General features: G+C 72.6%; 50 protein-coding genes, 1 tRNA gene, 1 pseudogene and 1 riboswitch (1 of these 53 running past the window's edge). Of the genes and pseudogenes, 12 read left to right on the forward strand and 40 right to left on the reverse strand.

Annotated elements, in window-relative coordinates; genetic code table 11:
• Both AB0B97_RS04365 and AB0B97_RS04370 read right to left on the reverse strand, forming a co-directional pair.
• Positions 1 to 232 carry the 5' portion of a peroxiredoxin gene (locus tag AB0B97_RS04365; protein ID WP_357490514.1) on the reverse strand. 230 nt of this gene lie to the left of the window's left edge, so only the first 232 of its 462 coding nucleotides appear in the window; the start codon lies at positions 230 to 232; its stop codon lies off the left edge, out of view.
• Between the two features lie 45 nt (positions 233 to 277).
• Positions 278 to 1111: a patatin-like phospholipase family protein gene (locus AB0B97_RS04370; RefSeq protein ID WP_357490515.1), complete on the reverse strand. Its 834-nt coding sequence runs from the start codon at positions 1109 to 1111 to the stop codon at positions 278 to 280.
• A 78-nt stretch (positions 1112 to 1189) separates the two neighbouring features.
• On the opposite strand from AB0B97_RS04370, the gene AB0B97_RS04375 reads away from it, so the two are divergent.
• Complete coding sequence (locus AB0B97_RS04375) at positions 1190 to 1918, forward strand: SDR family oxidoreductase (RefSeq protein ID WP_357490517.1); 729 nt, start codon at positions 1190 to 1192, stop codon at positions 1916 to 1918.
• Between the two features lie 34 nt (positions 1919 to 1952).
• Here the strand turns inward: AB0B97_RS04375 and AB0B97_RS04380 are convergent, their stop codons facing one another.
• The 3 genes from AB0B97_RS04380 to zwf all read right to left on the reverse strand — a co-directional run bounded on the left by AB0B97_RS04380 (position 1953) and on the right by zwf (position 4995).
• On the reverse strand, positions 1953 to 2078 hold the full coding sequence (locus tag AB0B97_RS04380) for a hypothetical protein (RefSeq protein ID WP_255473694.1): 126 nt from the start codon (positions 2076 to 2078) through the stop codon (positions 1953 to 1955).
• Positions 2075 to 3487 (reverse strand): OFA family MFS transporter, encoded by a 1413-nt coding sequence (locus tag AB0B97_RS04385; protein WP_357490519.1) that lies wholly within the window; start codon positions 3485 to 3487, stop codon positions 2075 to 2077. The genes AB0B97_RS04380 and AB0B97_RS04385 overlap by 4 nt, the downstream gene beginning before the upstream one ends.
• A gap of 128 nt (positions 3488 to 3615) precedes the next feature.
• Entirely contained in the window at positions 3616 to 4995 is a 1380-nt protein-coding gene (zwf, locus tag AB0B97_RS04390) for a glucose-6-phosphate dehydrogenase (RefSeq protein ID WP_357490520.1), read from the reverse strand.
• Between the two features lie 237 nt (positions 4996 to 5232).
• Here zwf and AB0B97_RS04395 point away from each other — a divergent pair, with 237 nt between their 5' ends.
• From AB0B97_RS04395 to AB0B97_RS04405, 3 genes are all read left to right on the forward strand, one after another.
• The gene (locus AB0B97_RS04395) at positions 5233 to 6042 is read left to right on the forward strand and encodes an alpha/beta hydrolase (protein WP_357490522.1); all 810 of its coding nucleotides are present in this window, start codon (positions 5233 to 5235) and stop codon (positions 6040 to 6042) included.
• A 22-nt stretch (positions 6043 to 6064) separates the two neighbouring features.
• Complete coding sequence (locus AB0B97_RS04400; protein ID WP_357490523.1) at positions 6065 to 6655, forward strand: DinB family protein; 591 nt, start codon at positions 6065 to 6067, stop codon at positions 6653 to 6655.
• A gap of 88 nt (positions 6656 to 6743) precedes the next feature.
• Positions 6744 to 7592: a carbon-nitrogen hydrolase family protein gene (locus tag AB0B97_RS04405; protein WP_357490524.1), complete on the forward strand. Its 849-nt coding sequence runs from the start codon at positions 6744 to 6746 to the stop codon at positions 7590 to 7592.
• Between the two features lie 132 nt (positions 7593 to 7724).
• Here the strand turns inward: AB0B97_RS04405 and AB0B97_RS04410 are convergent, their stop codons facing one another.
• Positions 7725 to 8039 carry an AAA family ATPase gene (locus AB0B97_RS04410; protein ID WP_357490526.1) on the reverse strand — a complete coding sequence of 105 codons (315 nt, stop codon included), beginning with the start codon at positions 8037 to 8039 and terminating at the stop codon, positions 7725 to 7727.
• A 59-nt stretch (positions 8040 to 8098) separates the two neighbouring features.
• Here AB0B97_RS04410 and AB0B97_RS04415 point away from each other — a divergent pair, with 59 nt between their 5' ends.
• Positions 8099 to 9100: a tyrosine-type recombinase/integrase gene (locus AB0B97_RS04415; protein ID WP_357490527.1), complete on the forward strand. Its 1002-nt coding sequence runs from the start codon at positions 8099 to 8101 to the stop codon at positions 9098 to 9100.
• A 6-nt stretch (positions 9101 to 9106) separates the two neighbouring features.
• On the opposite strand, the gene AB0B97_RS04420 is transcribed toward AB0B97_RS04415, so the two are convergent.
• The 3 genes from AB0B97_RS04420 to AB0B97_RS04430 form a co-directional block, all read right to left on the reverse strand.
• Positions 9107 to 9739 (reverse strand): fasciclin domain-containing protein, encoded by a 633-nt coding sequence (locus tag AB0B97_RS04420; RefSeq protein ID WP_357490529.1) that lies wholly within the window; start codon positions 9737 to 9739, stop codon positions 9107 to 9109.
• A gap of 76 nt (positions 9740 to 9815) precedes the next feature.
• A complete protein-coding gene (locus AB0B97_RS04425) occupies positions 9816 to 11924 on the reverse strand; it encodes a M14 family zinc carboxypeptidase (protein ID WP_357490530.1) in 2109 nt (702 codons plus the stop codon).
• A 119-nt stretch (positions 11925 to 12043) separates the two neighbouring features.
• Positions 12044 to 12823: an endonuclease/exonuclease/phosphatase family protein gene (locus tag AB0B97_RS04430; protein ID WP_357490531.1), complete on the reverse strand. Its 780-nt coding sequence runs from the start codon at positions 12821 to 12823 to the stop codon at positions 12044 to 12046.
• A 183-nt stretch (positions 12824 to 13006) separates the two neighbouring features.
• On the opposite strand from AB0B97_RS04430, the gene AB0B97_RS04435 reads away from it, so the two are divergent.
• A complete protein-coding gene (locus AB0B97_RS04435) occupies positions 13007 to 13780 on the forward strand; it encodes a TSUP family transporter (protein ID WP_308195379.1) in 774 nt (257 codons plus the stop codon).
• A 31-nt stretch (positions 13781 to 13811) separates the two neighbouring features.
• On the opposite strand, the gene def is transcribed toward AB0B97_RS04435, so the two are convergent.
• Positions 13812 to 14321, reverse strand: a complete 510-nt coding sequence (def, locus tag AB0B97_RS04440) for a peptide deformylase (RefSeq protein WP_357490533.1) — start codon at positions 14319 to 14321, stop codon at positions 13812 to 13814.
• A 31-nt stretch (positions 14322 to 14352) separates the two neighbouring features.
• On the reverse strand, positions 14353 to 15573 hold the full coding sequence (locus tag AB0B97_RS04445; protein WP_357490630.1) for a chorismate-binding protein: 1221 nt from the start codon (positions 15571 to 15573) through the stop codon (positions 14353 to 14355).
• Between the two features lie 96 nt (positions 15574 to 15669).
• Between AB0B97_RS04445 and AB0B97_RS04450 the strand changes: the two genes are divergently transcribed.
• Positions 15670 to 15870, forward strand: coding sequence for a DUF5999 family protein (locus AB0B97_RS04450; RefSeq protein WP_234586185.1), 201 nt, complete (start codon positions 15670 to 15672; stop codon positions 15868 to 15870).
• Positions 15871 to 15995: 125 nt separating this feature from the next.
• On the opposite strand, the gene gcvP is transcribed toward AB0B97_RS04450, so the two are convergent.
• From gcvP to AB0B97_RS04465, 3 genes are all read right to left on the reverse strand, one after another.
• The gene (gene gcvP / locus AB0B97_RS04455) at positions 15996 to 18818 is read right to left on the reverse strand and encodes an aminomethyl-transferring glycine dehydrogenase (protein ID WP_357490534.1); all 2823 of its coding nucleotides are present in this window, start codon (positions 18816 to 18818) and stop codon (positions 15996 to 15998) included.
• A gap of 71 nt (positions 18819 to 18889) precedes the next feature.
• Positions 18890 to 18988: riboswitch (glycine riboswitch) on the reverse strand.
• A 60-nt stretch (positions 18989 to 19048) separates the two neighbouring features.
• On the reverse strand, positions 19049 to 19909 hold the full coding sequence (locus tag AB0B97_RS04460) for an NAD-dependent protein deacetylase (RefSeq protein ID WP_357490536.1): 861 nt from the start codon (positions 19907 to 19909) through the stop codon (positions 19049 to 19051).
• 144 nt (positions 19910 to 20053) lie between these two features.
• Positions 20054 to 21121, reverse strand: a complete 1068-nt coding sequence (locus tag AB0B97_RS04465; protein WP_357490538.1) for a MerR family transcriptional regulator — start codon at positions 21119 to 21121, stop codon at positions 20054 to 20056.
• 101 nt (positions 21122 to 21222) lie between these two features.
• Here AB0B97_RS04465 and AB0B97_RS04470 point away from each other — a divergent pair, with 101 nt between their 5' ends.
• On the forward strand, positions 21223 to 21879 hold the full coding sequence (locus AB0B97_RS04470) for an SDR family oxidoreductase (protein WP_234586175.1): 657 nt from the start codon (positions 21223 to 21225) through the stop codon (positions 21877 to 21879).
• A gap of 38 nt (positions 21880 to 21917) precedes the next feature.
• On the opposite strand, the gene AB0B97_RS04475 is transcribed toward AB0B97_RS04470, so the two are convergent.
• From AB0B97_RS04475 to AB0B97_RS04550, 16 genes are all read right to left on the reverse strand, one after another.
• Positions 21918 to 22862, reverse strand: coding sequence for a class I SAM-dependent methyltransferase (locus tag AB0B97_RS04475; RefSeq protein WP_357490540.1), 945 nt, complete (start codon positions 22860 to 22862; stop codon positions 21918 to 21920).
• Between the two features lie 118 nt (positions 22863 to 22980).
• Entirely contained in the window at positions 22981 to 23676 is a 696-nt protein-coding gene (locus AB0B97_RS04480) for a DivIVA domain-containing protein (protein WP_234586171.1), read from the reverse strand.
• Positions 23677 to 23728: 52 nt separating this feature from the next.
• Entirely contained in the window at positions 23729 to 24895 is a 1167-nt protein-coding gene (locus AB0B97_RS04485; protein WP_357490542.1) for a globin domain-containing protein, read from the reverse strand.
• Positions 24896 to 24897: 2 nt separating this feature from the next.
• Positions 24898 to 25296 carry a group 1 truncated hemoglobin gene (locus AB0B97_RS04490; RefSeq protein ID WP_308195378.1) on the reverse strand — a complete coding sequence of 133 codons (399 nt, stop codon included), beginning with the start codon at positions 25294 to 25296 and terminating at the stop codon, positions 24898 to 24900.
• A 362-nt stretch (positions 25297 to 25658) separates the two neighbouring features.
• Positions 25659 to 26255, reverse strand: a complete 597-nt coding sequence (locus AB0B97_RS04495; protein ID WP_357490544.1) for a MerR family transcriptional regulator — start codon at positions 26253 to 26255, stop codon at positions 25659 to 25661.
• Positions 26256 to 26446: 191 nt separating this feature from the next.
• Positions 26447 to 26911 carry a bifunctional nuclease family protein gene (locus AB0B97_RS04500; RefSeq protein WP_007460347.1) on the reverse strand — a complete coding sequence of 155 codons (465 nt, stop codon included), beginning with the start codon at positions 26909 to 26911 and terminating at the stop codon, positions 26447 to 26449.
• Positions 26912 to 27096: 185 nt separating this feature from the next.
• A complete protein-coding gene (locus tag AB0B97_RS04505) occupies positions 27097 to 27798 on the reverse strand; it encodes a MerR family transcriptional regulator (RefSeq protein ID WP_234586290.1) in 702 nt (233 codons plus the stop codon).
• Positions 27799 to 27848: 50 nt separating this feature from the next.
• Positions 27849 to 28301, reverse strand: coding sequence for an FHA domain-containing protein (locus tag AB0B97_RS04510; RefSeq protein ID WP_007071101.1), 453 nt, complete (start codon positions 28299 to 28301; stop codon positions 27849 to 27851).
• A gap of 217 nt (positions 28302 to 28518) precedes the next feature.
• Entirely contained in the window at positions 28519 to 28899 is a 381-nt protein-coding gene (gene gcvH, locus AB0B97_RS04515) for a glycine cleavage system protein GcvH (protein ID WP_234586125.1), read from the reverse strand.
• 84 nt (positions 28900 to 28983) lie between these two features.
• The gene (locus AB0B97_RS04520; protein ID WP_357490546.1) at positions 28984 to 29946 is read right to left on the reverse strand and encodes a DUF881 domain-containing protein; all 963 of its coding nucleotides are present in this window, start codon (positions 29944 to 29946) and stop codon (positions 28984 to 28986) included.
• An 11-nt stretch (positions 29947 to 29957) separates the two neighbouring features.
• Positions 29958 to 30290 (reverse strand): small basic family protein, encoded by a 333-nt coding sequence (locus tag AB0B97_RS04525; RefSeq protein ID WP_007460356.1) that lies wholly within the window; start codon positions 30288 to 30290, stop codon positions 29958 to 29960.
• Positions 30287 to 31228 carry a DUF881 domain-containing protein gene (locus AB0B97_RS04530; protein WP_357490548.1) on the reverse strand — a complete coding sequence of 314 codons (942 nt, stop codon included), beginning with the start codon at positions 31226 to 31228 and terminating at the stop codon, positions 30287 to 30289. The genes AB0B97_RS04525 and AB0B97_RS04530 overlap by 4 nt, the downstream gene beginning before the upstream one ends.
• The gene (locus AB0B97_RS04535; protein ID WP_234586119.1) at positions 31225 to 31857 is read right to left on the reverse strand and encodes a CDP-alcohol phosphatidyltransferase family protein; all 633 of its coding nucleotides are present in this window, start codon (positions 31855 to 31857) and stop codon (positions 31225 to 31227) included. Before AB0B97_RS04535 ends, AB0B97_RS04530 begins: the two co-directional genes overlap by 4 nt.
• Positions 31858 to 32150: 293 nt before the next feature.
• Positions 32151 to 32615 (reverse strand): MarR family transcriptional regulator, encoded by a 465-nt coding sequence (locus tag AB0B97_RS04540; RefSeq protein ID WP_357490632.1) that lies wholly within the window; start codon positions 32613 to 32615, stop codon positions 32151 to 32153.
• 56 nt (positions 32616 to 32671) lie between these two features.
• Positions 32672 to 33850 (reverse strand): PP2C family protein-serine/threonine phosphatase, encoded by a 1179-nt coding sequence (locus AB0B97_RS04545; protein WP_357490550.1) that lies wholly within the window; start codon positions 33848 to 33850, stop codon positions 32672 to 32674.
• 75 nt (positions 33851 to 33925) lie between these two features.
• Positions 33926 to 34672, reverse strand: coding sequence for an SAM-dependent methyltransferase (locus AB0B97_RS04550; RefSeq protein WP_357490552.1), 747 nt, complete (start codon positions 34670 to 34672; stop codon positions 33926 to 33928).
• Positions 34673 to 34787: 115 nt separating this feature from the next.
• Here AB0B97_RS04550 and AB0B97_RS04555 point away from each other — a divergent pair, with 115 nt between their 5' ends.
• The 3 genes from AB0B97_RS04555 to AB0B97_RS04565 all read left to right on the forward strand — a co-directional run bounded on the left by AB0B97_RS04555 (position 34788) and on the right by AB0B97_RS04565 (position 36426).
• On the forward strand, positions 34788 to 35669 hold the full coding sequence (locus AB0B97_RS04555; RefSeq protein WP_357490554.1) for a universal stress protein: 882 nt from the start codon (positions 34788 to 34790) through the stop codon (positions 35667 to 35669).
• A 71-nt stretch (positions 35670 to 35740) separates the two neighbouring features.
• A complete protein-coding gene (locus AB0B97_RS04560) occupies positions 35741 to 35953 on the forward strand; it encodes a phosphatidylethanolamine-binding protein (protein WP_088948250.1) in 213 nt (70 codons plus the stop codon).
• Positions 35950 to 36426 (forward strand): hypothetical protein, encoded by a 477-nt coding sequence (locus tag AB0B97_RS04565; RefSeq protein ID WP_234586111.1) that lies wholly within the window; start codon positions 35950 to 35952, stop codon positions 36424 to 36426. Before AB0B97_RS04560 ends, AB0B97_RS04565 begins: the two co-directional genes overlap by 4 nt.
• Here the strand turns inward: AB0B97_RS04565 and AB0B97_RS04570 are convergent.
• Positions 36423 to 36629, reverse strand: a complete 207-nt coding sequence (locus tag AB0B97_RS04570; RefSeq protein WP_234586106.1) for a hypothetical protein — start codon at positions 36627 to 36629, stop codon at positions 36423 to 36425. The genes AB0B97_RS04565 and AB0B97_RS04570 overlap by 4 nt on opposite strands.
• Positions 36630 to 36764: 135 nt before the next feature.
• Here AB0B97_RS04570 and AB0B97_RS04575 point away from each other — a divergent pair, with 135 nt between their 5' ends.
• Complete coding sequence (locus AB0B97_RS04575; RefSeq protein WP_357490557.1) at positions 36765 to 37415, forward strand: hypothetical protein; 651 nt, start codon at positions 36765 to 36767, stop codon at positions 37413 to 37415.
• A gap of 5 nt (positions 37416 to 37420) precedes the next feature.
• Here the strand turns inward: AB0B97_RS04575 and AB0B97_RS04580 are convergent, their stop codons facing one another.
• The 9 genes and pseudogenes from AB0B97_RS04580 to AB0B97_RS04620 all read right to left on the reverse strand — a co-directional run.
• Complete coding sequence (locus AB0B97_RS04580) at positions 37421 to 37606, reverse strand: hypothetical protein (RefSeq protein WP_234586346.1); 186 nt, start codon at positions 37604 to 37606, stop codon at positions 37421 to 37423.
• 73 nt (positions 37607 to 37679) lie between these two features.
• A complete protein-coding gene (locus tag AB0B97_RS04585) occupies positions 37680 to 38957 on the reverse strand; it encodes a hemolysin family protein (protein WP_357490559.1) in 1278 nt (425 codons plus the stop codon).
• A gap of 78 nt (positions 38958 to 39035) precedes the next feature.
• On the reverse strand, positions 39036 to 39233 hold the full coding sequence (locus tag AB0B97_RS04590; protein WP_234586099.1) for a hypothetical protein: 198 nt from the start codon (positions 39231 to 39233) through the stop codon (positions 39036 to 39038).
• A gap of 40 nt (positions 39234 to 39273) precedes the next feature.
• Complete coding sequence (locus AB0B97_RS04595; protein ID WP_357490561.1) at positions 39274 to 40023, reverse strand: hypothetical protein; 750 nt, start codon at positions 40021 to 40023, stop codon at positions 39274 to 39276.
• A gap of 60 nt (positions 40024 to 40083) precedes the next feature.
• A complete protein-coding gene (gene selB, locus AB0B97_RS04600) occupies positions 40084 to 41838 on the reverse strand; it encodes a selenocysteine-specific translation elongation factor (protein ID WP_357490563.1) in 1755 nt (584 codons plus the stop codon).
• Positions 41839 to 41840: 2 nt separating this feature from the next.
• Entirely contained in the window at positions 41841 to 43145 is a 1305-nt protein-coding gene (gene selA, locus AB0B97_RS04605; RefSeq protein ID WP_357490565.1) for an L-seryl-tRNA(Sec) selenium transferase, read from the reverse strand.
• 19 nt (positions 43146 to 43164) lie between these two features.
• A tRNA-Sec gene (locus AB0B97_RS04610) sits at positions 43165 to 43260 on the reverse strand.
• A 34-nt stretch (positions 43261 to 43294) separates the two neighbouring features.
• Positions 43295 to 44416: an NrfD/PsrC family molybdoenzyme membrane anchor subunit gene (gene nrfD / locus AB0B97_RS04615; protein WP_357490567.1), complete on the reverse strand. Its 1122-nt coding sequence runs from the start codon at positions 44414 to 44416 to the stop codon at positions 43295 to 43297.
• Positions 44413 to 44559 (reverse strand): annotated as a pseudogene (locus AB0B97_RS04620) (4Fe-4S ferredoxin); the annotation flags it as partial. The gene nrfD and the pseudogene AB0B97_RS04620, both read right to left, overlap by 4 nt.

A 44559-nucleotide genomic window follows, 5' to 3' on the forward strand; every position in this document is an offset into this window, starting at 1 on the left:
TCGCCACCGGATCCCGACTGATGCCCACCCGCGACGCGCCCAACGCCGTGAACTCCGCGCCCAGGTCCCGGAAGTGACAGCTCTCCGCCGTGCACCCCCGGGTCATCGCCGCCGGATAGAAGAACAGCACCACCGGCCCGGTCGCCAGGAACTCCGACAGCCGCCGCGGCGTGCCCGTCTCATCCGGTAGCTCGAAATCCTGCACCACATCGCCGACACCCACACCCGCCACCGCGCACCTCCGTTGTCCGATCGAACGCGCGGTGAGCGTAAGCGATCAGACCCAGAGCGCCAGCACCTCGTCGGCCACCGTCGCGGCCTGCGCCCACCCCGCCCGCGCCGCGCCGGCCCGCCGCGCCGGATCCAGCACGTTGCGCCCGATCGCCGCGCGCGCCGCCGCGTCCGGCGTCACCACCACCACCTGCGACCCGCCCGAGCGCAGCTCGGCCACCTGCGCCGCCAACCGTGGCATCGGCCCGAACGCCGCCGACGTCGGCGCGAGGACCAGCACCCGCCGCGCGCCCGCCGCCAGGTCCGCGTTCACCGACGAGCGCATCCCACCGTCGACGAAACGACGCGCCCCGATCGTCACCGGCGGCCACACCCCGGGCACCGCGCAGCTCGCACCCACCGCGTCCACCAACGACACCCCGTCGGCGCCGTCGAACACCACGAACTCACCCGACGCCGCGTCGACAGCCGTCACCAGCAGCCGCCGCGCCGGCCACTCCCGCGCCGGCAGGCGGGCCTCGATCACCGCCCGCCGCGACGCCTCCGACGGGGTACGCGCCGCCACCGCCATCGCCCCGATCCGCGCCCTCGACCGCGCCGCGTCCCGCGTACGACCACCGGCCCACACCAGCCGCGCCACCGCCCAGAACCCCAACCGCGCCGCCACCTCGCCCGTGGGCGGGGCCAACTGCTCCTCGTACAACCGGCGCAGCGGCACCCCGGAACGCACCTGCGCGCCGACCACCGAACCCGCCGACGTGCCCACCACCAGATCCGCCTCGGTGACCGCCACGCCCCGCTCGGCCAACCCGGCCAGCAGGCCCAACTCCCACGCCACCCCGGTCACCCCGCCACCACCGAGCACCAACGCCCGCCGCATGTGACCCTCCTTACGACGACTGACCCGCGCCGGTCACGGTAGCGTCGGCTCACCCCACCCGACAGTCCCGGAGGCATCGTGGCACCCGTCACCGTCATCACCGGCGGCGGTCGCGGCATCGGCGCGGCCACCGCCCGCCGCCTCGCCACCGCCGGCCACCACCTCGCCCTGTGCTACCGCCGCGACGACACCGCAGCCGCGACCGTCCTGGCCGACCTGCACGCCGCCGGCGCGCAGGCCATCGCCGTACGCGCCGACACCACCGACCCCGACCAGGTCGCCGCCCTGTTCGACGCCGCCGCGCAGCTCGGCCCGCTCACCGGCCTGGTCAACAACGCCGGCGTCACCAGCCTCATCGGCCCGTTCACCGAGTTGCGCGTCGACGACCTGCGCCACGTCGTCGACGTCAACCTCATCGGGTACGTCCTCTGCGCCCAGCAGGCCGCCCGCCGCCTCACCGACGGCGGCGCCATCGTCAACGTGTCCTCCGCCGCCGCGACCCTCGGCAGCCCGGGGGAGTACGTGCACTACGCCGCCGTCAAGGCCGCCACCGACACCCTCACCGTGGGCCTGGCCAAGGAACTCGCCCCGCGCGGCATCCGCGTCAACGCCGTCGCCCCCGGCCTCGTGCGCACCGACATCCACGCCACCTCCGGCGTACCCGACCGCGCCGACAGCGCCGCCGGCCGCATCCCGTTGGGCCGTGCCGGCGAACCCGACGAGATCGCCGCAGCCATCGCCTGGCTGCTCGGCCCGGACGCCTCCTACGCCACCGGCACGGTCCTGCGCGTCTCCGGCGGCCTGTGAGCCGGGACGCGGCGCGCGCCCCGGCTCACAGCGCTCAGTGCGTGAACAGCTTCGCCGCCGTGATCACCGTCTGCACGACCCCGTAGCCGAGCAGCACCGCCACCACCAGCCAGGAAATCCACAACCGGGCCTGCTGCCCGTGCCGACCGTCGTCACTCATCGCGTACCACTCCTCTCGACCGCCCCGTCCTCGTCCACGTCCTGCTCCGCCGCCGGTTCGTGATAGCGCTGCGGCACCGGCCGCACCAGCAGGTTCGCCACGAAGCCCACCGCGAGGACACCCACCATCGTGAACAGCGCCGGCCGGTACGCCGCCGCCGTCAACGTGCCCGGCTTGCCCTGCGCGTCGAGGAACCCGTTCACGATCAGCGGCCCCGCGATCCCCGCCGCCGACCAGGCGGTCAGCAGCCGCCCGTGGATCGCACCCACCTGGTACGTCCCGAACAGATCCCGCAGGTACGCCGGCGCGGTGGCGAACCCGCCGCCGTAGAACGACAGGATCACGCAGGCGAACAGCACGAACAGCGCCGTCGCGGTCTGCCCGAACACGGCCAGCAGCGTGTACAGCACCATGCCCACACCCAGGTACACCAGGTAGATCGGCTTGCGGCCGATGACGTCCGACGTCGACGACCACACGAAGCGGCCCGCCATGTTGAACAGCGACAGCAGACCCACGAACCCGCCGGCCGCCGCCACCGACACCGCCGACGTGCCGTTGTCCCGGAAGAAGTCCTGGATCATCGGGCTGGCCTGCTCCAGGATGCCGATGCCGGCAGTGACGTTGCAGAACAGCACCACCCACAGCAGCCAGAACGAACGGGTCTTCACCGCGTTCGCCGCCGACACGTTCGCCGTGGTCACCAGCGGCTTCGCCGCCACCGCCGCCGGATCGAACCCGGCCGGACGCCACCCGTCGGCCGGCACCCGAACGTTCGCCACCCCGAACATCATGATCACGAAGTAGCCCAGGCCGAGCGTCACGAACAACCACACCAACGCGCTGCCCGAGGCCGTCGAGCCCGCGTTGGACGGGTCGTAACCGCTGTCGTAGAACGACAGGAGCTGACGCGACAGGGGAGAGGCCACCATCGCGCCACCACCGAACCCCATGATCGCCAGACCGGTGGCCAGGCCCGGCCGGTCCGGGAACCACTTGATCAGCGTCGAGACGGGGGAGATGTACCCGATGCCCAGACCGATGCCGCCGAGCAGGCCGTAACCCACATACAGCAGCCACAGCTGCTTCGTGGCGATGCCCAGCGACCCGACCAGAAAGCCCGTCGCCCAGAAACAGGCCGAGACGAACATGGCCTTACGCGGCCCGTTCGCCTCCACCCACGTCCCCGCCACCGCAGCGGACAACCCCAGCATCACGATCGCGATGCTGAAGATCACCCCGATCGCGGTCTGACCGGTGTCGAAGTGGGCGATCAACGAGTTCTTGTAGACGCTTGTGGCGTAGACCTGGCCGATGCAGAGATGGATGGCCAACGCCGCCGGGGGAATGAGCCACCGGCTGTAGCCGGGCGGCGCGACGGTGTGCCGACGATCGAGTGCGGAAAGCATGCGCTGCTTCCTCTCCGACGAGGACGTGAGACACCCCCACATGCCCACATCGCACGCACGCGGCAAACCTCACCGTCGCCGGACGGTCCCATCCGTGAGCTGAGCGGTCACTCAGCCCACCCCGCCCGCTACCCCAGGTCGGGCACGTGCCAACCGCCGACCAACGCGTCGGCCTCCGCCGGACCCCAACCACCCCTGTCGTACGGCCGCACCGGCGTCGCCAGATCCAGGATCGGCTCGACGATGCGCCACTCCTGCCGAATCGTCTCCGCCCGCGCGAACCGCAGATGCTGCCCGTCCATCGCATCGTCGAGCAAACGCTCGTACGCCTCCTGACGGCGACCCAGCACCGCCCCGAAGTCCACCGACAGGTCAACCGGACGGCTCGCCACCTCCGCACCCGGGCTCTTCGCCTGAATCGACATCGTGATGCCGTCCCCACGACCCAGCCGGAACCGCAGCAGATTCGCCGGCGCCGCCACCCCACCCGCGGCCGGAATCAACGGACGCTGCGGCTGCTTGAACTCCACCACCACCTCCGTCGCCGTCCCCGCCAGCGACTTACCCGTCCGCAGATAGAACGGCACCCCAGCCCAACGGGGAGAATCGACAGTCAACCGGGTCGCCACGAACGTCTCCGTGTTCGAATCCGGCGCCACACCCGGCTCGTCGCGGTAACCCGCGTACTGCCCCCGCACCGTGAACTCCGGCGACAACGGCTCGATCTGGCGCAGAACCGCCGCCTCCGCCTCCCGAAACGCGTCCGTGTCGTCACCCGCCGGCGCGTCCATCGCGATCAACGCGACCACCTGAAGAATGTGGTTCTGCAACACGTCACGAATCGCGCCCACCGTGTCGTAGAACCCGGCACGACCCTGCGTGCCAAACCCCTCGGCCAGCGTGACCTGCACGTTGTCGATGTGCTCGCTGTTCCACAACGGCTCGAACAGCCGATTGGCGAACCGGAACGCGTACAGGCTCTCCACCGCCTCCTTGCCCAGGTAGTGGTCGATCCGGAACACCCGCGTCGGATCGAAGGCCCCCTGCAACGTCCGATCCAACTCCGCGGACGACGCCAGGTCACGCCCGAACGGCTTCTCCACGATCACCCGACCACGATCGGCCAGCCCCACCGCCGCCAGCCCCTGCACCACCGAACCGAACACCATCGGCGGAATCGCCAGATAGAAGACCGGACGCTCGGCGTCGCGCAGACGCTCCGCCAACCGCTCGTACGTCACCGGGTCCGCGTAGTCCCCGGAAATCATCGACAGGTTGCCCGCCAGGGCGTCGAACGCCTCGTCGTCCACCTCGTCACTCGCCTCGGCCACCGACTTGCGAGCCGTCGCGACCAACTGCTGATCATCCCAGGGGGAGCGGGCCACCCCGATCACCGGCACATCGAGCCGACCACGCCGGGTCAACTCGTACAGCGCCGGAAAGAGCTTCTTCGAGACGAGATCACCTGTCACGCCGAACAGCACTACCGCGTCTGAGCGCACGTGCATGGCACTTCCATCCGATCATGTGGAAACCTGATCTTCCGAACGGACAACCGCGCGCCCCACTGGAGGAATTCCCCGGCAACGACGCACGTGAGGTCGGCGACAGCGACGGCGCACACCCTGATCGACAAATCTCGATCATCCTATGGCCCGCCAACCCTGACGCTCCACCCTCTCCCGCAGATCTGCCACGACCGAAGACGCGCAGCAAAGGTCCGCGCAACAGGGGAGGATCCCAGAATGAACCTGGCAGTCGACCGATCCGCCGCAGCCGGCCCCGAGGTGGTGTGCCTGCCGATGTTCGGCATGACCCGCACCGCCACCGCCGCCGCCTTCAGCCCCGCCCTCGCCGGCGTCGACCTGCGCGAGACGTATCTGGACCTGCCCGGCCACGGCGACACCCCCGCCACCTGCCCACCCACCTCCCAGGCCGTACTCGACACCGTCTGCGCATGGCTCGACCACCACACCGACGCACCGGTCCTCCTGGCCGGCGCCTCCTACGGCGCCTACCTCGCCGCCGGCATCGCCCGCCAACGCCCCGACCTGGTCCGCGGCCTGCTCCTGGTGTGCCCCGGCGTCACCATCGCACCGGCCAGCCGCACCCTGCCCGACCACCGCCCACCCCCAGGGCCCGCCGGCTGGCTCGACGACGCCCCCACCGACCTGCGCACCCACCTCGACACCGCGCTCGGCCACCGCACCCCGACCGTCGTCGCCACAGTGCTCGCCGCCCTGCACTCCGGCGGCCCCGGCGACGACACCTTCCTGCAGACACTGCGCACCGGCCCGGGGTACGCGCTTCCCGACGAGACCGCCGACACCCCGTACGACGGCCCCGTCAGCGTCCTCACCGGCCGACAGGACGGCATCGTCGGCTACACCGACCAGTTCCACGCCATGCGCCGCTACCCCCGCGGCACCTACACCACCATCGACGCCGCCGGGCACTACCTGCCCTACGAACAACCGGCACTGCTGCGCGCGCTCACCCAGGACTGGCTACACCGGACGCTGACCGCGCCCCTGCCAGGGCACACGACCACGTAACGCCTGCGCGACAATGGCCGGCATGGCTGACCTGAGCGACATCAAGGCCGCGCTGCACCACTCCCTGCGGCGGACGCGCACCGACCTCGTCTGGAAACTCGACGGTCTGAGCGAGCGCGAGGCCAGGACACCCCGCACCGTGACCGGCAACAACCTGCTCGGCGTCGTCAAACACTGCCTCAACGTCGAAGCCGGCTACTTCGGGCTCGCCTTCGACCGGCAGTTCCCGACGCCCGAGGAACTGGTTCCCCTGGAGGCGTTCGACGACGACCCGCAGGCCGACTGGTACGCACGCGAGGACGAGACCAAGGACGGCCTGATCGACCTGTACCGCCGCGTCGCGCTGTTCGCCGACGAGACGATCGACCAGCTGCCGATCGACGCGCCCGGGCTGGTGCCCTGGTGGCAGCCGGGCCACCAGGACGTGACCCTGTACCGGATCATCCTGCACGTGAGCGGTGACCTCGCCCGGCACGCCGGTCAGATGGACATCATGCGCGAGCAGCACGACGGCGCGATCGGCTGGCACCGCGACGGCACCGCCGCCCCCGACGGGCACGACTGGCCGGCGTACGTCAGCAAACTGCGAAAGCTGGCCGACCACTTCGAGTGACCGCCCGCGCACGGCACCCCCGGAAAGGCGATCATGGCCGATCCGAGCCGGGGGAGAGGCGACGCCTTCCGTCCGTTACGGTGCCGCGATGGGCGCCACTGGACGGATTCGGATCGCCGTCGCTCAAACAGCGGTCACCATCGATCCGGGTGCCAACGGCACGGCGATACGCACCGCGATGCGGCAGGCCGCTGACCAGGGGGCCCGCCTGGTTCACCTCAGCGAGGGCGCCCTGTCCGGCTACGCCGGCGCTGCCAAGCCGTACTACTCAGGATGGCGCATCGATTGGGCGCCGGTCACCGAACAGTTGCACCGCACGATGACCCTCGCCGCACAACTCGGCGTCTGGGTGGTCGTCGGCGGCAACCACCGGCTGACCGGCGCTCATCGACCACACAACTCGCTGTGGGTGATCAACGACCGCGGCGAGCTGATCGATCGATACGACAAGCGGCTGCTGTCACACGCAGAGCTCACCGGCTTCTACACACCCGGTGACCACGTCTGCACCTTCGACGTGGACGGTTTCCGGTTCGGGTGCCTGATCTGCATCGAGGTGAACTTTCCCGAGCTGTGGATGGAACAACGAGCACTCGGCGTGGACTGCGTGCTCTTCTCCACGTTCTCCGACGATCCGGTTTTCGAGGTCATCGCCCGCGCACATGCTGCCCTCAACGGGTTGTGGGTCAGCGTCGCGGTGCCCGCCCAGTGCGCAGCGACCACGCCGTCGGCAGTGATCGGCCCGCACGGGTATCTGCTGCGGCGCACCCGTACGAACGGGCCCGACGTGATCTGCGTCGACCTGGACCGCGCGGACCCGGCGCTCGACGTCGCGCTGAACAAGGCGCGACCGTGGCGGGACACGGCCCGAGCGGGTGACATCTACGTCGACCGCCGGGTCAGCGATCCGCGCAGCACCGATCGCACCGGCACCTGACGGCATCGTGCGAAGAGCCAGGTAGATCGACGGCACGCCAGCCCACCCGGCCCGCTCCCGGGTGCCACGCGACACCTTCGATAATGCACATTATGTAAAGTAAGCCGATTCGAGGGGTCCCCTCGACAGCGGTCAGAGGCGGGCCAGGGTCCTCTCGATCAGCGCGACCCGTTGCGACACCGGCCCGGCCGGCACGTGGACCAGGTGGTGCCCGTACGCCTCGTACACCTGCTCGTGCACGCGGACGAAGGCCAGCGAATCGGCGTAGCTGATCCGGCGTGCGGCCGTGTGGTGGATGAAGCCCAGCGGGCCGATCAGGAACACCGACCGCTGGTCGGTGGCGGCCTCTCGGACCGTGACGTGTCCCCTGTGGTGCAACGCCTCCAGCAGGGTCGTCTTGCCGGCACCGGGTGCTCCGGTCAGGACATACCGTCGTGGTTCGGGCATGTTCTCTCTCCTCTCCCCCCCGCTTCCCGGGAACGCGAAAATGCTGCATAATATCCCTTATGCATGACAAAAAGGACGAATCGCTCGGGGTGCTGATCGAGGAGTTCCTGACCGCCCGCGCGACCCGCAAGCCCTCCCCCCACACCCTGGCGGCCTACCGGCGAGACCTGTACGCGGTGGCCGCCCTGGTCGCCGAGGGTGACACCACTCCCCTCCCCCTGGACGCGTTGTCGATCACCGACCTCTCCCCTCGCGTCATGCGGGCGGCGTTCGCCCGGTTCGCCGCGCCGCGGGCGCCCGCTTCGGTGCACCGGGCCTGGTCCACCTGGAACAGCTTCTTCACGTTCCTGGTCGCCGACGGGTTGGTGGCGGGTAATCCGATGCCTGCGGTGGGTCGTCCCCGGGCGCTACTCCCCCAGCCGAAACCGCTGCGCGGCGCGGACACCCCCGAGGTGCTGCTCGCGTCGGTCGCCCGCGACGACGGACGGCAGCGTGACCCGTGGCCGGAGCGGGACGTCGCGGTGCTGGCGGTGGCGCTGTGCGCGGGGCTGCGCCTGTCGGAGCTGCTGGCGCTGCGGGTCGGTTCGTTGGCGGGTCGGCCGGGTGAACGGCGGATCGAGGTGGTCGGCAAGGGCGGGCGGCCACGCGTGGTGCCGATCGAGGCGGACCTGGATCGGGTGCTGCGGGACTACCTGGACAGTCGCGCGCGCCGTTTCGGTTCGCGGTCGGTGCGGCCGGATTCGGCGTTGCTGGTGGACCGGCGCGGTGAGCCGCTGCGCCGCGGTGGTCTGCAGTATCTGGTGGAGTCCTGTTATCGGCGGGCGGGCATCGGTGACCGGGTGCCGCGGGGGGCGCGGCTGCACGCGTTGCGGCACACGTTCGCCACCCGGTTGGCGGAGGACGGGGCGAGCGCGGCGGAGATCATGCGGTTGCTGGGGCACGCGTCGTTGGCGTCGTCGCAGACGTACATCGAGGTGACGGCCGGGCAGCAGCGTGACGCGGTGCGGGCCAACCGCACCAATCGCGCGTTGGCTGCTCTGGTCGGTGTGGAGCGGGACTGAGCGGGGTCAGTGTGCGCGGTGGTCGGTGCCGTCGGCGGTGACGGGCAGGGGGCCGAGGACCGCGTTGATGATGTGGATGCGGGCGTTGGTGGCCTGGTAGTCGGCGCAGACGGTGTCGGCGCGGTCGGCGAGGCGGGTGGTGGTTCCGGTACGGGTGACGGTGATGGTGGCGCCGTCGAGGGTGGTGGTCGAGCCGGCGGTGGCGAGTTCGTCGATCGGGTGGGCGCCGGTGCTGAGGTGGGCCTTGAGCAGGGTGCGGAGCTGGTCGGTGTGGTGGGTCATGAGGTCGTCCCAGTTGTCCTCGGAGAACGTGGCGGCGAAGGCGTCGTCGGTGGGTGCGAGGACGGTGACGGCGGTGCCGGCGGGGAGGTCGGTGAGGACGCCGCTGGCGCGCAGGGCCGCTTCGAACGTGGTGAGGGTGGGGATCCAGCGCAACGCCTCGTCGACGGGTTGGCCGGCGAGGAAGGTCGGGTTTCCGGGGTCGGTGCCGGTGGGCAGGGCGGCGCAGAGGGGTCCGGTGACCTGGGGTGCGGTGGTGTGTGACGCGGTGCCGGTGCAGGCGGCCAGCAGCAGTGTCGCCGCGAGGAGGGCGAGCCGTCGCGGTCGGGGGTCTCGTGCTGCGGTGGCGGGGTGCGACACGACGGCCTCCAGGGGTTCGGGGTGCACCGGCGGCGCGGGGTGGGGGGCCCGCGCCGCCGGTGCGGTCAGGTGGGGCTCAGAGTGCCGCGCACTGGGTGGTGCGGGGACCGTGCACTGTGTTGGCGACGCCGAGGTTGGTCGGCGTGGGGTTGTTGCCGGTGCAGGTGAGAGGGCCGCGGATGGTGGAGCCGGCCAGCAGTGGGATGTCGGTGCCGGTGGTGTTGCCGGTCAGGTTGACCGGGCCGGCGGCGGTGACGTCGATGATGGAGACCGCGTCGGTGGTGTTGGTGATCTGGACGGGGCCGTTGACGGTGCTGTCGGCGAGCAGGACGCCGGCGGCGCCGTTGGCGGTGATCGGGCCGCTGATGGTGGTGCCGGTCGTGACGAGTGCCGCGCCGGCGCGGACGGTGACCGGTCCGTTGACGGTGGCGTTGGCGGCGCAGGTGAAGCCGGTGACGACAAGTGGTCCGTTGCGGCGGCCGGTGAGGGTCGGGTAGACGCGTTCGCCGTCGGTGAGCTTCTCCACGCCCAGCGGGTCGAGCAGCAGTGGGATGAGGCCGCGTTCGGGCTGGTTGAGGGGGACGTAGTAGCCGTCGGTGGTCGTGATGACCTTCCAGCCGTGGGCGGCGATGCGCTGGGCGACGGTGGTGCCGACGCCGCCGGGTCCGTCGGTGCGGGCGCCGTTGTACTGGGCGTCGGTGAGCCGGTAGGCGCAGGGGGCGTTGTCGAGGATCAGGTTGGCCGGGGGCGCGTCCAGGGGCGGCGGGCTGTCACCCGGGTGGGGTGCGGGGTGGGCGGGGATGGGGCGGGAGCCGCGGAAGACGAGGCGGCCGGTGTTGGCGGCCTGGATCGTGATGGCCTCGGCGCGGGAGGTGAGGATGCTGGCGCGGTCGGCGCGGTGGTAGTCGAGGAACTGCTGGAACGTCCAGAGGGCGGAGTAGGTCTTGCGGCGCCGGTTGTTCGCGGTGTTGCCCTCGTCGGGTCGGGTCTGTCCGCCGGAGCTGCGCAGTTCCAGCAGGGAGTTGGTGACGTTCTTGAGGCCGAGGGTGTTGCGCAGGATGGTCTCTTCGCTGAGGCCGACGTTGCCGCCGCCTTCGCATCCGTAGGGGCAGGGCCACCAGCCGGCTTCGGCGCCCTTGGCGTACATGTGGCCTTCGATCATGTCCTGGGACTGGTCGAAGATGGGTTGGGGGACGTTCTGGTGCCGGGGCGGCAGCATGGGCAGGTCGCCGGCGCGGGAGTTGCCGAACTCGTGGCCGTCGTAGCCGGCGACGGGTCGGTAGTCGCGGACCATCCTGATGTACGCGGCGGTTTCGGGTTGGCGGATCAGGGAGTAGTCGCGGTTGAGGTCCTGGCCGGTGGAGTTGCCGCGGGTGTTGTTGGCGCGGCCGTCTCCGTTGATGGTGGGGACGATCAGGACCGTGGTGTGGCTGAGCAGGTCGGTGATGCGGGGGTCGGTGCTGAAGGCGAGTTGCCGGGCCATGATGAGGCAGGCTTCGCGGTCGCCGGGTTCGTTGCCGTGCACGTTGCAGTTGATGGCCACGGGTGCGGTGGCGGCGACGGCTTCGGGGGTGGTGGCCGGGGTGGGGTGTCCGATGACCAGCATGTTGATGGGTCGGTTCTGGACGGTGCGGCCGAGTTCGACGACGCGTACGCGGTCGCTGAGGGCGTCGATGGCGGCGGTGTAGGCGTACTCGTCGGTGTCGCTGGTGTACTGCGCGGCGTGGGTGGTCTCCCACTGGGTGCGCAGTTGTTGGCCGGGGGTGTCGGGGTTGCCCCAGGGTGCGGTGGTGGTGGCGGTGACGGGGTCGGAGTAGGGCTGTTCGGTGGTGCCGGTGCGGGCGCGTACGCGCCACTGGAAGCTGTCGCCGGGGTTGAATCCGGCGTCGGCGAAGGTGGGTGCCTGCTGGTTGATCTGGCGGTTGGGGCGCCAGACGCCGACGATTGTCGGTGCGCCGGTGGGGGTGCCGTTGGTGTCGACCGCGGTGCGTTCGATCTGGTAGTCGGTGGCGCCGTCGACGGGTGTCCAGGCGAGGGTGGCGTACCCGTCGGCCTGGCGGACGGTGAGGTCGGCGACCTGGTTGGGTTGCGCGGCGCTCTGGGCGTTGGCGGGGGTGGGTGCGGTGGTGAGGGTGAGAGCGATGAGGGTGGCTGCGGCGACGAGGGTGGTTCGCGGGCGTCTCATGTGGCCTCCGACGTGATCGTGGCGCGACCCGCCCAGCATGATCGTCGGGGTTCGTCGATGCAATGATCTTGAGGGAATCTTGCGGCTCGGCGCTGGCCGCGTGGAGTCGGGGTCGGTCGTCAGCCGAGGTCGACCAGCAGGGGGCGGTGGTCGGAGATGGTGGACGGTGGTGCGGTGACGGCCCGTACGGGTGGGAGCTGGCCGAGGGCGTGCCGGTCGGCCAGGACGTGGTCGAGTTGGACGCGGGGCTGCCCGGCGGGGTAGGTGGGCCGTCGGCCCAGGGGGCGCCAGCCGGAGATGAACCGGGCGGGGCCGGCGGGCAGGTTGAGGTCGCCGAGCAGGACGCGGGGGCCGGGTAGCGCGCGCAGGGCGCGCACGGTCTGGCGGAGTTGGCGGGCGTTCCAGCCGGGCACGAAGGACAGGTGGGTCGCGGCGGCGGTGAGGGGGCCGTGTGGGGTGTCGAGGACGGCGGCGAGGACGACGCGGGGTTCGTCGTGCAGCAGGATGAGGCCGCCGCCGGGGCCGGGGACGTAGACCGGTGAGCGTACGGGGGCGGGCTTGAGTCGGGTGACGTGCCAGCTGCGTACGGGGTAGCGGCTGATGAGGCCGATGCCGTAGCAGGGTTCGCCGTGGCCGTCGTCGTCGTGGCGCAGGGGGCGGAACTGTTCGCCGGGGGTGCCGACGACGGCGGCGGCGAAGCGGTGGTGTGGCGCGTCGAGGGCCCGGGCGGCGATGGCGGTGAGGTCGAGGTTGCCGCTGCGGTGTTGGTCGCGGTCGACCTCCTGCAGGGCGAGGACGTCGGCGTCGAGGGCGCGTACGGCGGCGGCGAGGCGGTCGGGGTTGACGAGTCCGTCGGTCAGGGATCGGCCGTGCAGCAGGTTGAAGGTGGCCAGGCGCACTCCTGCACCTTACGTCCCCGTGGGAGGGTTGCCGTGTGGTGAAGGTGCTGCTGTGTTCGATGCTGGTGTTCGTGGCGGTTGGCGCGTTGGGGGTGTGGTTGCGGCGTACGCGGGGTCGGTGAGCGGTGAGTCTTGCCACTTCGGGGGCCGGTCGGGCGCGTCGGGTGGGAAGAATTGCGGCCCGTGGACGCCGTATCGCTGAGTACGTTGCTGGTCGCCGCGGCGATGGCCGGGTGGGTGGACGCCGTGGTCGGCGGTGGTGGGTTGTTGCTGTTGCCGGCGTTGCTGGTGGCCGCGCCGGGGTTGCCGGTGGCCACGGCGTTGGGCACGAACAAGTTGGCGGCGATCTTCGGTACGACGACGGCGGCGGCGACGTACGCGCGGCGCACGAAGCTCGACTGGCGGGTGGTGGGGCCGGCGGCGGGGTTGGCGGTGCTCAGCGCCGGGGTGGGTGCGGCGTTGGCCGGGGCGGTGCCGGCGTCGGCGTACCGGCCGGTGGTGTTGGTGGTCCTGGTGGCGGTGGCGGCGTTCGTGCTGCTGCGTCCGCGGCTGGGGGTGGTGGCGGTGCCGGCGCGGCGGACGCCGGTGCGGGTCGCGGTGGCGATCGGTGTGGCCGGTGTCGGTATCGCCCTGTACGACGGGTTGATCGGGCCGGGTACGGGGACGTTCCTGGTGGTGGCGTTCACGGCGCTGATCGGTGCGGACTTCGTGCACGGGTCGGCGATGGCGAAGGTGATCAACGCGGGCACGAACCTGGGCGCGTTGGTGGTGTTCGGGGTGACCGGGCACGTGTGGTGGTTGCTGGGCGCGGGGATGGCGGTGTGCAACGTCGCGGGCGCGGTGCTGGGTGCGCGGATGGCGTTGCGGCGCGGGTCGGGGTTCGTGCGGGTGGTGCTGCTGGTCGTGGTGCTGGCGTTGGTCGCCAAGTTGGGTCACGACCAGTGGGTGGCCCGCTGACCGGGACCGGGCGGGCCCGGGTGCGGGGGCTCTAGGCGCGGCGGCTGGGTGAGTCGAAGCGGCCGGCGCGGATCTCGCGCAGGGCCCGGCGGCGGGTGTCGCCTCGCAGGGTGTCGACGTAGAGGGTGCCGCGCAGGTGGTCGGTCTCGTGTTGCAGGGCACGGGCGAGGAAGCCGGTGCCGCTGATGGTGAGTGGTTCGCCGTTCTGGTCGACGCCGTGGGCGGTGGCGTGCAGGGCCCGTACGGTCGGGAAGTACAGCCCGGGGATGGACAGGCAGCCTTCCTCGTCGTCCTGGAGTTCGTCGGACAGTTCCAGGGTGGGGTTGATGAGGTGGCCGCGGTGGCCGTCGGCGTCGTAGACGAACACCTGGGCGTCGACGCCGATCTGCGGTGCGGCGACGCCGGCGCGGCCGGGTTCGCCCAGCAGGGTGTCCATGAGGTCGGTGACCAGGGCGCGCAGCTCGGCGTCGAAGGTGGTGACCGGCGCGCATTCGGTGCGCAGGACGGGGTCGCCGATGATCCGGATGGGCCGCATGGTCATGGGGGTCAGCGTATCGCCGCCGGTGGCCGGGTCAGCGTCCGGCCAGGGTGGCGCGGATGGGCGCGGTTTTCGCTGCGGCTTCGGCGACCTCGGCGGCGGGGTCGCTGTCCCAGGTGATGCCGCCGCCGGCCCAGGTGTGCATCATGTCGCCGTCGGTGGCGGCGGTGCGGATGGTCAGGCCGAGGTCGACGTGCCCGGGTGCGACCCAGCCGAGGGCGCCCATGCTGGCGCCGCGGCCGACGGGTTCTCCGGCGGCGATGTGGGTCAGGGCGGCGAGTTTCGGCGCCCCGGTGACGGAGCCGCCGGGGCAGGTGGCGCGCAGCAGGTCGGCCAGGCCGAGGCCGTCGGCGGCGGTGGCGCGCACTGTCGACTCGGCCTGCCACAGGTCGCACCAGCGGCGTACGGCGAACAGGTCGTCGACGGTGACGGTGCCGGTGCGGGCGATGCGGGCCAGGTCGTTGCGTTCCAGGTCGACGATCATGATGTGTTCGGCGCGTTCCTTGGCGCTGCTGAGTAGTTCGGCGCGGCCGGCGGCGGTGGCGGGGCGGGTGCCCTTGATGGGTCGGGTGATCAGGTGTCCGTCGCGGACCTCGATGAGGGTTTCCGGTGAGGCGCAGCCGATGGCCCAGCCGTCGCCGGTGAGGACCCCTCCGTAGCGGGCGCCGGGCAGCGCGCCGAGGCGGCGCAGGGCGGGCAGGGGGTCACCGGTGTAGGGGGCGGCGGCGTGGCCGACGAGGTTGGCCTGGTAGACGTCGCCGCGGCCGATGGCGGCGCGGATGGCGTCGACGGCGGCGGCGTGCTGCTCGGGTGTCCAGCTGTCGGTCCAGTCGCCGAGCCACCAGGGTGTCGCCGTGCGGGCGGGGGCGCGTCGGGTCCGAGCGTGGTCGTAGACGACGACGGCGAGGTCGGGCAGGGTCGGGGCGGGTTCGGGCGCCGCGGTGGGGGCGCCGGCCAGGTGTGCTCCGGCGGCGGCGGACAGGTAGAGGGCGGCGCCGCAGGCGCGGGTGTCGTGGTGGGTGGGGGTGAGCCGGGTGAGGTCGCGTAGGTTCAGGCCGTGCGCGGCGAGGAACTCCTCGGCGAGGACCGCGGGGTCGCCGCCGTCGGTGCGGCGCCAGTGCAGGCGGGCGCGTTCAGCGAGCGTGTCGCGACACGCGGTGGGTGCCGCCGGCACATCGACAGGCACCTGTGGGAGCGTTTCCACGCCGTATGGTCCGACCTTCCTCATCCGTTCAGTGGATTTCCCGTACGCCAGGCCGGCACCTGCTCGATGCTGGACACTTTCGCTTGGTACTGTGCGTCACTGGTCATGTGAACCATGACACAGTGCCCCCACAGTCCGGAGAACCCGATGTGCCAGCACCAACCGACCTGCCCCTTAGCTGAAGCCACCGACCGGGAAGCCGCCCGGGTCCTCGCCTGCTTCCCTGAGCAGGGCTGGAGCCTGCTCTGCAACGGTGTGATCGTCTTCGAGGACACCGGCGAGCTGCTTCCCGACGGCAGCAGCATCGCACCGCACCGCGGCCCCGCCCGACACGCTCTCGTGGCCTGAACGACCACCCAGCGTCACCACACCAGCCGCCGTCGACCCAGGCTAGTCCCCCGGTACGGGACGTCTGCGCCCAGGTCGCGGCGTAGCCGGGGCGGCCAGAAACCGCCCGCCCCGGCCTGCCGACGTCAGTCCTCGAACGCCTCCGGCGACGGGCACGAGCAGACCAGGTTCCGGTCTCCGTACGCGCCGTCGATGCGCCGCACCGGCGGCCAGTACTTCCCGGCCCGGTCGACCCCGCCCGGGTACGCGCCCACCGAACGCGGGTACGCGTGCGGCCACTCGTCGCCGCTGACCATCGCTGCGGTGTGCGGCGCGTTCGCCAGGGGGTTGTCCCCCGCCGGCCACTGCCCCGACCCCACCTGGTCGATCTCCGCGCGGATCGCGATCATCGCGTCGCAGAACCGGTCCAGCTCGGCCAGGTCCTCGCTCTCGGTCGGTTCGACCATCAGCGTCCCGGCGACGGGGAACGACATCGTCGGCGCGTGGAAGCCGTAGTCGATCAGGCGCTTGGCCACGTCGTCGACGCTCACCCCGGTCGCCTTGGTCAACGGCCGCAGGTCGAGGATGCACTCGTGGGCCACCAGGCCCTTGTTGCCGGCGTACAGCACCGGGTAGTGCCCGCGCAGCCGCGCCGCCACGTAGTTCGCGGCGAGGACCGCCACGCCGGTGGCCCGGGTCAGGCCCTCGGCGCCCATCATCCGCAGGTACGCCCACGGGATCGGCAGGATGCCCGCCGACCCGTACTTCGCCGCCGAGATCGCCGGGGTGGCGTCGGCGTGCGCGCCGAGCGGGTCGCCGGGCAGGAACGGCGCCAGGTGCGCGCGCACCGCCACCGGGCCCACCCCGGGGCCACCGCCGCCGTGCGGGATGCAGAACGTCTTGTGCAGGTTCAGGTGCGACACGTCCGCCCCGAACTTGCCCGGCTTGGCGAACCCGACCAGGGCGTTGAGGTTCGCCCCGTCGACGTACACCTGGCCGCCGGCGTCGTGGACCTTCGCGCACAGCGACGCGATGCCCGTCTCGTACACGCCGTGCGTCGACGGGTACGTCACCATGATCGCGGCGAGCGCGTCGCGGTGCTTGTCGATCTTCGCGTCGAGGTCGACGAGGTCGACGTTGCCGTCGTCGTCGCAGGCCACCACGACGACCCGCATGCCGGCCATCACCGCGCTGGCCGCGTTGGTGCCGTGCGCCGACGACGGGATCAGGCACACGTCGCGGTGCGCCTGGTCCCGCGACGCGTGGTAGGAGCGGATGGCCAGCAGACCGGCCAGCTCACCCTGCGACCCGGCGTTGGGTTGCACGCTCACCGCGTCGTAGCCGGTCACCTCGGCCAGCCACGACTCCAGCTGACCGATCATCTCCCGGTACCCGGCGGTCTGGTCGTCCGGCGCGAACGGGTGGATGTGCGCGAACTCCGCCCAGGAGATCGGCTCCATCTCGGTGGTCGCGTTCAGCTTCATCGTGCACGAGCCGAGGGGGATCATGCCCCGGTCCAGGGCGTAGTCGAAGTCCGACAGCCGGCGCAGGTAGCGCAGCATCGCCGTCTCCGAGTGGTGGCTGCGGAACACCGGGTGGGTCAGGAAGTCGGTGCCGCGGGTCAGGTCGGCCGGCAGGGCCGCGTCGGCGTCGCCGTCGAACGCGTCCACACCGAACGCCGCCCACACCGCGCGCAGGTGCGCGTCGGTGGTCGTCTCGTCGCAGGACATCCCCACCCGGTCGGCGTCGACCAGCCGCAGGTTCACGCCCCGCTCGGCGGCCGCCGCGACGACCCGCGCCGCCGCGCCCGGCACGCGGGCGGTGATCGTGTCGAAGAACGCGACGTCCGCGACGTCGACGCCGCCGGCGCGCAGCCCGGCCGCGAGCCGCGCCGCCATGGCGTGGGTACGCGCCGCGATGGCGCGCAGCCCGTCCGGGCCGTGGTAGACGGCGTACATGCCGGCCATCACCGCGAGGAGCACCTGGGCGGTGCAGATGTTGCTGGTCGCCTTCTCCCGCCGGATGTGCTGCTCGCGGGTCTGCAACGCCAGCCGGTAGGCGGGGTTGCCGTCGGCGTCGCGGGACACCCCGACCAGGCGCCCGGGCAGCATCCGCTCCAGGCCCGAGCGCACCGCCAGGTAGCCGGCGTGCGGCCCACCGAAGCCCATCGGTACGCCGAACCGCTGGGTGGTGCCGGCGGCGATGTCCGCGCCGATCTCCCCCGGCGCCCGCAGCAGCGTCAACGCCAGCAGGTCCGCCGCGACGGTCACCAGGGCCCCGACGGCGTGCGCCGCCTCGACGAGACCCGCGTGGTCGCGCACCGCGCCGGACGCGCCCGGGTACTGCAGGTGCAGGCCGAAGAACTCGGCCGGCAGCTCGTCGCGCTCGACGTCGAGGACCCGCACGTCGATGCCGAGTGGCACCGCCCGGCTGGTGATCACCGCGATGGTCTGCGGCAGGGCGTCGGCGTCGACGACGTACACCCCGCTCTTGCTCTTGGACGCCCGCCGGGCGAGGGTCATCGCCTCCGCGGCGGCGGTGCCCTCGTCGAGCATGGAGGCGTTCGCGGTGGCCAGGCCGGTCAGGTCGGTGACCATCGTCTGGAAGTTCAGCAGCGCCTCCAGGCGGCCCTGACTGATCTCCGGCTGGTACGGCGTGTACGCCGTGTACCAGGCCGGGTCCTCCAGGACGTTCCGGCGGATCACCGCCGGGGTGTGCGTGCCGTGGTAGCCCAGGCCGATCATCGACACGGCGACGGTGTTGCGGGCCGCGAGGGCCCGCAGCTCGGCGATCGCCTCGGCCTCGGTGGCCGCCTCCGGCAGGTCGAGGGTGCCGTGCCAGCGGATGACCTCGGGGATCGCGGCGTCCATCAGCTCGTCGATCGAGTCGTGGCCGACGACCTCCAGCATGCGACGCTCATCGTCGGGGCCGGGACCGATGTGACGGGTGGCGAACTGCTCTACGGACATCTTTGGCGCTCCCGGGCGAGGTCGACGGATCGGCCTCCCCCTCTGTCGCGCCCGCACAGCGCTCCACAGTGCCTGCCCACGAGGTCCTTTTGCCTGAGAGGTTCCGGGGAGGATTTGCCCCTTCGGCGCCGCCCCTGCTGCTCTCGGGCGGTCTCTCCCACGTGGGTGGTACCGGCATGGTCAACGCTACCAGCGCCGGTGTTTCCGGCTCATGTCCTACCCCTGTGACGTCACACGCCGGCCGCTGTGGCCAGCGGCGCGGCCTCGCCGGCGACCCGGTCGGCGAGCGCCGGCAGCAGCGCTCCCAGCGGCGCGTCGAGGCACACCGTGGCGTACCCGTCACCCCGGGTCGGCCCCTGGTTGACGATCGCGACCGGAATGCCGTGTTTCGCCGCGCGGATCACGAACCGGCGCCCCGACATGACAGTCAACGACGACCCGAGCACCACCACCGCCCGCGCCTGCTCCACCAGCGCGAAACACCGCGCCACCCGCTCGGGCGGCACCGTCTCGCCGAAGAACACGACGTCCGGTTTCAGCATCCCCGTCCCACAGATCCCGCAGTCGACCGGCCGGAACCCGGCCACCTGCTCATCGGGGAGATCCACATCACCGTCCGGGTTGACCGCGGCGGCACGGGCCACGAAGTCCGGGTTGGCCTCGCGCAGCCGCCGGTCCACCTCCTCTCGGGAGGTCAGGTTGCCGCAGTCCAGGCAGACCACCTCGTCGAGGCGCCCGTGCAACTCGACCACCCGGTCGCTGCCCGCGGCACCGTGCAACCCGTCGACGTTCTGCGTGATCACCGCGTCGACCAGACCGGCGCGTTGCAGCCGCGCCACCGCCCGGTGCCCGGCGTTCGGTGCCGCGCGGGCGATCAACCGCCACCCCAGGTGGCTGCGCGCCCAGTACCGCCGCCGAGCGACGGGATCCCGGGTGAACGCCTGGAAGGTCATCGGGGTGTGCCGGCGGGCCACCCCGCTGGGCCCCCGATAGTCCGGGATACCCGACTCGGTGGACAGCCCCGCCCCGCTGAGCACCACCACTCCGCCGCCGGCCACCAGCGAGGTCAACGCCTCCAGGCTCTTCGTCACCCCTTCATGCTGCCTCAGCGCGCCCGCCGATGCCGAACACCGCCGGCAGCCGGCCACGTGCGACGCCGTACGCCCGGCAGCGGCCTCGTCCGGTGCCGGCGGCCGCCGGCACCGCACCCGCGCGACGGCCACCCCGCCGCGCTCCTACACCGCGACGACGTCGGCGACGACGCAGGCGATGTTGTCCGGCGCCCCCGCGGCCCGCGCGGCGTCGACCAGGGCCCGCACCGCGTGCTCCGGATCGGCCGCCGCGCTCAGTGTCGAGAACAGGGCGACCCGGTCGACGACAGCCCACAGCCCGTCGGAGCACAGCAGGTACCGGTCACCGGGCAACGCCGCCCGCAACGCCAGGTCGGCCTCGACCTGCTGACCGCCGCCCAGCGCGCGCACCAGCACCGCCCGCTGGGGATGCGCGCCCGCCTCGTCGCGGTCGAGCCGGCCCTGATCCACCTGCGCCTGCACCCACGTGTGGTCCTGCGTCAACAGGGACAGCTCACCGTCGCGCAGCAGGTACGCGCGGGTGTCACCGACGTGCACCAGCGCCAGGTGGGTGCCGCTGCGCAGCAGCGCGGTCAGCGTGGTCGCCGGCTGGTGGTCGTCGGTCGCCAACTCGCGCACGACCCGGTCCGCGTCGGTGACCGCCCCCGCCAGCATCGTCAGCAGGTCGACGGCCGGCCCGTCGGCGAGTTCCAACGCGGTGAGCGCGTCGACGGCGGCGGCGCTCGCCGCCCCGCCGCCGGGCCCCCGTACCCCGTCGGCGACGGCCAGCAACCGCTCACTGGCGTACGCGACGTCCTCGTTGCTGTCCCGCACGGTCCCGGTGTCACAACCGGCGGCGTAGCGGACGGCGACGGTGCGGTTCGTTCTCGACACGGTGGCGCTCCCCTCGGACAGGTGATCCACGAGGAGGCCGGCGAGCGGGGCGCGGGCCGCGGTGTCGACCGACACCTGCCGCCAGTACGCGGTGACGGCCTCCGCCGCCGCCGCGGGTTCCAGCTCGCACACGGCGCGGATCTGCGCCAGCGGCATGCCGATGCGACGCAACTGGGCCACCAGCCGGGCCAGCGGCACCTGCCGCGGCTCGTAGAGCCGGTATCCCGACTCGGAATCCACCGCGGCCGGCGCCAGCACCCCCACCCGTCCGTACAGGCGCAACGCCTTCGGCGTCAGTCCCGCCGCCCGGGCGAACGCCCCGATGGTCAACAACCCCACGTCGGCTTCCTCCTCGCGCCGGTCACGGTGACCGGCACACACCAGCCTGGGGGTTGCCCGCAGGTCAAGGTCAAGCCCGGCGACAGCGGTAGGTTGGACACATGCGTGTTGTCATCGCCGGAGGCCACGGCAAGATCGCCCTGCTGCTCCAGCGGCACCTCGCCGACCGCGGCGACACCGCCGTCGGCCTGATCCGCAACCCCGACCAGGCCGACGACCTGCGCGCCGCCGGCGCCACAGCGGTCGTCTGCGACCTCGAACACGTCGACGTCGACGAGGTCGCCGCGCACCTGCGCGACGCCGACGCGGTGGTCTTCGCCGCCGGCGCCGGCCCCGGCAGCGGCGCCGCCCGCAAGGACACCGTCGACCGGGGCGCCGCCGCGCTGCTCGCCGACGCCGCCACCCGCGCCGGCGTCCACCGCTACCTGCTGGTGTCCTCCATGGGCGTGGACAAGCCACCCGCCGCCGGCACCGACGACGTGTGGGCCGCCTACCTACGCGCCAAACGAGCCGCCGAGGACGACCTGCGCGCCCGCGACCTGGCCTGGACGGTGCTGCGCCCCGGCCGGCTCACCGACGACGAACCCACCGGGCAGGTCACCCTCACCCCACACGCCGGCCGCGGCGCGATCAGCCGCGCCGATGTCGCCCACGTCCTCGCCGCGCTCCTGGACGAGCCCCGCACCGCCGGCACGACCCTGGAACTCGTCGACGGCCCCACCCCGATCGCCGACGCCATCCGCGCCGCCGCCACCTGACCGACCCAACCGTCGAGGGGCACCCCCGGTCGGCGGGGTCAGCCGCCGGGGTGGTGCGCGGCGACCAGCACCGGCCCGCCGGGCACGGTCGGGAAACGACGGACATCCACCAGCCCCGCCCCCTCCAGCACCTGCGCCATCCGGTCCGCGTCGAAGGCGTTGCCGCCGTCACGGACCGCGTTCCACCGGCCCACCGCCGCCCGCAACGGATCCGCCGCCGGCGGGTTGGTGCCCGCCACCAGCCAGCCGCCCGGCCGCAACGCCTGCACCAGCCGGGGCAACGCCACCGTCAACGTCTGCTGGGGCAGGAACGGCGCCGGCAGCCACACCAGGTCGTACCCGCCCGGCTCGGCCACCTCCGCGACGTCCTGACGGCGCAGACTGATCCGATCCGCGACGTCGGGCGCTGCGGCCAACTCCCCGCGGGCCAGGTCCAACGCCCGCTGCAGCACGTCGATCCCCACCACCGACGCCCGGGGCAACGCCCGGGCCAGGGCAACCGCCAACGCCGCCACACCGGTGCCCACGTCCAGCACCCGGCCGTCGGTCGAGCCCAGGCGCCGCGCCAGCCCCGGCAACTCGGGCACCACCCGGGTGGCCAACGCCCGGCCGGTCGCCGCCGACGCCCGGCCCTGATGCAGCAACACCTCGTCGCCCAGTTCCGCCCAACCGGTCCCGCCCGGCCCGGACGGCTCCTGCGCCGCCGCGGCGACCGCCTGGCGCAGCGAACTCAACCGCGCCTGCACCGCGCTGCGCCCGGTCGGCCCGTCGGCAGCCAACAGCGACGGGTGCGCGACCGGCACCCCAGCATCCCAGGACAGCAGACCAGCGGCCTCCAGCACCGCGCTGCGGTGCGGCGACGCCGCGAGGACCTCGGCGAGCGGGGCCGACAGGGCGTCACTCATGGTGCCGACCGCGGCCGCCAGAGCCCACGCCGAAGCCTCCAACGCGGCCAGCGGATCCGGTGAGGGTGATACGGACACGACGGCGCCTCTCCCCGGGGCGGGCCACCGATATCAGCGCCGCCTGGCCCCTTCGACTATGCCACCGCCGCCAGCGCGCCGGGTGGGGTCCACCGCAGCGAACCCCACCCCTGACAACTCACCGCTGGTGGTGACGGGGCAACGCCGCCTGCCCGGCCGCGCCACCCACGAAGGGCGCCCCCGGCGTCTCCTTCGCGATCCGGTCCATCGTGCGCGCCAACTGCTCACTGCCGTCGTCGAGATGCCGCGCCGCCGCCTGCATGTGCGACACCATCATCTCGCCGAAGATCCGCAACGCCTCCCGGGTCGCCACCGTGTCGTCGAAGCTGGACCCGGCCGAACTGCGGTACTCCGTGACCGCCCGCTCAGCCTCCTGCTTCGCCTCCTCCGCCGCCGCCCGCATGTAACTCTCGTACTGCATCCGGGCGTACTCGGCGACCCGCCGCGCGTAGTCGTGCGCCTGCGCGATGATCTGCTCGGCCTCCCGCTGCGCCGCCGACAGCAGATTCACCTCCTTGGCCGCTGGCACCTTCGCCGCCGCCGGCGTACTCGGGATCACCCCGTGGCGGTGCAACTCCACCCGGTCGGTGAGCCGCTCATTCTCCGCCCGCAGGTTCGCGATCTGCGTCGCCAACAGATCCAACTCGTCGGCGACCTGCACCCGGAACCGGTCCACGTCCGCGTTGTCGTAGCCACGCCGCGCGAACGGCGCCGTCCCGAACTCCCACCGCCGAACCCGGTCGGAGGTCATCCGCACCTGCACACCGCCGGACACCTGAATACCGTCGTACCGGCTGATCGGGGTCGCGCTCACCGCTCACGCCCTTCCTTCGCGACTGCGGGGCTCGCAAGCTCACTCCTCGCGCTCACCGGTCACCCCCCTCACTCGACTGCTGGACCGCCGTACGCCACGCCGGGCCGTACCACTGCTTGCCCAGACCCTCGTGATGCACCTGACCCTCGTGGTAACCCGCCCGAGCCAACGACTGCACCGCGTGCGACACCATCTCGTCCGACCCGCACACGTACACGTGCCGCGAACGCCAGTCCCCATCGGCCAACGCCCGGTCCACCGCGTACACGAACTCACCCGGGCGGTTCACGTCCGCGCCCACCACGTACGTCACCGTCAACCACGGATACGACGACGCCAACTTGTCGATCGCGTCGCTGTCGTAGAACTCGCTGCGCGACCGCGCACCCACGTACAGATCCACGCGACGACCCGACCCCTCCGCGGCGACCTGCTCCACCAGCGCCTTCACCGGCGCCCAGCCGGTGCCCGACGCCAGCAGCAACAGATCACTGGAACCCGCCGACCACAACGACAGGCGGTCCCCCACCGGAGCGGCCAGATGCACGCGGTCCCCCACCGCCGAGCCGTACACCAGCCGCGACGACACCGCGCCACCCGGCGCGGCCCGCACATGCAACTCCAGCGTGCCGTCCGCGCGTGGCGCGTTCGCCGGCGAGTAGTACCGCCACGACCGCACCGACGGATGCGACACCCCGATCGACTGACCCGGGGTGAACGGCAAAAGGTACTGCGGACGCACCGTCAACACCGCCACGTCGAACGCCCGCCGCTCATGGGCCACGATCTCGGCCACCCACCACGGCGGGTTCACCGCCTCGGCGGCCTGCGCCGCCTCCATCATCACCTGCGCGATCAGCCCGTACGCGGCAGCCCAGTCCTGGGCCAGCTCATCGGTCCACTGCTCGGCGAGGAAATGCTGCAACGTCGCCAGCAGCGCCTCACCGACCGCCGGATAGTGCTCCGCGCGGACCGCGAACTTACGGTGATCCGCGCCGAGGTCCTGCAGGAAACCCACCAGCCGATCGACCTGGTCCACGTGGGACACGATGTGACCCAACGCGGTGACCAGACGGTCCCGCTGCCCCGCCATGTTCGTGGGGAACATCTGCCGCGTCTCGGGATGCGCCAGAAACAACGTTGAATAGAAGTAGAGCGGCACCTCGTCGCCGTGCCCGGCGACGAGGGACCAACTCTGCTTGAGTCGGGCCGCGTCCACGCTCAGACGCCCGGACGCTCTCCGGTGGCCACCACCTGGTCCTGCACCTGCACCAGCACCGCCCGCACGTCGTCCTGCACGTCGGCCGGAACGCCCAGCTCGGCCAGCGTCGCGATCAGGTACTCACCCACCTTGGCGTAGTGCGCCACCGGAATGCCCAACGGCTGGTGCGCCTCGGCCAACCCGCGACCGGTGTACTCGTTCGGGCCGCCCAGCACCACCGTCAACATCAACGCCAGGTGCCGACGCTGACCCGTCATGTCCACAGTGGCGAAATAACCCGCCAACTCCGGATCGGCGAGCACCTTGTCGTAGAACAGCTCCACGGCCGCCTTCACCGAACTCGCACCGCCGATGCGGTCGTAATTCGAGGCTGGAGCGGTCTCTTCCGTAACCGTCACGGTCGTTCCTTCCGGGGTGACAGGTCGCGCGCGCGGTGACGCGCAGGGGCAACGGCCACCGACGCCACACCGTCATGCCACGGCGGCACGCCAGGGACCGTGACGGACCATAGCGTGCCCGCGACCTCCGGTCAGGGCCCCCCTATCGGTTTCCCGACAATTGACGCACACGCACCGTCATCACAAGGGAACCCGAAATCCACCGACGGCAACCAGAAGAGCACCGACAGTGTCCACAGTGGAATCGGCCACCCGGGGAACCCTCACCCGGACACCACGACCTGACCCACAGTCACCAGGCGGCCGCAGCCAAAAAGTCACCCGTATCAACGGACCGCACGCCAACGGACGCGCACCGCGACTCAGCCGGCCCGACGCCTCGCCCGCCGCGCCGCCAACTCGTCACCCACCGGATCCGACGAGGACTCCACCGCAGGCTCCGCCGGGCCGCTCGCCGCCGGCTCCGCCGGCAGATGCGACAACGACCCCTGAATCTCCTTGAACGCCCCACCGATCGCGATCCCGAAGACGCCCTGGCCACCCTGCAACAGGTCGACCACCTCCTCCGGAGACCGGCACTCGTACACCGTCGTCCCGTCGGAGATCAACGTGATGCCCGCCAGATCCTCCACACCACGCGACCGCAACGCCTCGATCGCCTTGCGGATGTTCTGCAGGGACACCCCCGCGTCCAACAACCGCTTCACGACCTTCAACACCACCAGATCGCGGAACGAGTACAACCGCTGCGTCCCCGAACCCGACGCGTCGCGCACACTCGGCACCACAAGCGTCGTCCGCGCCCAGTAATCCAACTGCCGGTAACTGATGCCCACCGCGTGGCAGGCCGTCACACCTCGGTAGCCCACCGAGCCGTCACCCTCAGTCGCCACACCCGGCGACGACGCGCCCGGCTCATCCACCTGTGTACCCGGATCAGGATCCTGCGGCTCATGCATCCGGACAACCTCCCCGTCAGTGCGGCGACGCATCGTTTCGTCCGACGCGCACCCCTCGACACGGCAACCCTAACGCCACCTTCAGGGGTTACCACGGAGGAACCGACGCGACACGCCGCGCAGCCACCGAGAAAGATCACCACCACGCGCCGACGTCACCCACCGTGACACCAACGCGGAACCGAAGCCGCTCAGCCCGCGAAATCCTCCGGACGCACCTGCTCCAGGAACTCGCGGAACTTCTCCACCTCATCCTCCTGCTCATCGGGGATAACGATCCCCGCCTCGCTGAGGACCTGCTCCGCACAACGAATCGGCGCACCGACGCGCAACGCCAACGCGATCGAATCGCTCGGCCGCGCCGACACCCGCACCCCATCGCCGATCAGGAGATCCGCGTAGAACACGTTCTCCTTCAGCTCGGTGATCTCCACCGCCTGCAACGGCGCCTGCAACGCCGCCAACACATCCCGCAAAAGATCATGCGTCAACGGACGGGCCGGCTTGACCCCCTGCTGCTCATAAGCGATAGCCGTGGCCTCGACCGCGCCGATCCAGATCGGCAGATAGCGGTCGCCCTCGACCTCCCTGAGCAGGACGATCGGCTGGTTGCTGGGCAGCTCCACCCGAACTCCGACCACGCTCAGCTCGCGCACCGCCGCCTCCGTGTCGTTGTCACCTACGCCGCACCGCGCCCTTCCCTGCACGGTACACGGACCGCAACACGGTCGTCCGATGCGCTACAGCACCACGCCCGCGCCAGAGAGGGGTTACCCCGGCAAGCCTACGGCACGCTTCGCAGAAGAGATCTTTCCGCTCCACCGCCACCTGCCGGGCACCCTCACCGACCCAACGTCGACCGCAGCCCCACCCGCACCAACGCCGCGTGCAACTGCTCCGACAACGCCACCAACTCCCGCGCCGTCTCCGCCGCCCGCGCCCGCGCCGCCGGATCACTCTGCCGCGCCAACGGCGCCACCAACTGCGCGAACAACCCGACCTCACGATCGGCCGCACTCCGGTAACCCCGCAGGTGCCGCGGCTCCAACCCGTACGCCGCCAAACCCGCCACCGCCGACGCGATGATCAACGCATCCGCGTCGTACCACCCCGGCGGATCCGACACCAGCACACCGAGCCGCTCCAACTCCACAAGCGTCGACTCGTCGATCCCACTGCGGGCCACCAGCTCAGCCCGGCCGAGCCGCACCTGCGACGACTCGGCCGGCTCCGCCGACTCCCGACCCGGCACCTCACCATCGGGCCCCACCGCGACCAACGCCGGCCGTGACCGCTCCGGCTGCTCGCCGGACGAATCCCACTGCGCCAACTGCTCACGGATCACCCGCAACGGCAGGTAGCGGTCCCGCTGCGCGGTCAGCACGAACCGCAACCGCGCCACATCGTCCCAGCTGTACTTCCGGTAACCCGCCGCCGTCCGCTGCGGCTCCACCAGCCCCTCGGCCTCGAGGAACCGCAGCTTCGAAATCGTCGTGTCCGGGAAATCCACCCGCAACTGCCCCAGCACCTCACCGATGCTCATCAGCGGCTGGGACCGGGCCGCCCCGGGTGGCGTGGAGGCCGCAGGCTCGTTCACCCCCGGCCGGCCTCCTCCTCCGGGCGCGGACCGGCGATGAACACCACCCGGAACTTACCGATCTGTACCTCGTCACCATTGCTCAACGTGGCCGCCTCGACCCGCTCACGATTCACGTACGTGCCGTTGAGGCTACCCACGTCCCGCACCGTGAACGTCCCACCATCACGGTGGAACTCCGCGTGCCGGCGCGACACCGTCACATCGTCGAGGAAGATGTCACTGTCCGGGTGCCGGCCACTGGTCGTCACATCGTGGTCCAACAGGAACCGGGCACCCGCATTCGGGCCGCGACGAACCACCAGCAGCGCCATACCCGGCGGCAACGAACCGGACATCCGGCTCGGCACCACATCGGTGTCCGGCCCTTCCAGCACTTCGTCGAGCGAGCCGAGATTGAGCGTCGAGGTGACGTCGAGTGGGGGGAACTCGTCGTCTGGGCGCGTCATGGGACCACCTCACGGATCTGTTCGGTCGGCGTCGGGTAATGGCGGGTCTGGCCGCCGGGCGCTCGTCCACCCGGCGGCTGGCTCCCCGTGCCCGGGAAGGCAATTCCACAACGCTCAACTAATGGGTTCTTCTCGGTCGACTGGGCGAGCCTAGCCAGCGCCGAAATGCAGGGCAACCGGACGCGCGCAGACATCCCGCACACCGGATCAAGCACACTCAGCCTTCGGTGATCTTCTGGTACGCGCCCGCCGTCAGCAACCCGTCCGTCGCCGTCGGATCGTTCGGCGTGATCTCCACCAGCCAACCCGCACCGTACGGATCCGTGTTGATCAGCTCAGGAGTGTCACCCAGCGCGTCGTTACGCGCCGCCACCGTGCCCGCAACCGGCGCGTAGATCTCCGACACACTCTTGGTCGACTCGATCTCACCCAGCGAGTCACCGACCGCGACGGCCGCACCCACCTCCGGCAACTGCACGTACACGATGTCACCCAACGCGTCCTGCGCGAAGTGCGTAATGCCGACCCGCACCGAGCCGGTACCGTCACCCGCCACCCACTCATGCTCGGCGGTGTATCGCAGATCCTCGGGAATCACCAGACGCGTCCTTCATCCATCGGTGCCCCGGACCACCCGGGCCCGGCGCGGCCGCGCCGGTCAGGAGACCGGACGGGCGTGTTCCTACTTGGTCGGCACGTGCAGCGCCGAAACCTCGGCAACCTCACGCTCCCCAAACGTCACGTTACCGCCGTCACCCCGGACCGACGCGACCACCCCACCAGGAATGTTCAACGCCGTACGCATCGTCGCCGGATCACCGATCACCGTGATGGTGAACGGACCCGTCAACCGACGCCCCTCCACCACCAACGACCCGTTGTCCCCGTCAAGGAAGTACGTCGATGCGATCACCCGCACCGTCTCCCGGTCACCACCGGAGATCTGCATCGCCTCCGCGCCCGCGCCCCGCAACTCCTGCACCGCGTCCAACACCCGGTCCGCAGTGATCGGCTTGATCCCGTTGCTGGAGAACTGCACAGTCAACCCCGGACCCACCGCCGGCAACGTACCCGCCAGAATCCCCAGCTCGTCCGCCCGACGAGTCGCCTCGTCCAACGCCGCCTGCCGACCCTGCGCACCCGAGGCCAACTGCCGCTGACTGTCCTCCAACGCCCGAATGTCCTGCTGGAGACGGTTCTCGCGCGCATCCAGATCCGACAGGATCCGCACCAGGTCCTCCTGACGCGTCGCCCCCAACGTCGGATCCGTCGACGTCGTCCTCAACTGCACGACGAGCGTGAACCCCAGCAACGCCAACAACGCCGCGATCATCACCCCGGCCGCGCTGAACCGCGACCGCACCGACGCCGCGGGGGCCGACTCCACCACCGGCTCGTCCGCCGGCTCAGCCGGACGCGACATCGCGCTCAGGTCCACCGTCGCGCCGTCATCGACCGGGGCCACCCCGGGCTCCGCGTCCGGCGACTCCGGCTCCTCCGTCGGACCGTGCGGCGCCAACGGACTCAACTCGTCCGGGTCCGGCGCGTCCGGCCGCGGATCCGGCTCACCAGCCGGCCCACCCGGCCGCCCCGGCCCCGCCGGCTGCGGCCAACCCGTCCCCGTCTCCGCCTGCTCGTCGCTCATCGCTGTCAAACCTACGCCCGGAACAGGTGCCGACGGATCGCCGCCACATTCCCGAAGATCCGCACACCCAGAACGACCACCACACCTGTGGACAACTGCCCGCCCACCCCCAACTGATCCCCCAGATACACGATCAGACCAGCCACCAGCACGTTCGAGATGAACGACACCACGAACTGCTTGTCGTCGAAGATGCGGTCCAACTTCGCCCGCACCCCACCGAACACCGCGTCCAATGCGGCGACCACCGCGATCGGCAGGTACGGCTGCAACGCCGCCGGCACCGTGGGATCAAGCCACACGCCCAGCACCACACCGGCGAGCAACGCCAGCACCGCGATCATCCGCCACCTCCGGAAGGACTAGCGGTCCCCGGCGAACCCGACGACCCAGGACTGCCGGACCGGACACCCGACCCAGAAGGGCTCGGACTGACCGACGGCTTGGCGTAGCGTAGCTGCGGCTCCGGAGCCGCCGGCAGGGTGAGGTCCTCCGCCTTGCGCACACCGAACGACAGGCCGGTCTTCTGCGCGACCTCCCGCATCACCGCCGCGTTCCGGCTGTCCTCGAACTTGCGCCGCATCGACCCCGGCCCGATCGCCGACACCTCGTACGGCCCCGTCACCGGCCGGAAATCCACCAGGATCGCCTCGCCCGCCGTCCGGATCGTCGACGTCGACGTCAACCGCTGCCCATTGATCGAGATCGCCTCCGCGCCGGCGCTCCACAACGCGTTCGCCACACCCTGCAGATCGCTGTACAGCACCTGCGACGGCCCCGCGCCCTTACCGGTCACCGCGTCCGCGTTGCCCGGCGCGTCCGCCAGGCGCACCACCACACCGTCACCCCGCACCCGGCCGAGCCCGGTGACCGCCTCCAGTTCCCGCAGACGGGCCGCGGTCGACCCGCTCAACGCCGCGTCCCGCTGGCGGCTGACCTCCTCGCGCAGCTGGTCCGCGCGCGCCGACAACCGGTCGGTCTGGCCCTCCCGCTCCTTGATCTGCGCCACCAACCCGGAGCGGGCCTGGGCACGCCCCGGCTCGTCCGCCATCGTCTGGCGGTACGCCACCGCGAACAGGAAGCCCAGCACCACCACCACGACCAGACTGACCGACCGCGCCGGCCAACCCGGGGACGCGTCGTCCTGCGACGACGCCGCCCGCCGGCGCGCGGCCGCCGCGTCCGCGTACCCCGGATCCAGGGGGTTGCGGAACAGTTCGGTGAGGAAGTCCGGGGCGTACACCCGATCCGTGCGGGGACGCTCCGGCGGCGTCGCGCTCACGTGGCCGCTCCCGGGCCGCGCGCCGCGCGCACCAGCCGCGCCGCCTGCACCACGTACATGGCGCCGGCCACCCAGTAGAGCACCAGCCCCCACCAGGCCAGCCCCCAGCCGATCGCGGCCGTGGCCGTCGCCGCCGCACTCCACTCGGTGGCCAGCAACAGCACCGGGAACGCCGCGAGCAGCAGGAACGTGGCGGTCTTGCCCACGTAGTGCACCGGCGGCGGCCCGTACCCGTAGCGGCGCAACACCGCCAGCGAGCCGAGCAACAGCGCCTCCCGGGCCAGCAGCGCCGCCGTGAACTGCCACGGCACCACCTCCCGGGCCGTGAAGGCGAGCAGCGTGGCGAGGATGTAGAGCCGGTCGGCGAGGGGGTCGAGCAGCTCTCCGAGCCGGCTCACCTGACGCAGCCGGCGCGCGATCCAACCGTCGACCCAGTCGGTGGTGCCGCCGATGGCCAGCACCACCACCGCCGCCACGTCCGCGCGGGCCACCAGGAACAGATAGAGGAACAGGGGTACGCCCAGCAGGCGCCCGAAGCTGATCAGGTTGGGCAGGGTGAGCACCTGGTCGCCGGGAGCCTGGTCGCCGGTGTCCCGCGGATGCTCTGCCCGAGCCGGCCGACGCGACACCGAACCTCCTCCACCGCACGCCCCGACGCCAGACCGTGAACGGGCGCGGCGGAGGTCGTACGCGCTGTCGGGCCGGCAACCGCCGGCTCCCCTGCGGCCCCGGGATGGGACCTCTGCCCTGATGCGGCCCGTGATCTCGATGATCACGGGCCGGCTGAGTGCGCTGCCACTATATCGGGCTCCCCCGCGCTCCTCGGCCGCCGCCGCGTGCCGTTGGTGCGGCTGTGCCGCACTGTGGCGTGGATCACCACGCTTAAGGCGTCCTAGGATACTAGTGGAAGGAGCGTGGCGGTTCAGGCCGTCTGAACCGCCTGATCGCTCTGCTGCTCCGGCACCGTCTGCGTCGCCGCGCGACCGAAGGCGAGCAACGACAGCAACAGATCGTGCTGCATCCGCGGGGGCATCCTGTCCAGCACTGCCTGCACCGCGCGCTGGCGCCGCTCCGCCAGCTCCCGCAGCAGGGTCAGGGCGGCGGCGGTCGGCACCAACCGCACCTCCCGCCGGTCGCGCGGGTCGGCCACCCGGCGCAACAGACCGGTCGCCTCCAGCCGATCGCAGAGACGGCTGGCCGAGGAGGGCACCACGTCCAGCAACTCCGCGAGGCCGTTGACGTTGGTCTCCTGCCGGCCGCTGATCAGCATCAGCACCCGCAGCTGCGTCGGTGGCACCTGATGCCGCGACGCCGCCGAGTCGAGCACGGCGATCAGCGTTTCGGCGGCCGCGTCGATCGCCGAGGCGAGATCCCCAGGTCGCTCCACCCGATGTCCCCTGCCGTCGTCGCGCTGGTGCCCGCCCGGCGCGGCGGCGGCGACTCTCATCCGCCGTCCCGCTCACGCGGACCATGCCAGTCGAGGCAGACGACGACGGCGTCGTCGCGCAAATCGGAATCCGCGTGGTAGGCGTGTAGTTCGCGCATCACCGTACCAACCGCCTCGGTCGCCGGCTGCAACCGTGTGGCCCGTAGGGATCGGGCCATCATCCGCTGCCCGTACGGCTCCCGCCCCGCCGGCTCGGCCGCCCACACCCCGTCGCTGACGACGAAGACCCGTTCACCCGGCGCGAGCGTGAACTCCTGCAGCTCGTAGCGGGTCTCGGCGAACATGCCCAACGGCAGTTGCTGCTCCAGCTTCACCGGCTCGACGGTCGCGCCACGCATCCGCAGCAGGTGCGGCGAACCGGCGTCGACCGCGCGCACCCGCCCGGTGCGGATGTCCAGCTCGAGCAGCAGCGTGGCCACGTGCCGACGCCCCCGGTGCTGGTAGTAGACCGTGTCCGAGGCCAGCTCCGCCTGCTCCACGAGGCCACCGCCGGAGCGGCGGGCGTTGCGCATCGCGTTCACCGTGACCGCCGTCAGCAGCGACGCGGCCAGGCCGGTGCCCTCGCCGTTGAGCACCGTCAGGGTGAGCCGGTCACCGTCCAACGACCAGTCGAAGTGGTCCCCGCCGACGGTGTACGCCGGTTCCAACTGCCCGGCCAGGTGAAAGGCGCGGTGCGACACGCTGCGACCGGGCAGCAGGTCCCACTGCATCTCGGCGGCCATGCTGAGCCGCTCGCGGCGACGGGCCCGGCGATAGCGGTCGGTCTCGCGGTCCGCTGCCCGCATCGCCACCGCCAGGTCGCCGGCGATGTCGGTGGCGTGGCCGGTGACCGCCGGGCCCGGGACGGTCGGCAGCTCGATGAGCAGCACACCCAGCCGCTCCCCCCACACCGTCAGGGGCAGGTAGAGCCGGCACGCGCCGTCGTCCAGCCCGTCGCGCACCGGCTGCTGGCTGGAGAAGCAGCGCTGCGCCACGGTGTGCCGGGCCAGGGCTCCGGCCGCCGGCAGGTCGGGATCCAACACCGGCCAGAGACCGCTGATCCGGTAGTCGGCGACGAACACGTCGGTGCGCAACGCGCCCAACGCCGACCGGATCGCCCGGTCCGCCGCTTCCGCCAGCTGGTCGGGCGCGGCCTCGCGCAGCGCGCGCGACACCCCGTCCGGCGCGTCCACCATGGTTGGTCGTCCCTCCAGAAACTTGCTACAGGGCAAGCATCATACGGACGCCCCCGGACAACCGGTCGTCGCGGGTCAGTCGGCGCCCCGTGTCGCCAGCACGCCGTGAAAGGCGTCCGGCACGTCGGCGGGCGGGCCGGCGGGCCGCCACCGGTGGACCGGGACGATCCCGTCCGCCGTCGGCGTCCACCTACCGAGCAGCGGGGCGAACGCCGCCGGGGGACGCATCCGGAACGCCGGCCCCATCATCGCCAGCGCCTGCGGGTGGGCGGCCAACTCCTCGGTGTCGAAGTCCACGGCCAGCAGGCTCCCCGGCGCCGCTGCGGCGTACAGCTCGTCGAGGGTGCGCGTGAGCGTGGCGTCGTCGAGGAACGCGGCGAGCCCGAGGAAGACCACCCCCACCGGCCGCCGCCCCCACCCCGGGACGAATCGGTGCAGCTGGGCCGGGTCGACAGTGCCGATGTCCGTGGCGTCGCCGTAGCCGTAGCCCGCCCGGTCGCTGTCGGCGAGGATCCGCTGCCCCAGCCGGATGGTGACCGGGTCGACGTCGGTGTAGAGCACGGTGGCCTCGGCGGCGACCTCGTGCACGTTGCCCATCGTCGGCACGCCCGCGCCGAACACCAGGAACCCGTCCACGCCCTGCTCGGCCATCGCCCGCACCGCCCGGCCGAGGAACGCCCGCAGCTCCCGAAAGACCGGCGCGCACGGCCCGTACGCCTGCTCGAAGGCGCCCGCCGCGGCCACGTCGACGTCGAAGTGGTGCTCCCCGCCGAGCCAGAAGTTGATCATGCGGGCGGTGCTCGGCTCGTCCGGTTCACCCATCGACGACGCTCCTCCCCGTCCGGTCGCCGCCAGCGTACCGACCCGGGCCCGACCGGCGGTATCGCTCCGCCGCGCCGCCACGCCCGCGATACTGGCCCGGCGGGAGGTGACACGGGTGAACTCGGCGGACAGCGCGGCGGTGGTGGTCGGCGTGGACGGCTCGGAGTCGTCCCTGCGCGCGGTGCGCCTGGCCGCCGCCGAGGCCGTCCGCCGGCACCGACCGCTGCGGGTGGTGCACGGGTTCATCTGGCCGCTGCTGCACGTGCCGGTCTCCCCCGCTCCCGACGCGCCGCCCGGCGCCGGACTGCGCCACCGGGCCGAGGAGCTGGTGGCCGCCGCAGTGGCCGAGGCCGAGGCGACCACACCCGGGCTCACGGTCGCCGGTGAGATCATCGACGGCGAGGCCTCCGCCGTGCTGGTGGGTGAGTCCCCCACCGCCGCGCTCATCGTGCTCGGCGACCGCGGGCTGGGCGGCTTCTCCGCGCTGGTCGTCGGCTCGGTGGCGGTGCAGGTCTGCGCGTACGCCGACTGCCCGGTGCTCGTCGCCCGCGGCGACCAACGCCCCGACGAGCCGGTGCTGGTGGCGATGGACGGCTCGGCGGCGTCCCGGCTCGCCGCCGACTTCGCCGCCGAGACCGCCGTGGCGCGCGGCGTGCCGCTGCGCGCGGTGCACGCCTACCGGCACCCCGGCAGCAGCGGCCCCGGTGACATGCAACCCCTGGTGTACGACGAGGCGCAGCTGCACGCTGAGCAGGAGCGGATGCTCACCGGCTGGCTGGACGGGCTGACCGATCGCCACCCGGGGCTGCGGCTGACCTGGCGGGCGACGCACGGGCGCACCGGCGCGGTGCTCGCCGAGGCGTCCCGTTCCGCCCAACTGATGGTCGTCGGGGGGCAGGGGCGCGGCGAGGTGACCGGCCTGCTGCTGGGGTCGGTGAGTCAGTCGGTGCTGCACCACGCCCGGTGCCCGGTCGCCGTGGTGCGCGGCCCCCGCTGACCCCCGGGGTTGGCCCGCCGCGAGACGGGTAGACGGCCGCGGTACGCCAACGGCGACGAAGGAGGCAGCAGATGCCAGGACCACGGCCGGGCAGCAACGCGTACGACAAGCAGCGGGCGCGGTTGCGCAACGCGATCGACGACTCCGGACGACGGGTGCCCGACGGCAAGGCCAACCAGGTAGCGAACCGGATCCTGCAGGAGGATCGCGGCCAACGGGGCGTCGTACGCGGCGAGCGCACCTACGGACCCAAGAGTGAACGCGAACCGGGCGATCCGAAGTGAGGGGGGTCGACCTGGCCGACGGCGCCATCGCGGGCGCCGTCGGCACCACCGCGCTCAACGTGGTCGGCTACCTGGACATCGCCCTGCGGGCACGAGCGGCGAGCAGCACACCGGAGCAGACAGTCGACCGGCTGGCCGGCATCGCGCACGTGGACCTGGGGTCGGGGCCCCGGGCGGCGAACCGCCGCTCGGGGCTCGGGGCCCTGATCGGCTACGGGCTGGGCATCGCCGCCGGCGTGGCGTTCGCGCTCTACGCCGGTGGGCGCCGCCAGCCACTGCCGATGGCCACCGGCGTGCTCGGCGCCGGGGTCATGACGATGACCGACGGGTCCATCACCGTGCTGGGGATCAGCGATCCGCGCACCTGGGGGCGCTCCGACTGGATCTCCGACATCGTCCCGCACCTGGCGTACGGACTGACGGCCGCCGCCACCTGGAACAGGTTGCGGCGGCCGTCAGGTCACGCTCGTTAGGCCCGGGTGTCGCTGTCGTCCTCGGCGACCGGCTCACCCGCCGGGCCGTACGGCGACACCTGGCCCTTGGGCACCGGTCGACCCTGGTCACCCCGCGAGGTACCACGGTTGGCCGGGTGCCCGCCCGGGGCGGGGCCCTTGTTGTCCTGGCTGGTCCCACCGAGTGCGTTGCGCCGGAACTCCTGCTGCTGCGGGTTCGTCACGAGGTGTCTCCCCTCCGGGTACGGCAGACGGCATCGACCGCCTCCACCGTGCGCATACCCGCCCCGCCCGAGGGCATTCCGGCCCCGGTCACACGTGGGAGGGCTAGCCGGTCGCGGGGTGGGTACGCACGAGGTGTGGGTGACGATGAAGCGGTGGTGCGGGTCCTGTTGGACCGGCGCAGCCACACGTACGCCGAGGAGGCCGGTATCCGGCTCTCCGACCGCCCGGGCCCGCTGTACCAGCTGCTGGTGCTGGCCACCCTGCTGAGCACCCGGATCCGGGCGTGCGTGGCTGTCGACGCCGCGCGGGAGCTGTTCGCGGCCGGCTACCGCACACCGCAGGCGATGGAGGCGGCGAGCTGGCAGCAGCGGGTCGACGCGCTGGGCCGCGGACACTACCGCCGCTACGACGAGCGCACCGGCACCATGCTCGGCACCGGCGCCCGGCTGTGCCTGGACCGCTGGCACGGCGACCTGCGGCGCCTGCACCGGGACGCCCAGGGTGACCCGGCCGGGCTGCGCCGACGGCTCACCGAGTTTCCCGGCATCGGGCCCACCGGCGCCGACATCTACCTGCGCGAGGCCCAGACGGTGTGGTCCGACCTGCGCCCGTACGCCGACCGTCGGGCCCTCGCCGGCGCGAAGCGGCTGGGCCTGCCGGGCTCACCGGACCGGTTGGCCTCGCTGGTCGACGAACCGGACTTCGGTCGGCTCGCCTCGGCGCTGGTGCGGGTGGCGCTCGGCGAGGAGTCCGCCGGCGAGGTCACCCGCGTCGCCGCCGGGTGAGGCGCTCACTTGACTGTCTTGTCGCCCGGCCGGGTCAGGTGCCACACGCCGAGCGCGGCGAGCAGCGCCAGGACGATGACCCCGCCGGAGAGGCCGCGGCCCTCCTCGGGGCTGCGGCCCGCGCTGCCGAAGTAGATCACCGCGAGACCGGCGAGCACGGTGACGAACGTACGCAACCCTCGGTCCTTCACGTACCGCACGCTAGGCGAGGAGCATCCGCTGGGCGGCTTTTCGTGGGTCTTGTCCCTCTTCTGGGCGACGCGCTCACGTTTCGGTGACGAAGCCGAGCAGCCGCACCCGCCGCACCGCCCGGTCGGCGACCTCCACCACCTCGATGGTCAGGCCCGGCAACCGCACCGTCTCGCCCGGCTCACCCGGCAGGTGCCCCAACCGCGCCAGCACCAGCCCCGCCACGGTCGTGTACTCCCGCGACAGCGGGAAGCTCAGTCGCACCCCCAGATCGGGCAGGTCGTGCAGGGGAAAGTCACCGGGCACCAGCAGCGACCCGTCCGGCTCCCGGGCCACGTCCCGCACGTCGCGGTCGGTCTCGTCGTACAACTCGCCGACGACCTCGGCCAGCAGGTCCTCCAGCGTGACGATGCCGTCGATGCCGCCGTGCTCGTCGACGACGAGGGCCAGTTGCTGGTGTTCCTGGCGCAAGCGGCGCAACGCGTCGGCCACCGGCAGGGTGACCGGCAGCAGCAACGGCGACCGGACCCGCTCCCCCACCGTTCCGGTGCCGGCCCGCACCAGATCGCGGATGTGCACCACGCCGGTCACCTCGTCCAGACCGCCGGGGCCGGTCACCGGGGCGCGGGACCGGCCCGCGGCGGCCAGCAGGCGTACCCCCTCGTCGGCGGCCAGGTCGGTCGGCAGCGTCGTCACGTCCCGGCGGGCCACCAGGATCTCCCGCAGCGTCCGGCCGGCGATGTCGAACGCGCCGGTCAGGATCTCCCGCTGCTGCGCCGACAGGCCACGCTGACTGACCAGCATCTCCCGCAACTCCTCCTCGGTCATCTCCTCCCGGCTGGCCCGGGGGTTCCCGCCGGCGAGCCGGACCACCACGTCGGTGGCCGAGCTGAGCAGCCACACCGCCGGGCGGGACACCCGGGCGAGCAGGTCCAGCGGCCCGGCGCTGAGCAACGCCCACCGCTCGGCCCGCTGCATGGCGAGGCGTTTGGGCGCCAACTCGCCCAGCACCAACGTGACGAAGGTCAGCGCCACGGTCACCAGCAGCACCGCGGCCGGTCGGGCCGCCGCGCCGAGGAAACCCAACGGGCCGACCAACGGCTGGGCGAGCGACACCGCCGCGGCAGCCGAGGCGAGGAACCCGGCCAGGGTGATGCCGAGCTGGATGGTGGCCAGATAGCGGTTCGGGTCCCGGGAGAGCCGGACCAGCCGGTCACCGGCGCGGGTCCGCCGACCCAACCGGCGCAGCTGCCCCTCCCGCAGCGTCACCAGCGCCATCTCGCTGCCCGAGAGCGCGGCGTTGACCAGCACCAGCACGGCCACCAGCGCCAACTGCCCCAGCTGACCGCCCACCGCCCACCCCCGTTGACCGCCTCAGGTCACCTAACCGCAGCGCACCCGGCTCCGGGTCCCGTTTCCGGCCGGGGGCGCTCAGTCGACCTCCAGGTCGTCCAGCGAGATCGAGTGGGTCATCAACCACCGGGCCAGCGCCGACATGCCGAACAGCCACAGCGGCACCGACTCGGTGGGGCCGTTGGTCGCGTAGATGGCAAACCGCAGATCCGGCGCGCGGTACGCCTCGATCCGCCACTGGTGCTGCCGGTCCCGCCAGATGGCCGAAGGGTCCATGGCGTCACCGTAGGTGACCGCCGACGGTCGGGGGGCCCGGTTAGCCCGGCACCACCGAGCCGCCGAACAGAGCACGCGCCACCGACACCAACAGGACGATGCCGACCCCGGCGAGCAGCAGCCAACCGGCGCCGCGCCACCCCGAGCCGCGAACGGCCGGCGGCACCGGCGGCGGTCGCCAGATCTCACGGTACGACCAGGCCAGCACGCCCACCCCGAACGGCAGGAGTCCGATCCAGTACCAGAACCACCGGTTGCCGACCAGCGGCGGGGCGCCAACGGCCAGCCGGACCAGCCACAGCAGGGTCACCGCGCCAGCGAGCAGCCCGGCGGCGTCGGCGAGCCGGTGCGCGACAGCGCCGGCCGACTGCCACGGACCCGCCGACGCGGCCAGTCTCGCGTCCAACCCGGTGGGTCGATCCGTCGACTGCGACCCGGTGGGCTCCGCCTGCTCCTCGGGCGGCTCGACGAGGGCGTACCGGACGTGGCCGTTCGGCACGCTCCAGGCGATCATCGCGCCCTGCGGGTCGTACCGCGGCTGCGGTCGGCTGCCCCAGTACGCGTCGTCGTCGGCCCAGCCCGACGCCCGTTGGAAGGTCACCACCCGGCCCGCCGCCAGATCCCGGTCGAGCTGGCCCGCCGTCGCCTCGCGGGGCGCCACCCACCATGCCAGTGCGGCCCACAGCACCCACAGCAGCGGCAACCCCCAGCGCAGCGCGATCGAAACGACACCACGCCACCGGTCACCAAACGGCCGCGAGACGGACGGGGACGCGGACAGCTCGGCCATCGCTCCACCCTGGCAGCCCGCCGCAATCCCGGCCGCCCCCGACCATCGCGGGTGGCGCGCTCAGGTGACGACGACCCGGGCGTCGTCTGGAAGGCGGCGGGTGGCGCCGCGACGGTCCAGCAACTCCAGCAGCGGCACCGCCACCCGGCGGGTGGTGTCCAACGCCTGCCGGGCCGCCGACAGGGTGAACGGCTGCGGCAACGCGGCCAGCACGGTGACCGCCGCGTCCAGCGCATCGGGCAGCAGCACCACGGTGTCGGCCAGCCGCAGCAGCGCGCCGGCGCGCACCGCCGCACCGATCTCCCGCGGGCCCAGGCCCAGGTCGACGAGGCGGTCCGCCTCGGGGGCGCGGAACGGCCGGTCGGCGTACTCGGCGCGGACCCGCTGCACGGCCCGGGCCACCGGCTCCGGCAGGGTGTCGACGGCGGCCGTGCCGATCCGCCCCGCGTGGACCCGCAGCGGCGGGCGGATCAGCGCCTCGACCAGCGCCCGGTCGGGCAGGGCGAGGCGTTGACGCAACGCGTCCACCGGCATGCCGGGCTCCAACGGGTGCTCCCGGGCGTACCGGCCGACCTCGTCGGTGAGCTGCTCGCCGAGCCGCCGCCAGTGCGCGGGGTCGGCCAGCCAGTCACCGGCCACCGGTGTGGCCTGCACCGGCACACCCATCCGCCGCAGCGCGCCGGCCCGCACCAGCCGACGGCGGCGCAGCTCACCGGCCAGGTCGGGTCGACCGTCGAGGTCGGCCAGAACCGCCGCGCGGGCGGCAGCCGCGCCCCGGCGCGACAGCGGCGGAGGCGCCACGTCGAGGACCCGGACGCCACCAGCGACGTGGTGTCGGCCGGGATCCCGCAGCAATGCCCGGTCGCCGACCAGCAGCGGCAACGGGCGGGCCAGCCGCAGCCGGACGGTGTCCGCGCCGAGTGGCCGTACCCGCACCGGCACCGCCGCCGACCCCACGTGCAGGGTGAGTGTGGCGGGCAGGTCGGCGGCCGGGTCGCCGGTGAGCCGTACGTCGATGACGTCGGTGTGGTGGAACCGGCCCGGGGTGAGCAGCGCGTCGCCGCGGCCGAGCCGGTCACGGGGCGTACCACGCAGGTTGACCGCCACCCGGGCCACGGCCGCCGCCTCCGGACGGGCCTCGCCGAGGGAGTGCAGGCCCCGAATCCGGACCGGTTCGTCGGCCCCGGCCAGCTCCAACTCGTCGCCGACGCGCAACCGGCCCGCGCCCAGCGTGCCGGTGACGACCGTGCCGCTGCCCCGGACGGTGAAGCTGCGGTCCACCCAGAGGCGCACCGGCGCGTCCACTGTGGGGGCGGGCAGCCGGGCGGTGAGCCGGTCCAGCGCGGCGCGCAGCTCCGGCAGGCCGGCGCCGGTCAACCCGCTGACCGCCACCGTCTCCACCGCGCCGAGGCTGCTCGCCGCGATCTCGGCGCGGGCCCGCTCCGCCGCCGGCGCGGGGTCGGCCAGGTCCGCGCGGGTCACCACCAGCAGGCCGTACCCGACGCCGAGCGCGTCGAGCGCGGCCAGGTGCTCCGCGGACTGCGGCATCCACCCCTCGTCGGCGGCGACCACGAGCAGCGCGGCCGGCACCGGGCCGACCCCCGCGAGCATGTTCGGCACGAACCGCTCGTGCCCGGGCACGTCGACGAAGGCGATGGTCGCGCCGGACGGCAGCGTCGTCCAGGCGAAACCCAGGTCGATGGTCATGCCCCGGCGGCGTTCCTCGGCCCACCGGTCGGGTTCCATCCCGGTGAGCGCCCGGACCAGTGTCGACTTGCCGTGGTCGACGTGCCCGGCGGTGGCGACGACGAACATGATCAGTCGTCCCCTCCGACGCGCAGCACGGCCGCCAGGACGGCCTCGTCGGCGTCGGCTGGCACACAGCGCAGGTCGAGCAGGAGCCGGCCCCGCACCACCCGGCCGAGCACCGGCTGCTCGCCGGTGCGCAGCGGCACGGCGTACCGCTCGGGCAGGCTCAGCGCCCACGAGTCCAGCTCGACGCCGGGGGCGCCGCCGCCGCCGACCACGGCGACGGCCGGGACGACCTCCGCCTTGCACCCGTCGGCGCCGAGCCGGTCCCGCAGCAGCTCCACCCGGCGGCGCAGGGCGGCCGGGTCGGCGTGCAGCGCGGTCCGCGTCGGCGTGTCCGGGCGGTGCAGGGTGGCGGCCAGCGCGGCCAGGGTCAGCTTGTCCACCCGCAGCGCCCGGGCCAGCGGGTGGCGGCGCAGCCGTTCGACAAGCGCGGCGTCGCCGAGCAACAGGCCGGCCTGGGGGCCGCCGAGCAGCTTGTCGCCGCTCGCGGTGACCAGTGCCGCGCCGGCGCGCAGGGTGCCGGCCGCGTCCGGCTCGTCGGGCAGCAGCGGATCCGGCGCGAGCAGCCCGGAGCCGATGTCGGCCACCACCGGCACGTCGAGCGTGGCCAGGTGGCGCACCGGTGTGGCCGAGGTGAAGCCGGTGATCTGGAAGTTCGACGGGTGCACCTTGAGCACGAAGCCGGTCTGCGGGCCGACGGCCGCGGCGTAGTCGTCGAGCGTGGTGCGGTTGGTGGTGCCCACCTCGCGCAGGCGGGCGCCGGTGCTCTCCAGCAGGTCCGGCAGGCGGAAGCCGTCGCCGATCTCGACCAGCTCGCCCCGGCTGACCACGATCTCCCGACCGGCGGCCAGCGCGGTGGCGGCCAGCACCAGCGCGGCGGCGCCGTTGTTGACCACGTGCACGGCGGCGGCGTCCGGCACGGCGGCGGCCAGCGCGTCCATCGCGTCCCGGCCGCGGCGCGCGCGTCGTCCCGTGCGCAGGTCCAGCTCGACGTCGGTGTGTCCGGCGGCCGCCACGACCGCGGCGACTGCGGTCGGTGACAGCGGCGCCCGACCCAGGTTGGTGTGCAGCACGACGCCTGTGGCGTTGAGCACCGTACGCGGACCGGGGGCGGGCAACCCGGCGACCACGGCGTCGGGGACCTCGTCGGGCTCGATCTCGCCACGACGGGCCCGCTCCTGCGCCTGGACGACGGCGGCCTTGACCCGGTCCCGGCCGAGGGTCGCGACGGCCTCCGCCAGCCGCGGGTCGGCGAGCAGCGTGTCGGTGCGGGGCACCCGGCGTCGCGGGTCCACGCTGCCGTCACGCATCGCTCACTCCTGCCGCCGTTGGCGGAGACGGACGGGAATCGAACCCGCCTGGCCCGGGTCCCGGACCACACCGGTTTTGAAGACCGGGAGGGGCACCAGCCGCCTGAACGCCTCCGTCGGACATTCGATCACAACGCCGAAGCGGCCGCTCAGTCAGCCGCCGGATCCACCCCGGTCCGTCGAGCGTTCACCCGCTCGCGTTGCGGCACCACCGTGTAGCGGGGGTCGCGCGCCGACGCGACGCCACCGTAGAAGATGCCGAACCGGGTGGCCACTGACGCGGCCAGCAACGCGGCCCCGGACAACGCGCCCGCCGCGCGGCTGCGCCGGCCGAGCAGCGCCCCGGCCACCCCGGCGGCGGTCAGCAGCCGACCGGCGCGCAGCAGCCGACCGGGTCGCCCCGACCGGTAGGGCTCGCTGAGCAGCCCCAGGCGGGTCTCCACCCGGTGCGCGCCGTACAGTTCCAGGGCCGCGCCGGCCACCGCCATGCGGCGGGCCGGTCCTGCCTGCGCGGGTGGCGCGGCGAGCAGACCCACGCCGGCGCCGCTGGCCAGCGCGCTGCCCGCGAAGATGACCGGCAACTCGGGGTACGCCTCATGCCACGACGGCACCGCCGTGTCGGCGAGCAGCACCCCGGTGTACGTGGCCAGCGCCGGCGCGGTGGCGGCGGCGACGAGCCCGGCGGCGTGCCCGACCGGCGGCAGTGCCCGGCCAGCCACGCCGAGCAGCCCGCGGCGGGGCAGCAGGCCGGCGCCCTCGGCGATCGCGGCGACCCCGGCGGCCGGTCCGAACGCGGTGAGGATCCAGGTGCCCACCGACATCGGCGAGGTCGGTTTCGCCACCCGCAGCATGTGGTGGAACCGCTGCGGCCGGCCCAGGTCGCGGATCAGGAAGACGGCGCTGGCGCTGACGGCGCCCAGCGCGGTGACCCGACCGGCGCGGCGCAGCACCGGCCGGCCGGTGAGCTGCCCTCCCGCGGCGAGCAGCGACGAGCCGGCGGCCAGCCCGCCGGTGAACAGGTACGCGGCGATGTCCCACTTCCAGACCGGCGCCTTGAGGATGGGCCGACCGTAGTAGGACGTGAACTCGGCCTCCGGAACCCGCAGCTCCTCGCCGCCGCCGCGACCGCGCCGCCGACCCGACCGCCGGGCCGGGTCGCCGCCGGACGATCGCGCGACGGCGTCACCGCCGGACTGCCGTGCGGCCATCTCGTCGCGGGCGTCGGTGAACCGGCGGAACCGATCGCCCACCGGCTGTCGCTCCGGGCTCACGACGATCCTCCGACGACGAACGCGGCGACGGTCGCCGCCGTCATGGCCAGCGCGGCGAGGCCGGCGCGTTTCCACATCGCCGGCAGATCCCGCGTCGTCACCACCGGATCCGGCGGCAACCCGTACACCTCCGGCTCATCCAA

Source organism: Micromonospora sp. NPDC049004 (assembly GCF_040649315.1).
GTDB lineage: Bacteria > Actinomycetota > Actinomycetes > Mycobacteriales > Micromonosporaceae > Micromonospora.

Bases quoted from the DNA above. Each gene is read 5' to 3' on its own strand.
- AB0B97_RS04370 (WP_357490515.1), bottom strand. From the start codon at position 1,111: ATGCGGCGGGCGTTGGTGCTCGGTGGTGGCGGGGTGACCGGGGTGGCG.
- AB0B97_RS04380 (WP_255473694.1), bottom strand. From the start codon at position 2,078: ATGAGTGACGACGGTCGGCACGGGCAGCAGGCCCGGTTGTGGATTTCC.
- AB0B97_RS04385 (WP_357490519.1), bottom strand. From the start codon at position 3,487: ATGCTTTCCGCACTCGATCGTCGGCACACCGTCGCGCCGCCCGGCTAC.
- zwf (WP_357490520.1), bottom strand. From the start codon at position 4,995: ATGCACGTGCGCTCAGACGCGGTAGTGCTGTTCGGCGTGACAGGTGAT.
- AB0B97_RS04395 (WP_357490522.1), top strand. From the start codon at position 5,233: ATGAACCTGGCAGTCGACCGATCCGCCGCAGCCGGCCCCGAGGTGGTG.
- AB0B97_RS04400 (WP_357490523.1), top strand. From the start codon at position 6,065: ATGGCTGACCTGAGCGACATCAAGGCCGCGCTGCACCACTCCCTGCGG.
- AB0B97_RS04405 (WP_357490524.1), top strand. From the start codon at position 6,744: ATGGGCGCCACTGGACGGATTCGGATCGCCGTCGCTCAAACAGCGGTC.
- AB0B97_RS04410 (WP_357490526.1), bottom strand. From the start codon at position 8,039: ATGCCCGAACCACGACGGTATGTCCTGACCGGAGCACCCGGTGCCGGC.
- AB0B97_RS04415 (WP_357490527.1), top strand. From the start codon at position 8,099: ATGCATGACAAAAAGGACGAATCGCTCGGGGTGCTGATCGAGGAGTTC.
- AB0B97_RS04425 (WP_357490530.1), bottom strand. From the start codon at position 11,924: ATGAGACGCCCGCGAACCACCCTCGTCGCCGCAGCCACCCTCATCGCT.
- def (WP_357490533.1), bottom strand. From the start codon at position 14,321: ATGACCATGCGGCCCATCCGGATCATCGGCGACCCCGTCCTGCGCACC.
- AB0B97_RS04450 (WP_234586185.1), top strand. From the start codon at position 15,670: ATGTGCCAGCACCAACCGACCTGCCCCTTAGCTGAAGCCACCGACCGG.
- gcvP (WP_357490534.1), bottom strand. From the start codon at position 18,818: ATGTCCGTAGAGCAGTTCGCCACCCGTCACATCGGTCCCGGCCCCGAC.
- AB0B97_RS04470 (WP_234586175.1), top strand. From the start codon at position 21,223: ATGCGTGTTGTCATCGCCGGAGGCCACGGCAAGATCGCCCTGCTGCTC.
- AB0B97_RS04495 (WP_357490544.1), bottom strand. From the start codon at position 26,255: ATGCATGAGCCGCAGGATCCTGATCCGGGTACACAGGTGGATGAGCCG.
- AB0B97_RS04505 (WP_234586290.1), bottom strand. From the start codon at position 27,798: ATGAGCATCGGTGAGGTGCTGGGGCAGTTGCGGGTGGATTTCCCGGAC.
- AB0B97_RS04510 (WP_007071101.1), bottom strand. From the start codon at position 28,301: ATGACGCGCCCAGACGACGAGTTCCCCCCACTCGACGTCACCTCGACG.
- AB0B97_RS04520 (WP_357490546.1), bottom strand. From the start codon at position 29,946: ATGAGCGACGAGCAGGCGGAGACGGGGACGGGTTGGCCGCAGCCGGCG.
- AB0B97_RS04525 (WP_007460356.1), bottom strand. From the start codon at position 30,290: ATGATCGCGGTGCTGGCGTTGCTCGCCGGTGTGGTGCTGGGCGTGTGG.
- AB0B97_RS04545 (WP_357490550.1), bottom strand. From the start codon at position 33,850: ATGGTGGACGCGCCGGACGGGGTGTCGCGCGCGCTGCGCGAGGCCGCG.
- AB0B97_RS04550 (WP_357490552.1), bottom strand. From the start codon at position 34,672: ATGGGTGAACCGGACGAGCCGAGCACCGCCCGCATGATCAACTTCTGG.
- AB0B97_RS04560 (WP_088948250.1), top strand. From the start codon at position 35,741: ATGCCAGGACCACGGCCGGGCAGCAACGCGTACGACAAGCAGCGGGCG.
- AB0B97_RS04590 (WP_234586099.1), bottom strand. From the start codon at position 39,233: ATGGACCCTTCGGCCATCTGGCGGGACCGGCAGCACCAGTGGCGGATC.
- AB0B97_RS04595 (WP_357490561.1), bottom strand. From the start codon at position 40,023: ATGGCCGAGCTGTCCGCGTCCCCGTCCGTCTCGCGGCCGTTTGGTGAC.
- selB (WP_357490563.1), bottom strand. From the start codon at position 41,838: ATGTTCGTCGTCGCCACCGCCGGGCACGTCGACCACGGCAAGTCGACA.
- selA (WP_357490565.1), bottom strand. From the start codon at position 43,145: ATGCGTGACGGCAGCGTGGACCCGCGACGCCGGGTGCCCCGCACCGAC.